Source organism: Rhodococcus sp. RS1C4, from assembly GCF_002258225.1.
Taxonomy (GTDB): domain Bacteria; phylum Actinomycetota; class Actinomycetes; order Mycobacteriales; family Mycobacteriaceae; genus Rhodococcoides; species Rhodococcoides fascians_E.
On the sequence record NZ_NOXZ01000012.1, the window covers coordinates 57,672 to 114,692 of the forward strand.

58 protein-coding genes and 1 tRNA gene (2 of these 59 running past the window's edge) are annotated in these 57,021 nt (G+C 65.5%); 25 read left to right on the forward strand and 34 right to left on the reverse strand.

Annotated features, from left to right (window positions below; genetic code table 11):
* The 6 genes from CH289_RS04900 to CH289_RS04920 form a co-directional block, all read right to left on the reverse strand.
* Positions 1 to 181, reverse strand: partial view of an ATP-binding protein gene (locus CH289_RS04900; RefSeq protein ID WP_094727470.1) — the 5' portion only. 236 nt of this gene lie to the left of the window's left edge; the window shows 181 of its 417 coding nt (coding positions 1–181); it begins with the start codon at positions 179 to 181; its stop codon lies off the left edge, out of view.
* A complete protein-coding gene (locus tag CH289_RS04905) occupies positions 181 to 591 on the reverse strand; it encodes an STAS domain-containing protein (protein ID WP_033189191.1) in 411 nt (136 codons plus the stop codon). Before CH289_RS04905 ends, CH289_RS04900 begins: the two co-directional genes overlap by 1 nt.
* Before the next feature lie 89 nt (positions 592 to 680).
* Positions 681 to 1,130 carry an STAS domain-containing protein gene (locus CH289_RS04910; RefSeq protein WP_052083145.1) on the reverse strand — a complete coding sequence of 150 codons (450 nt, stop codon included), beginning with the start codon at positions 1,128 to 1,130 and terminating at the stop codon, positions 681 to 683.
* A gap of 158 nt (positions 1,131 to 1,288) precedes the next feature.
* The gene (locus tag CH289_RS04915; protein ID WP_256977035.1) at positions 1,289 to 2,089 is read right to left on the reverse strand and encodes an ANTAR domain-containing response regulator; all 801 of its coding nucleotides are present in this window, start codon (positions 2,087 to 2,089) and stop codon (positions 1,289 to 1,291) included.
* Positions 2,090 to 2,297: 208 nt separating this feature from the next.
* Positions 2,298 to 2,435, reverse strand: a complete 138-nt coding sequence (locus CH289_RS28170; protein ID WP_179276735.1) for a hypothetical protein — start codon at positions 2,433 to 2,435, stop codon at positions 2,298 to 2,300.
* Between the two features lie 72 nt (positions 2,436 to 2,507).
* On the reverse strand, positions 2,508 to 2,954 hold the full coding sequence (locus CH289_RS04920) for an Hsp20/alpha crystallin family protein (RefSeq protein WP_170945172.1): 447 nt from the start codon (positions 2,952 to 2,954) through the stop codon (positions 2,508 to 2,510).
* 219 nt (positions 2,955 to 3,173) lie between these two features.
* On the opposite strand from CH289_RS04920, the gene CH289_RS04925 reads away from it, so the two are divergent.
* The 5 genes from CH289_RS04925 (at position 3,174) to CH289_RS04945 (ending at position 7,119) form a co-directional block, all read left to right on the forward strand.
* Entirely contained in the window at positions 3,174 to 3,497 is a 324-nt protein-coding gene (locus tag CH289_RS04925) for a hypothetical protein (protein WP_256977036.1), read from the forward strand.
* 956 nt (positions 3,498 to 4,453) lie between these two features.
* A complete protein-coding gene (locus tag CH289_RS04930; protein ID WP_094713247.1) occupies positions 4,454 to 4,939 on the forward strand; it encodes a FluC/FEX family fluoride channel in 486 nt (161 codons plus the stop codon).
* Entirely contained in the window at positions 4,936 to 5,301 is a 366-nt protein-coding gene (crcB, locus tag CH289_RS04935; protein WP_094629004.1) for a fluoride efflux transporter CrcB, read from the forward strand. The genes CH289_RS04930 and crcB overlap by 4 nt, the downstream gene beginning before the upstream one ends.
* A 10-nt stretch (positions 5,302 to 5,311) precedes the next feature.
* Positions 5,312 to 5,872: a universal stress protein gene (locus CH289_RS04940; protein ID WP_094713246.1), complete on the forward strand. Its 561-nt coding sequence runs from the start codon at positions 5,312 to 5,314 to the stop codon at positions 5,870 to 5,872.
* A gap of 368 nt (positions 5,873 to 6,240) precedes the next feature.
* Entirely contained in the window at positions 6,241 to 7,119 is an 879-nt protein-coding gene (locus CH289_RS04945) for a phosphatase PAP2 family protein (RefSeq protein WP_094713245.1), read from the forward strand.
* Positions 7,120 to 7,312: 193 nt separating this feature from the next.
* Here CH289_RS04945 and CH289_RS04950 read toward each other — a convergent pair whose 3' ends face one another.
* Positions 7,313 to 7,552: a hypothetical protein gene (locus CH289_RS04950; protein ID WP_094713244.1), complete on the reverse strand. Its 240-nt coding sequence runs from the start codon at positions 7,550 to 7,552 to the stop codon at positions 7,313 to 7,315.
* 209 nt (positions 7,553 to 7,761) lie between these two features.
* Here CH289_RS04950 and CH289_RS04955 point away from each other — a divergent pair, with 209 nt between their 5' ends.
* The 5 genes from CH289_RS04955 (at position 7,762) to CH289_RS04975 (ending at position 11,985) form a co-directional block, all read left to right on the forward strand.
* Entirely contained in the window at positions 7,762 to 8,193 is a 432-nt protein-coding gene (locus tag CH289_RS04955; protein WP_094713243.1) for a MerR family transcriptional regulator, read from the forward strand.
* A complete protein-coding gene (locus tag CH289_RS04960; protein WP_256977037.1) occupies positions 8,190 to 9,224 on the forward strand; it encodes an arsenic resistance protein in 1,035 nt (344 codons plus the stop codon). The genes CH289_RS04955 and CH289_RS04960 overlap by 4 nt, the downstream gene beginning before the upstream one ends.
* A gap of 170 nt (positions 9,225 to 9,394) precedes the next feature.
* The gene (locus CH289_RS04965; protein WP_256977038.1) at positions 9,395 to 10,300 is read left to right on the forward strand and encodes a LysR family transcriptional regulator; all 906 of its coding nucleotides are present in this window, start codon (positions 9,395 to 9,397) and stop codon (positions 10,298 to 10,300) included.
* Positions 10,301 to 10,369: 69 nt separating this feature from the next.
* Positions 10,370 to 11,542: a TDT family transporter gene (locus tag CH289_RS04970; protein ID WP_094713241.1), complete on the forward strand. Its 1,173-nt coding sequence runs from the start codon at positions 10,370 to 10,372 to the stop codon at positions 11,540 to 11,542.
* Positions 11,543 to 11,637: 95 nt separating this feature from the next.
* Positions 11,638 to 11,985 (forward strand): hypothetical protein, encoded by a 348-nt coding sequence (locus tag CH289_RS04975; protein ID WP_094713240.1) that lies wholly within the window; start codon positions 11,638 to 11,640, stop codon positions 11,983 to 11,985.
* A gap of 31 nt (positions 11,986 to 12,016) precedes the next feature.
* On the opposite strand, the gene CH289_RS04980 is transcribed toward CH289_RS04975, so the two are convergent.
* Entirely contained in the window at positions 12,017 to 12,652 is a 636-nt protein-coding gene (locus CH289_RS04980; protein ID WP_094713239.1) for a uracil-DNA glycosylase, read from the reverse strand.
* Positions 12,653 to 13,249: 597 nt separating this feature from the next.
* On the opposite strand from CH289_RS04980, the gene CH289_RS04985 reads away from it, so the two are divergent.
* Positions 13,250 to 13,648, forward strand: a complete 399-nt coding sequence (locus CH289_RS04985; protein ID WP_143545044.1) for a proton-conducting transporter transmembrane domain-containing protein — start codon at positions 13,250 to 13,252, stop codon at positions 13,646 to 13,648.
* 583 nt (positions 13,649 to 14,231) lie between these two features.
* On the opposite strand, the gene CH289_RS04990 is transcribed toward CH289_RS04985, so the two are convergent.
* The 4 genes from CH289_RS04990 to CH289_RS05000 all read right to left on the reverse strand — a co-directional run bounded on the left by CH289_RS04990 (position 14,232) and on the right by CH289_RS05000 (position 15,610).
* Positions 14,232 to 14,555, reverse strand: coding sequence for a nucleotidyl transferase AbiEii/AbiGii toxin family protein (locus CH289_RS04990; protein WP_306427512.1), 324 nt, complete (start codon positions 14,553 to 14,555; stop codon positions 14,232 to 14,234).
* Entirely contained in the window at positions 14,555 to 14,932 is a 378-nt protein-coding gene (locus tag CH289_RS28660; RefSeq protein WP_256977042.1) for a type IV toxin-antitoxin system AbiEi family antitoxin domain-containing protein, read from the reverse strand. Before CH289_RS28660 ends, CH289_RS04990 begins: the two co-directional genes overlap by 1 nt.
* 21 nt (positions 14,933 to 14,953) lie before the next feature.
* Complete coding sequence (locus tag CH289_RS28665) at positions 14,954 to 15,217, reverse strand: hypothetical protein (protein WP_256977039.1); 264 nt, start codon at positions 15,215 to 15,217, stop codon at positions 14,954 to 14,956.
* 321 nt (positions 15,218 to 15,538) lie between these two features.
* Positions 15,539 to 15,610, reverse strand: a tRNA-Thr gene (locus tag CH289_RS05000).
* Between the two features lie 88 nt (positions 15,611 to 15,698).
* Here CH289_RS05000 and CH289_RS05005 point away from each other — a divergent pair.
* The gene (locus tag CH289_RS05005) at positions 15,699 to 17,180 is read left to right on the forward strand and encodes a threonine/serine exporter family protein (RefSeq protein ID WP_019663792.1); all 1,482 of its coding nucleotides are present in this window, start codon (positions 15,699 to 15,701) and stop codon (positions 17,178 to 17,180) included.
* Here the strand turns inward: CH289_RS05005 and CH289_RS05010 are convergent.
* Together CH289_RS05010 and CH289_RS05015 are read right to left on the reverse strand one after the other, a co-directional pair.
* Complete coding sequence (locus tag CH289_RS05010) at positions 17,177 to 17,431, reverse strand: MbtH family protein (protein ID WP_019663793.1); 255 nt, start codon at positions 17,429 to 17,431, stop codon at positions 17,177 to 17,179. The two genes, CH289_RS05005 and CH289_RS05010, sit on opposite strands and share 4 nt — an antisense overlap.
* A gap of 89 nt (positions 17,432 to 17,520) precedes the next feature.
* Positions 17,521 to 18,330, reverse strand: a complete 810-nt coding sequence (locus tag CH289_RS05015) for an alpha/beta fold hydrolase (protein WP_020110789.1) — start codon at positions 18,328 to 18,330, stop codon at positions 17,521 to 17,523.
* A gap of 136 nt (positions 18,331 to 18,466) precedes the next feature.
* Between CH289_RS05015 and CH289_RS05020 the strand changes: the two genes are divergently transcribed.
* Both CH289_RS05020 and CH289_RS05025 read left to right on the forward strand, forming a co-directional pair.
* A complete protein-coding gene (locus CH289_RS05020) occupies positions 18,467 to 18,994 on the forward strand; it encodes a hypothetical protein (RefSeq protein WP_020110788.1) in 528 nt (175 codons plus the stop codon).
* A gap of 33 nt (positions 18,995 to 19,027) precedes the next feature.
* A complete protein-coding gene (locus tag CH289_RS05025; RefSeq protein ID WP_020110787.1) occupies positions 19,028 to 19,681 on the forward strand; it encodes a hypothetical protein in 654 nt (217 codons plus the stop codon).
* Between the two features lie 72 nt (positions 19,682 to 19,753).
* Here the strand turns inward: CH289_RS05025 and CH289_RS05030 are convergent, their stop codons facing one another.
* From CH289_RS05030 to CH289_RS05055, 6 genes are all read right to left on the reverse strand, one after another.
* The gene (locus tag CH289_RS05030) at positions 19,754 to 21,151 is read right to left on the reverse strand and encodes an MFS transporter (protein WP_019663798.1); all 1,398 of its coding nucleotides are present in this window, start codon (positions 21,149 to 21,151) and stop codon (positions 19,754 to 19,756) included.
* 162 nt (positions 21,152 to 21,313) lie between these two features.
* On the reverse strand, positions 21,314 to 21,943 hold the full coding sequence (gene eda, locus CH289_RS05035) for a bifunctional 4-hydroxy-2-oxoglutarate aldolase/2-dehydro-3-deoxy-phosphogluconate aldolase (protein ID WP_094727472.1): 630 nt from the start codon (positions 21,941 to 21,943) through the stop codon (positions 21,314 to 21,316).
* Complete coding sequence (locus CH289_RS05040) at positions 21,940 to 23,376, reverse strand: mannitol dehydrogenase family protein (protein WP_094727473.1); 1,437 nt, start codon at positions 23,374 to 23,376, stop codon at positions 21,940 to 21,942. Before CH289_RS05040 ends, eda begins: the two co-directional genes overlap by 4 nt.
* Positions 23,373 to 24,311: a PfkB family carbohydrate kinase gene (locus tag CH289_RS05045; protein ID WP_094727474.1), complete on the reverse strand. Its 939-nt coding sequence runs from the start codon at positions 24,309 to 24,311 to the stop codon at positions 23,373 to 23,375. Before CH289_RS05045 ends, CH289_RS05040 begins: the two co-directional genes overlap by 4 nt.
* A gap of 8 nt (positions 24,312 to 24,319) precedes the next feature.
* On the reverse strand, positions 24,320 to 25,525 hold the full coding sequence (gene manD / locus CH289_RS05050) for a D-mannonate dehydratase ManD (protein ID WP_019663802.1): 1,206 nt from the start codon (positions 25,523 to 25,525) through the stop codon (positions 24,320 to 24,322).
* On the reverse strand, positions 25,522 to 26,574 hold the full coding sequence (locus CH289_RS05055) for a zinc-binding dehydrogenase (protein ID WP_094727475.1): 1,053 nt from the start codon (positions 26,572 to 26,574) through the stop codon (positions 25,522 to 25,524). Before CH289_RS05055 ends, manD begins: the two co-directional genes overlap by 4 nt.
* Positions 26,575 to 26,701: 127 nt before the next feature.
* Here CH289_RS05055 and CH289_RS05060 point away from each other — a divergent pair, with 127 nt between their 5' ends.
* Positions 26,702 to 27,403 (forward strand): GntR family transcriptional regulator, encoded by a 702-nt coding sequence (locus CH289_RS05060; RefSeq protein ID WP_037107088.1) that lies wholly within the window; start codon positions 26,702 to 26,704, stop codon positions 27,401 to 27,403.
* Here the strand turns inward: CH289_RS05060 and CH289_RS05065 are convergent.
* Positions 27,387 to 28,379, reverse strand: a complete 993-nt coding sequence (locus tag CH289_RS05065; RefSeq protein WP_179276736.1) for a GlxA family transcriptional regulator — start codon at positions 28,377 to 28,379, stop codon at positions 27,387 to 27,389. The two genes, CH289_RS05060 and CH289_RS05065, sit on opposite strands and share 17 nt — an antisense overlap.
* Positions 28,380 to 28,449: 70 nt before the next feature.
* On the opposite strand from CH289_RS05065, the gene CH289_RS05070 reads away from it, so the two are divergent.
* Positions 28,450 to 29,214, forward strand: coding sequence for an NAD(P)H-dependent oxidoreductase (locus CH289_RS05070; RefSeq protein ID WP_094727477.1), 765 nt, complete (start codon positions 28,450 to 28,452; stop codon positions 29,212 to 29,214).
* A 26-nt stretch (positions 29,215 to 29,240) separates the two neighbouring features.
* Here CH289_RS05070 and CH289_RS05075 read toward each other — a convergent pair whose 3' ends face one another.
* On the reverse strand, positions 29,241 to 31,010 hold the full coding sequence (locus CH289_RS05075) for an ABC transporter ATP-binding protein (RefSeq protein WP_094727478.1): 1,770 nt from the start codon (positions 31,008 to 31,010) through the stop codon (positions 29,241 to 29,243).
* Entirely contained in the window at positions 31,007 to 32,647 is a 1,641-nt protein-coding gene (locus tag CH289_RS05080) for an ABC transporter ATP-binding protein (RefSeq protein WP_094727479.1), read from the reverse strand. The genes CH289_RS05075 and CH289_RS05080 overlap by 4 nt, the downstream gene beginning before the upstream one ends.
* Positions 32,648 to 32,891: 244 nt before the next feature.
* Between CH289_RS05080 and CH289_RS05085 the strand changes: the two genes are divergently transcribed.
* The 4 genes from CH289_RS05085 (at position 32,892) to rsgA (ending at position 36,819) form a co-directional block, all read left to right on the forward strand.
* Complete coding sequence (locus tag CH289_RS05085; protein ID WP_167336916.1) at positions 32,892 to 33,065, forward strand: hypothetical protein; 174 nt, start codon at positions 32,892 to 32,894, stop codon at positions 33,063 to 33,065.
* Between the two features lie 31 nt (positions 33,066 to 33,096).
* Complete coding sequence (locus CH289_RS05090; RefSeq protein WP_019663810.1) at positions 33,097 to 34,554, forward strand: alpha,alpha-trehalose-phosphate synthase (UDP-forming); 1,458 nt, start codon at positions 33,097 to 33,099, stop codon at positions 34,552 to 34,554.
* 100 nt (positions 34,555 to 34,654) lie between these two features.
* Positions 34,655 to 35,614: an alpha/beta hydrolase gene (locus tag CH289_RS05095; RefSeq protein WP_019663811.1), complete on the forward strand. Its 960-nt coding sequence runs from the start codon at positions 34,655 to 34,657 to the stop codon at positions 35,612 to 35,614.
* A gap of 182 nt (positions 35,615 to 35,796) precedes the next feature.
* Entirely contained in the window at positions 35,797 to 36,819 is a 1,023-nt protein-coding gene (rsgA, locus tag CH289_RS05100) for a ribosome small subunit-dependent GTPase A (RefSeq protein WP_094628431.1), read from the forward strand.
* A 327-nt stretch (positions 36,820 to 37,146) separates the two neighbouring features.
* Here the strand turns inward: rsgA and CH289_RS05105 are convergent, their stop codons facing one another.
* Positions 37,147 to 37,368 (reverse strand): hypothetical protein, encoded by a 222-nt coding sequence (locus CH289_RS05105; protein ID WP_019663814.1) that lies wholly within the window; start codon positions 37,366 to 37,368, stop codon positions 37,147 to 37,149.
* Between the two features lie 253 nt (positions 37,369 to 37,621).
* Here CH289_RS05105 and CH289_RS05110 point away from each other — a divergent pair, with 253 nt between their 5' ends.
* Positions 37,622 to 38,518, forward strand: coding sequence for a glycosyltransferase family 2 protein (locus tag CH289_RS05110; protein WP_094727480.1), 897 nt, complete (start codon positions 37,622 to 37,624; stop codon positions 38,516 to 38,518).
* Between the two features lie 9 nt (positions 38,519 to 38,527).
* Here the strand turns inward: CH289_RS05110 and CH289_RS05115 are convergent, their stop codons facing one another.
* Positions 38,528 to 39,274: an FAD-binding oxidoreductase gene (locus CH289_RS05115; RefSeq protein ID WP_094727481.1), complete on the reverse strand. Its 747-nt coding sequence runs from the start codon at positions 39,272 to 39,274 to the stop codon at positions 38,528 to 38,530.
* Between the two features lie 108 nt (positions 39,275 to 39,382).
* Positions 39,383 to 40,543: a globin domain-containing protein gene (locus CH289_RS05120; protein WP_026347560.1), complete on the reverse strand. Its 1,161-nt coding sequence runs from the start codon at positions 40,541 to 40,543 to the stop codon at positions 39,383 to 39,385.
* A gap of 358 nt (positions 40,544 to 40,901) precedes the next feature.
* Between CH289_RS05120 and CH289_RS05125 the strand changes: the two genes are divergently transcribed.
* On the forward strand, positions 40,902 to 42,041 hold the full coding sequence (locus CH289_RS05125; RefSeq protein ID WP_371828343.1) for a nitric oxide synthase oxygenase: 1,140 nt from the start codon (positions 40,902 to 40,904) through the stop codon (positions 42,039 to 42,041).
* 194 nt (positions 42,042 to 42,235) lie between these two features.
* On the opposite strand, the gene CH289_RS05130 is transcribed toward CH289_RS05125, so the two are convergent.
* From CH289_RS05130 to CH289_RS05150, 5 genes are all read right to left on the reverse strand, one after another.
* A complete protein-coding gene (locus tag CH289_RS05130; RefSeq protein ID WP_094727482.1) occupies positions 42,236 to 42,670 on the reverse strand; it encodes a heat shock protein transcriptional repressor HspR in 435 nt (144 codons plus the stop codon).
* A complete protein-coding gene (gene dnaJ / locus CH289_RS05135) occupies positions 42,670 to 43,848 on the reverse strand; it encodes a molecular chaperone DnaJ (protein WP_020110771.1) in 1,179 nt (392 codons plus the stop codon). Before dnaJ ends, CH289_RS05130 begins: the two co-directional genes overlap by 1 nt.
* A gap of 31 nt (positions 43,849 to 43,879) precedes the next feature.
* Positions 43,880 to 44,533: a nucleotide exchange factor GrpE gene (grpE, locus tag CH289_RS05140; RefSeq protein WP_020110770.1), complete on the reverse strand. Its 654-nt coding sequence runs from the start codon at positions 44,531 to 44,533 to the stop codon at positions 43,880 to 43,882.
* Positions 44,530 to 46,374, reverse strand: coding sequence for a molecular chaperone DnaK (gene dnaK / locus CH289_RS05145; protein WP_019663821.1), 1,845 nt, complete (start codon positions 46,372 to 46,374; stop codon positions 44,530 to 44,532). Before dnaK ends, grpE begins: the two co-directional genes overlap by 4 nt.
* Before the next feature lie 277 nt (positions 46,375 to 46,651).
* A complete protein-coding gene (locus CH289_RS05150) occupies positions 46,652 to 47,152 on the reverse strand; it encodes a Pro-kumamolisin, activation domain family protein (RefSeq protein ID WP_256977040.1) in 501 nt (166 codons plus the stop codon).
* A gap of 229 nt (positions 47,153 to 47,381) precedes the next feature.
* Here CH289_RS05150 and treS point away from each other — a divergent pair, with 229 nt between their 5' ends.
* The 3 genes from treS to CH289_RS05165 are packed head-to-tail and all read left to right on the forward strand — an operon-like array spanning position 47,382 to position 51,180.
* The gene (gene treS, locus CH289_RS05155; protein ID WP_094727484.1) at positions 47,382 to 49,562 is read left to right on the forward strand and encodes a maltose alpha-D-glucosyltransferase; all 2,181 of its coding nucleotides are present in this window, start codon (positions 47,382 to 47,384) and stop codon (positions 49,560 to 49,562) included.
* A 40-nt stretch (positions 49,563 to 49,602) separates the two neighbouring features.
* Positions 49,603 to 50,178, forward strand: a complete 576-nt coding sequence (locus CH289_RS05160; protein ID WP_037184624.1) for a hypothetical protein — start codon at positions 49,603 to 49,605, stop codon at positions 50,176 to 50,178.
* A gap of 51 nt (positions 50,179 to 50,229) precedes the next feature.
* Positions 50,230 to 51,180: an ABC transporter substrate-binding protein gene (locus CH289_RS05165; protein WP_094727485.1), complete on the forward strand. Its 951-nt coding sequence runs from the start codon at positions 50,230 to 50,232 to the stop codon at positions 51,178 to 51,180.
* Here CH289_RS05165 and CH289_RS05170 read toward each other — a convergent pair.
* The 3 genes from CH289_RS05170 to CH289_RS05180 form a co-directional block, all read right to left on the reverse strand.
* The gene (locus CH289_RS05170) at positions 51,170 to 52,624 is read right to left on the reverse strand and encodes a dynamin family protein (RefSeq protein ID WP_033189145.1); all 1,455 of its coding nucleotides are present in this window, start codon (positions 52,622 to 52,624) and stop codon (positions 51,170 to 51,172) included. The genes CH289_RS05165 and CH289_RS05170 overlap by 11 nt on opposite strands.
* On the reverse strand, positions 52,621 to 54,432 hold the full coding sequence (locus CH289_RS05175) for a dynamin family protein (RefSeq protein ID WP_037157813.1): 1,812 nt from the start codon (positions 54,430 to 54,432) through the stop codon (positions 52,621 to 52,623). The genes CH289_RS05170 and CH289_RS05175 overlap by 4 nt, the downstream gene beginning before the upstream one ends.
* A 103-nt stretch (positions 54,433 to 54,535) precedes the next feature.
* Positions 54,536 to 57,021, reverse strand: the 3' portion of a protein-coding gene (locus CH289_RS05180; protein WP_094723782.1) for an IniB N-terminal domain-containing protein. It continues 298 nt past the right edge of the window; only the last 2,486 of its 2,784 coding nucleotides appear in the window; its start codon lies beyond the right edge, outside the window — the gene reads right to left on this strand; the stop codon is at positions 54,536 to 54,538.

The following is a 57,021-nucleotide window of genomic DNA, read 5'->3' on the forward strand; positions in this document are numbered from 1 at the left end:
TGGCGAGGGCTTCGTAGGTGGCGAGCTCGACGGCGTCGACGAGGTCCTCGGTGACGTCGAACGATGCAGCCCAACGTCGTACGCGTCGACGCAGCATCGTCGCAGACGACGGGTCGGCGTGGCCATGGTGTGTCCACCGAGCGGGGTCGACGGCGCGGTGATCGGCGTTGCGTTCTGTCATCAGGTCGCGTCGCTGTCCTGGCCGCTCACGTGCGCGATCGCGGAAGCGAGATCAGGGAAGGCCTGCATGAAGCGATCTATCCCGCTGAGCTCGATCGGACGCAGCACGACCGGCCGCGTCGCAACCAGCGCCATCACCGCCCCTTGCGGCAGATGCTCGGATGTCTTGACCAGGGTCGTGATGGCGCTGGAGGACAGGAAAGCAGCGTCGGTGAGGTCGACGACCAGACCACCCTCGGCCTCGGCAGCAGCGGCGAATGCGGCTGTGGCCAGATCCGGCACGACAGACATGTCCAGTTCGCCGTCCACAGTCAGCACCCGAGTCCGCCCCGTCGAGGTGAGTACAGCGCGAAACGGTGACGGATCCGCGTCGTCGGTCACCACGAGTGCACATTCTTCTGCGATGTCCACAGCATCATGACCGTCTCAGTACCCGTCGTCCATGCGGCCAACCCTCACGCGCCTACGCGCCCTGGCCCCCATCGCGAACCCTCGTGTCGTCAGGCATGTCGATCGGAGTTCTCTCGGAGAAGATGTTCGGCGCCGAGAGCGGTGAAGATTCTGCACGCGACGCGGTTCGCGCCGACCACCTGCATCTGCTGCTCGAATGCTTCGGAGGCATCGACGGCGTCGATGATCGACCTCGCCGCACCCGAGTACAGAAACGTCACAGCCGAGAGATCGACATCGACCTTCGATCCGGTGCGTATCGCTCGGTCGAGGACTGCGGCAATGTCGGTACGGGACTCCATCTCGAACTCCCCCGCCAGTCGCACCACCCTGCGGTCGGCGGATACGGCTTCCACATCGATGTCGTACCGGGCCGCCGCATCGGCAACCACGCTCGGCGGCGCGTTCGTATCGGTCCACGAGAAGGAGGAGTCGGGCATGGCGGTGGTCATCGTGTCCTCTCCCGGGTGCTCGCGCCGTGACGGACTCGTGACCGTCACTCCTGCGTCACCTCGTTGACTGTGCAATTAGTTTTCCAGTGTTGGATATCGAAGACTCGACCGATCTATCTCGAATTGATAACCAGGAAATAACATCGCGATAACGGCTCTTCGGGGATCGATCGCGGTAGCTCGCCGGCCGAGACGGAGCGCGTCGGTCACGTCGGAGTATCGGTCACCGTTGTACTGACCTCGCTGACGGCGGCGACGAATTCGACGGCGATCGAACGAAGACGGCGATTGGTGTTCTGAGACCGAGTGGACAGGATGTCGAAAGCCTGGCCGGGTCCGATGCGATGCAGAGCCATCAGGATCCCTTTCGCCTGCTCTATCGGGGCCCGATGTTCCATAGCGGTACGCAGGCCGTCCACGGTGTCCTGGGCGGCGCCGATCCGCGCGAAGTCGCCGACGGCGGATCCGATCGCGGCGGTCAATGCCGCCAGCAGGGATCGATCGATATCGTCGAAAGCATGCGCGGTGCGGCTGTAGAGGTTGACGGCACCGAACGTCACCTGCGCCGACGAGATGGGTTCGGCAACAATCGAATGCACACCTGCAGCGCGGGCGGTCGGCCCGAATTCCGGCCATCGCTCGTCGATCACATCGCAATCCGCAACCACCGTTTCCGGCGTGCGAGCAGCGGTCAGGCACGGCCCGGAATCGAGGTCGTACTGCTCGAGGTCGATAGCCATCGTCGAGTCGTCGGTCGAGCACGCTGTGAAGCTTCGGCCGTCGACGTCGATGGTGACACTGGCGTGGTCGACGTCCCCGATGTGCTCGCACGCTGCTGCGACGAGCCGGTCGAGGGTTTCGAGGACATGGTCGTCGTCGCGGATGGAGTCACCGATCGAAGCGACCACCGCCCCGAAGCGAGCGGCAGCCGCGCGAGTTGCGTCATCGGCGGCAGCGAGGCTCTCGCCCTCCGCCGTACTGGCATCAGTGACCACAGAATCCTTCACCAACAGATTCGACCACACGATCATCCGGAACCGGAATCGAATGCGCCGCCGATGCTCGACTTACCGCAGGGGGGGCCAGGTTTGGGTACGCGGCAGTCGTGGCATCCGAGCTGCCGGTACCCCGCTACACGGACGTACCGCGGCGCGGGGCGCTGTCAAGAAACCGGCAGCGCCCCGCGCCACCCCCACACAGGCACTTCCGCCTGATCTACGCCGCCCCGACAACCTCGAAGCGAGCGGTCGGTGGATACGCATCATCGTCGAACGGGACTTCGATACGCTGCTCGACGAAATCTGCTGGCGCACACTCGCAGGCTCCATCGGGCCACATCACCGGATCGATCATTTGTTCATCACCCTGTTCTTTCGTGGACGTGAAGCGCCACAACGGATATCGACACCAGACTGACCGCGGCGGTCAGGTCGACTGCGTCTCGATCGACCGTTGACCGTCGGAGGTGCCGGCGCTGATCTGGACCTTCCGCGGTCTGGCGCGCTCGGCCAGCGGGATCGTCACCGACAAGACCCCGTTGTCATAGGACGCGGAAATGCGCTCGGAGTCGACGCCGTCACCCAGCGCGAGCTGGCGACGATACGTGCCGGCGAAACGTTCCGAGGAAATCCACTGCACCCCATCGGTATCGGGTGCAGTGCGATGCGCCGTCAGCGTGAGGGTTCCGCGGTCGACATCCACATCGATCGACCCCGGATCCACCCCGGGAAGATCCGCCGACAGAACGTAGTGATCGTCGAGTTTGTACAGGTCCATCGGCATGAACCGTGGCGCACGATCGGAACCGCTCGACGTCCCCAGCATGGCCGAGGTAATGGAATCGAGGTCACGGAACGGATCGAAGCGAAGCACAGCAACCACCTCCATAAACTCCCAGATGCACCCACCCCTGTAGCGGGCTGCTCTTGACTGTGCGATACAGAAATTAGCACTCTCGCCGCTTGAGTGCCAAGATGGTTGTGCACAATTTTTCGAAAAATTTTCGGGGCAGGTGCCGTCTCACGAGGACGGCCGATGATGCTGCGCGAGAACCGTATCGGGCAGCATGCGACACATGAAGGAGCACACGCAATGACGTTGACGGCCGACAGGAACAATGCCGAGGGAACCGCCGGCGGACCGGAGGATCGGCGGTGGTGGAACCGGCGGGCATTCGACCGCCGCGAGAACACCGACTCAGCGCTGATGATCGGCGCACTGTCCATCGTGTGCTTCTGGACCCCAGGTTTCGGAGTCGCGCTCGGCATCCTCGCTCTCGGCGCCGCGCTCTGGGCCGACCGCAGCCCGATCCTCTCGGGACCTCCCGCATCACGCACCGATGCGGCCCTCGCCTACGGCGCCGGCGCCCTCGGCATCATCCTGGGAATCGGATTCCTGACGATGGTTCTCTGGTAGTCATCGGCACGCAGAATTTCCTACTGACCCCAGTGCACACGACCACCGGCAATCAGCGGAATCCTGCGGATACGCATCGATACCGTGCACTGGGGTCACCTGCAGAGGGGGCCGACGCACCTCGCAACGACGAAGGCCCCGACCACGTGACGTGGTCGGGGCCTTCATGCGCGGAGCCCCCTAACGGGATTGAACCGTTGACCGCTCGCTTACAAGTATGTTGCGAGGCAACCAGATACGTCCGTATGGAACCACCACAGATACTCTGACCTGCGTCAATCGTCCAAGCAGCACCACCCGAATCCACCGTCGTAAGTCCCGACATGTGACACGCTCGTGACACCGAAGAGCAAGGCATCAGCGGTATGTTGAGTGTGCTTGTGCGCCAGACGTTCTATGCGTTCGATTCGAAGTATCCCGATTCACTCTCGACCTACTGCAGTGGGGTTAAATTGTGTGGCGTCAGTTCATGTTCGAGTGTGGTCTAGTCGACTGCGTGTCGATGCGGCGTGGCAATGAACCTCGGTTCCGAGCCTGGTGCCCGCTCTGAGTTCGACGACAATGCTGTGTTCGGCGAAATGTTCAGCGACTTGGTGACGCCGTGTGCCACGTACCCGTGTTGAGAAGATCGCGGTGGTCGGCGGATCGGGCATACCGGGCTTGATACGCGAACACCGGTGTCCGATCCGACCCGTTGCACTGCCGGTGCCGTCGTGGCCGGTGGTCGAGCTCAACAACCGGGTTTCGGCTGTTGAGCTGCAGCGCTGGCACATAGACACCTCGGCCTGCTGACCGAGAATCTCGAACGTACACCGGATCTGCTTGGGTCGATCCCTGGTCAGGCTATAGTGGTGTCCGGCGATGGATCTCCGCCGAGACCGCCCCGTAGGGGGTTGTCTGAACCGCCCCAACCCTGGGGCTGATGGCTCCTTTCCCTGAGTGGAAGGAGTCTGTCCATGAACGGCCATCACGACCCGAATCCGACCCTACCGGTCGATCCCGACACTGCGCCCCCAAGCCCGCTGCATGCGCGACCGTCCGCGATCGCCGCAGTCGGTGCCGGTGGATTGATTGGGGCACCACTGCGATACCAGCTCGGACTGTGGTTTCCGACTGCCGCAGGTGGCTGGCCGGTGACGACCTTCGCCATCAACATCGTTGGCGCATTCCTACTCGGTTTATTGCTGGAGGGATTGGCTCGCCTGGGCCCGGACATTCGGCGGCGGCAACGAGTCCGGCTGTTGGTGGGCACCGGGATGCTCGGTTCGTTCACCACCTACAGCACACTGGCCGTCGATACCGATCTGTTTCTGCGCAGCCATCAGTGGTGGGCCGCCGGCAGCTACGCTGCCGGCACCGTACTGGTGGGTCTGGTCGCCACCACCGCCGGAATCGCGATCGCCGCTCGACTGCGGACACGGCCCGCGGAGGCAACACAATGACGACACTCTGGATCGCCTGCGCGGGCAGTGCAGGAGCCATCGCCCGCTTCGTGCTCGACGGAGCGACCAAACACCGGCGGTCCTCGGAATTCCCCTGGGCGACAGCGATCATCAACGTGACCGGATCACTGCTCCTCGGATTCGTCACCGGACTGATCCTTTTCCACGGACTACCCCAGGAACTTCAGCTGATCGTGGGCATCGGGTTCTGCGGCGGGTACACCACCTTCAGCACCGCCAGTTTCGAGACGGTGCGGCTGATCCAACGTCAGAAGTACATCGCTGGCGTGTTGAACGCGGTCGGCACCCTGCTGGTGACTGTCGTCGCCGGCGGTGCCGGTCTCGTCGCCGCTTCCGTATGAGGAGAAAACAATGACCGAGGACGATCCCAGCCACGCCTCCTGCGACGACCTAGGGGACTGGCGCGCTCCGTTACAGGTGGACGGCCCTGCCGCCTCGGTAGAACCGGAGTGCCACCTGGTCGTGGGGTTCGACCGGCACCCAGCAAGCCACGCTGCCTTGACCTACGCGATGGACCTTGCCGGTCGACTGAACGCGTTCCTGCATGTAGCGCACATCGTCGACACCGATGACCTGCCGATCGACCCGGACAGTGCCGACTGGGAGCAATGTATAGGCGATGTCGTCGAACAAGAACGCCGCGAGGCATGCGCGATACTGGCCGCCATCCCCGGGAACTGGGCGTTCTACTCGAGGCGGGGCGACCCGGCTCGACTGTTGACCACGATCGCCGACGCCAACGACGCCCTGATGATCATCATCGGTACCACCCGCGGCGGGATGATGTCACTGGTGGAGAGGGCCGTCGGCGAATCTGTGTCCGCGACACTGGCCCGCCACGCCCACCGCCCGGTCCTCCTCGTCCCCGCTACCGATAGGCAGCATAGTGACGCAGCCCAAACACGCCGATGACCCATCCGCCGCGCCGGGTTCCCGCCGCGCGCTTCCAGAAAGAAATCCACCGAACCGCCGCGACCATCGATGGGGGGCGTGTCGGTTCGTTGTCGCGTTCGGGACGGTCAGCATGCTCGCGGACTTCGTCTACGAAGGTGCCCGCTCGATCACCGGCCCCCTCGCCTCGCGGGGGGGCTACCGCCGTCGTCGTCGGGGTGTGGTCACCGGATTCGACGCGGCCGCAGCGCTGATGGTGCGCTCGGTCTCCGGCCCGGTGGCATACACCGACCCGCCGCTTCTGGGCGTCGACGTATCCGGTTACGCCCACCCCGTCATCACCGTGCCCTTCTTCTGGATCGCCGGCGCACTGGCGCGTCTGCGTTCTCGTGATCGACGAACGGAGCGGCAAAGTCATCCGTTCCCTAGCCGAAAACCGATCTGCTCTACGACATTCGATTCCCGCGTCGATCACCGTCGTTGCCGCAATCCAGGTCATCGCAGTGGCCGCCCTACTCGCCACCGGTCGTCGCCGCACCTGGCACCCCACCGTCCATCCCACGCAACCCAACCAAGGAAAGTCACCTATGTTTCCTGCTCGTCCGTGGATTCGGCCGTTTGCCGCCGCTCTGCTCGCATTTGCCGCACCGCTCGCCGTCGGCACTCTCGCCGCCACCACTGCCGTGACAGAGGCGGGTCTGCGGTTCCACGACCGTATCGCCCTTCATCGCGCCGGCTGGGCCACTGCGCTCGCCGAATTTGTCACGGACTGCGCACAACCGGTCGTTGGAATCGTGGTGGCGATCGGTATCGCCGCATGGCTCACGTGGAGAAGCCGACGGGTCGACGCGGCATGGGCCCTGGCAGTGATGGCATCTACCCTCGTCGTGTCGACAATCGAGAAATACAGCATCCGCGAACCCCGTCCCCCGCAACGGTTCTGGCTGATGCCCCCCGACACCGTGTGGTCGTTCCCGTCTGGACATACAGCGGTGGCTGCGGCCATGATCGGGCTTGTGGCCCTGCTCACCGCTCGGGCGCACGTAATTGTCCGGCGGTTGGCCCGCACGACATCAGTGCTGTTCGCGCTCGCCGTCGCTGCCTCCCGGCTGTACCTCGGCGTACATTTCCCGCTCGACGTCGCCGCGAGCTTTCTTGCCGCCAGCACTGCGCTCCTCGCACTGTGGACCATGTGGTCGATCCCTCCGGTCCGACACTGGGTCAATATCCGGCTCGGACCGACCCCTCAGGCAGCCTCACCCGACTGATCGCGGGTCCACTCCGACTCCGAGCACTACGCGAGACACCTACATCTGCAAATAGCCCTTGCTGCTTCTCGTGGCCGTTCGGTAGCACAGGAAGCAAATCTTGTGCATAACAGACCACTGCCTGAATTTCTTTACCTACGGACTGACCCGGTGCCACGAATCATTCTGCACTGCAGGGATTTGTAGGTCTCGATCAGTCCGCATCGCCGGAGAATTGGGTGACCACTTCCGCACTGTACCCGGGGGCTCTCACCGTCATCGTTGTCGCTGTGACGTCGTGGGTCACCGTGAAGGCGTAGAAGGGGCAGCATGCCAGCTCCGATGCGGTGGCTTCGGATAGGCGACCGATGAACGCCGTCCCCGGCGGGAAGGTGAATACAAGTCCGCCGTCGACCGTCTGCGGCTGGTAGCGCAGGTGAGGATCGTTGCCCACAACTCGATACCCTCAGGTTGGTCAGCCGTTGAGAGCGTGCACGCCGACGGGGCCTTCATCTCGCTGAGAGGCGTCAGGTCTAGACGGATGAGCGCCCGGACGTCCGGGCGCGGTCTCGCTGGGAACATGGCCCGACGTTAGCCCCAGCACCTGCGTGGAAGGTCAAGGATTTGACCTTCCACCCGACTCGAAGGTTTATCCTCGTGCGCATGTCCGCTCTGCGCATTTCACAGCTGTCATCGGCGACCGGCGTCCCGGCGACCACGCTACGGTTCTACGAAAGCGAGGGCCTGCTCCCGGCGGACCGTTCGGCGAACGGTTACCGCGTTTACGACGACCGTGCTCGGCAACGCTTGGCGTTCATCACCGCCGCCAAGAGCCTGAACCTGTCGCTGCCGGAGATCAAACTTCTCCTTCGTGTCTGGGAGAAAGACTCCTGCGCAGCAGTCAAAGCCGAACTCGGCCCCGCCAGCGAGTCCCACATCGCTCGCGCGAACGAATCGATCGCTCAATTGACCGCTCTGCGTGAGAGTTTGACCGACGCGCTGGCCCGGCTCGGGGACACACCCGACGCGTCGACGCCATGCAATCCGGAGTGCACCTGGCTGATCTCTGCGAACACCGCGGTGGGCACCGCATGAACATATCGAGCACCACCTCGGTGGTGGCGTGGCTGGAGAAGTTCCAGATCCCGCTCTACCTGCTGGCCCTGCTCATCGGTGCCGTTGTCGGTTTGGGTGCGCCGTCGTCGGCGCATGCGTTCGAGATTGCTATCAATCCGGTACTGATCGTGTTGCTCTACGCTACGTTCCTCGCGGTTCCGTTCTCCGCCATCGGCGCATCGCTGCGCGACGGCACATTCTTGCTCAGCGTCGTAGTACTGAATTTCTTGCTCGTTCCGCTCGTCGTATTCGCTCTGACCCGGTTCGTTGCTGCTGATCAGGCGGTACTCGTCGGTGTGCTGTTGGTGTTGTTGGCTCCCTGCATCGACTACGTCATCGTCTTCAGTGGGTTGGCCGGTGCAGCGTCGGAACGGCTCCTCGCGAGTGCGCCGCTGTTGATGTTGTTGCAGATCGCGTTCCTGCCGCTCTACCTGTGGTTGTTCGTCGGGTCCGAGCTGGTGGAGATCATCGACATTGCACCGTTCGTCGAAGCGTTCGTGCTGTTGATCGTTGTTCCTCTGGTGTTGGCGGCCCTGACGCAAGCACTTGCGCGTCGTCGGCGTATCGGCACCCAGATCATGGATGTGATGGCCGCGGCGATGGTGCCGGTCATGATGGCCACTCTTGCCGTCGTCGTGGCGTCGCAGATCGACGCAGTCCGCTCCGAAGGCTCCCAGCTGTTTGCCGCGGTGCCGATCTTCGTCGCGTTCCTGGTCATCATGGCGGTTGCCGGATGGGCGACGGCCAGAGTGACCCGCCTGGACGTCCCGGACGCTCGGGCCTTGATCTTCTCCGGTGCCACCCGAAATTCGTTGGTCGTTCTGCCGCTGGCGCTCGCGCTGCCACCAGCACTGTCTCTTGCTGCCGTGGTCGTGGTGACGCAGACACTGGTGGAGCTGATCGGAATGGTCGCCTACGTCCGACTCATCCCCTGCCTTGTCCCAGCTCACGCTGCGAGAGCACCGGTGAGGTTCGAAACAACTCGTACGAACCAAGGCAATCCTGGGTGACGAGAACTGGATAAAAGCAGGTGGCGTCAGTGAGGGTGAACGAACCACGGGATCCAGTGCCGCGACCCCGTTCCACTTCCCGCGAGCATTGAGCATCGAATGGGGACTTTTCCGGCAAACGCGCCTGTGGGCTCCGCGCCCGCTACGACTGCAGTCTCTACGCTGGCACCGTGCCCCTGCCGACCCATGTGACCGACCTGATCAGCTACGAATTATTGCTGTCCGTCGCCGAGCTGGGAAGCATCGGACGCGCAGGGGAGGCGCATGGCATGTCGCAGCCAGCGGCGAGCGCACGCCTGAAAGCACTCGAAAGCCGCATCGGGGTAGCACTCCTGCATCGCGGGCAGCGAGGTGCCACCCTCACCGCAACCGGCGAACTGGTCGCCGGCTGGGCCGAGCGCGTCATCGCCGAAGCCGCCGAGCTCGCCACGAGCATCGCAATGCTGCGCACCGACCGCCACAGCCACATTCGTATCGCCGCAAGCCTCACCATCGCCGAATACCTCATACCGCGATGGCTCATCACACTGCGCTCCCACGACACTTCCATCACACCGACTCTCACCTCCGGAAACTCTGTCGACGTAGCCGCATCGGTGCTCGACGGCCGCGCCGACATCGGATTCGTCGAAAGCCCCGATCTGCCCAGCGGACTCCACTCGAAGGACGTTGCCCGCGACGAACTCGTCGTCGTCGTCGCCCCCGATCATCAATGGGTTCGACGAACGATCACGGCGAGCGAACTGGCCGCGACACCGCTGGTCACCCGCGAACCCGGGTCCGGCACACGTCTCGCGCTCGAACGTGCGCTCCGGACTGCGGGCCCACTCGCCGCGCCACTGCTCGAGGTGTCCTCCACCACTGCCATCAAAGCTGCCGTCATCGGCGGCCTCGCACCGGCCGTACTCAGCTCCCTCGCGGTATCCGCCGAGATCGCCGCCGGAACACTGGCCCGCGTTCACACAGAGGGGCTCGACCTGCGCCGGTTCCTGCGTGCCGTGTGGCCCGCGGGCCGTGAACTGCGAGGACCGTCGAGCGACCTGCTCGTCGTCGCCCTCAGATCCCCGCAGTCATAACCTGAGGTTGGGACCGGCCAGGTAATCGGTGTCTACCGGTGACGACTGTGTGCGAGGACGCTGGAAGTCATGACCTCGACAGCTCTGCACCGCTCCTCCATCACGTCTCGGCGCGGCGACGATACCGAGCGGCCGCGCAAGTGGCCGGTGCTCTCCGACCTCGACCACCCGAGCCAGATCTTCGAACACATCACCCCCAACTGGTTCGCCTCGGTCATGGGCACCGGTATCGTCGCCAACGCCGCCGCCACCCTGCCCGCCCACATCCCCGGACTGCACGTGTTCGCAACGATCGTGTGGATCGCAGCGTCGGTCGCCTTGATCACACTCTCCGGTGCCTTCGCAGTGCACTGGATCCGACACCGGCAGTATGCGCGTGAGCACGCCGCGCATCCGGTGATGGTTCAGTTCTACGGCGCACCCCCCATGGCGCTGCTGACCGTCGGTGCCGGGACGATGCTGCTGGGCACAGACGTCATCGGAGCGGCGCCCGCAACCGTGATTTTTGCCGTCCTGTGGACCGCTGGCACAGCCCTCGGGCTGATCACCAGCATTCTCGTGCCCTACCTGATGATCACCGCCCACGATCACCAGACCGCCGTCGCACTCCCGGCGTGGTTGATGCCCGTCGTACCGCCGATGGTGTCCGCCTCCACCGGTGCGCTGCTGCTCCCTCATATCGCGGATGGGCAGTGGCGCCTGGCCATGCTGTCCGGTTGCTACGCGATGTTCGGGCTGTCACTGATCATCGGAATGCTGACCATGACGCTCATCTACGGACGGCTCGTCCACGGCGGAATCCCGCCGGTCCAGGCAGCACCGACGGTGTGGATCACCCTCGGCATGATCGGTCAATCGATCACCGCCGCGAACCTGCTCGGCAACGATGCACCCTTGGTGTTCACCGGCGAGACCGCCTCCGTCGCAACCGGCCTGCACGTGTTCGGCATTCTGTACGGACTGACGATGGGCGGCTTCGGCGTCTTGATGTTCATCCTCGCAACCGCCCTCACCATCCATGCCGCCCAGAAGGGACTGACATTCTCACTGACCTGGTGGTCGTTCACCTTCCCCATCGGCACCTGCGTCACCGGTGCCACTGCCCTCGGCGGCGCTCTGGGGTCGGCCGCGGTCGAGGCCATTGCGATCGGACTGTATGCGGCCTTGCTCGCAGCCTGGGGCACAGTCGCCGCCCACACTCTCCGCGGCAGCGTGCAAGGAAAACTTTTCCAACCCAGCTGAACCGACCGCCGGGTAGTACCCACTCGGAACGCTGATACCGAACGAACAGCGTCGATCCAATCGACCACTGACCCCGGAAAGGACTCACGATCACGATGAACACACCGAGTGCAGACACACCGACTTCCGATACCCCGAGACGGGGCCGCCGCGGACGCGTCTGGGCACGAGTCACCGAAAATTATCTGGCCTGGCTGTTGCTGATGGCGGGAACAGCTGCTGCGGGGGCCTTTCTCACTGCCCTCGCCGGCGGGTTCGAGGGCTGGACCGTCGTCGCAGCGATCGTGACAGTGGTGCTGTTCGCGGGATGTTGGTTCTCATATCGAGACGGTGCACGCCGGGGTGCCGCCGAACCACACATTCTCCAGTACCACCCCGACAGCCCGGACGAGGTGATCGACATCGACACCGACACCGGCGAACGCCAGCCCCACCAGGACTGACCGGTCGGAGGCAGCAGCAGCACGATCCGCCCTACCTCAGCACAGTGCGGGGTTCAGGTGCCTTCTCCAGATGCGTTGCGACCGACAGTGCTGCGTTGATCAACCGCTGGCGAGCAGCCGCCGGTGCGTGTGCGTTACGAGCCGAGGGGTGCGGTGCCGCTATCACCGGGAGGAGGCGGGCGGGAGCAGCTGCAGTGATGACGCGCATGTAGCCATCGAGAGCCTTCGCACCAAGAACGAAAACCACCTCCAGTTTCGGCAGTAAGCCCATAAGCTCGCCGACATATGGGCCCGCCTCACCGAGAACGGATGCCGTCGGCGATACCGGATGACCGGCGTCATCGAGCACTGCCCACGGCACAATATTCCACTTGACGCACTGCACCCGGTCGATACCCGCGTCGGCGAACACCGATTTCAGCACGGGGTTCGTTCGATCTGGATTGTCGAACGAACACATGTTGGTCCCGCCCGGACGTATCGTTTTCGGCCCCGGAGACTCCAACAGCACCAGACAGCGAGCCGCGTCGCCGCCGTCGTCGGGATCGAACAGTGGAATGGACCGTGCAGTCTCGATCCTCCATCGCAACACGGACGCATTGAGTGAGCGGACCGGGGCATCGTGCGCTCGGGCGTGCTTTCCGGACCACACGTCATCATCTGTCATACGCCGCACTCACTGCTGACCCACGCCACACGTACTGCTGGCCATGGGGAAACGCACCGTGAGCCGTAGACGCCAGCTCTCGGTGGCTCGCCTCGACGACCACTGCTGAGCGTTTGACGACTCCGCTGCCTGAACACACCTGTCAGATAACCACGACAGGCCGTGTGGTGCCTATTGCACCCGTCTTCTCATCGACTTCATTCCAGATCGGGTCGGATACCCCCTAGGGTACTAGGATACCCCCCTTGGTATATGCCACAGTGGGTACCGAACCGACCGAAAGGACCACCTGTGTGCTCCCCCACCTCGTGCCCGGCATGCGGTAAGACCACCTGGGCCGGTTGCGGTCGCCATATCGACAGCGTCATGGCGAACGTTCCGCAATCGCAGCAGTGCACCTGCTCCACCGAGTCGCCAAATCCAGCAACACGCAGCAGCTTCTTCCGCTCTCTGTTTCGTCGCTGACACCTCACCTCGCAGCACTTCGAGAGTATTTGAGGCTTTTGCGGCCTCCCCGTATACCCCCACCCGTATTTAGGAGAATGCTATGTCCGTGCCCGCTACCGCGACGGCTCCCGGCCGTCACGACCGCCCTCCTTGCCCCGACACAGAGACCTCTCCGACTACCGAGGTGTGATTCGTGCCCGCCCCACTCTGGGCTTGGCTCTGCTCGTGGCGCTTCTCGGACTGGTAGGCACCCCGCCGCTGGACGTGTTCGTCGGCAAGCTCACCACAGCCACCGCAGCCTGGGACGGCGGGCACGCGCGGCTGGCTCTGGCGGTGATGCTCAATAGCGTGCTCAGCCTCTTCTACTATCTGCGCTGGCTGGCCCCATCGTTCTCCCAACCGGATCGAGGGGCCACAGCACTCCCCAAGCCAAACGGTTCAGCCGCCTGGCCGACCGCCGTCGCCGCACTTGCGGCAACTGCGAGCCTGGTTATCGGCATTTCGGCCGGTGTCCTGTGGACCGTCGTTGACGGCATCGCCGTCATTTGAACGCGGCATACCCATACTGCGTCGACCCTGCGCCGTACCACCGTGCCGTCATCGGGTCGTACTCCGAATACCGGTCACGCTCGCAAGTCCCCCGATTCATCCGAACCTAAAACGAACCTCAAGAACTCGATGTCCGAGTTCCTCCTAGCGGAGTCACAGAAATTCGCCGGAATACAGCCGATATCGATCGGAAAGAACCACACAGGACGCCCGGTGACCCGGTGGCCGTAAAGCCGCTGCGGGAAGCTGCTTGTCACTTTGACGACCGCGGCTAACGCTCCGGCACTTCTAACTCGATGAACTCGAGAAGATCCTCCAGTAATTTGTCCGCACGGATTTCGAAGTTGGTATTGCCGCGGAAGTGGCTGCCGGTGAATGAAGAAGTCTGACAGCTCGTTTGCGTTCTACCGCGCCAATATGAGAACTATCCTGAATGCGCACCGACCCTAGCCATAGCTGCGTACCCGCTCGACGGTCGAAATCGAGAAGCAACTATGCATCCCCCTGTCATGAGCCGCAGTCGTCCCATCTCGCCTACACGACGAATTACCGGATGACCCAATTCCACTGATGGCGTTGCCGATCAGCGGTGTGTTCTCCGTGACATACCGATCGCCGGATCCCTTACCAGTCGACCGTGACCGCGCAAGACCGCGCGCGGGAGAGCGCGGTCGAGATCACGAGCGACATCGGATCTCGAACCCACCGCGATCAGATCGATATCCTCGCTGAGACGACCATCGACCAGATGGGTTCGCGCCAAGGCTGTTCCGCCGATGAACACAATCCGATCCGCGAAGTGCGCACTCAGATAACCGAGAAGGTGCGAGATCAGATGATCGCGCTCGACCTGTGCACGCGCGACACCGAATTGCGTTGCCACCGAGTTCAGCTCGTCGGGATTCACTATTTCTCCCCCAACCGATCCTGCAGGCGCAACAGAGTCGTTCTCATCTTCTGAGCCCCAGCGAGCTCGGCCAGCACTTCCGGGTCACACCGTCGATGCAACTGCTCCACCGCCGGCCATACCTCACCCTCGGCATCGCCGAGCCCCGGACGCTTCACCAGATCCAACACCGTCTGCTCCGCAGTAGTCACCAACACCGGACCCAACTCGGTATCGATGCGCTCCGCATCCAGACGTGCCGTGTCGCGCACGACGAACCGAACCACTGCCGGACGATCCGCCAACCGAATCGGATCGTGCCGCGTCGGCACAGCCACCACAGCCGTCGCCAACGTCCGCGGAATCGCCCCATGCAACCGCGCCGCGCTGACACCCATCACGACGGCATCGTCGGCTCTTTAGGCCGCAACCGCGATACCGGCCGCCGCTGCCTCCAGACCCGGCATCCACTCGGTCCCGACTCGGTCGTCGGGCACCGCCACGTAGAAACCCGTCGCCACCCGATGCAGCAGACCCAAGTCCATCAGGCGCGCGAGCTCGGCCCGCGGGTGCGCGTACACATCCGCGGCTGTCGCGGCACGCTCCATCCGCATCGGAAGGCGAGCAAACTCGGGAGGTAGACCGGCCTGACAGCGTCGAACATCGCTCGCAGACAAATACACCTCTACCGAGTATCGGATCCGTAGGTTCCGAGCCGACAAAACTGACACTCACCACGAGATCCTCTGAACAGCCCAAACACAGCCTCGAAGCCGTGCGCATCCACCTGCAGCCACATGGACGCTCACCGATGAGTTAGCAACGAGTTGTGACATTCTGTGACACCGAACGCCCGATCCTGCCGATTGTCTAGCAAATCCCCAGGTCGCAACTACCACATAACCCCAGGTGGACGAACCCGACTCTCTCCCGAAACGAGCGGTCCTCACCAGGGAAAATAGAAAAGACTCTGACCATTTTCACTGGTCAGAGTCTTGAGCCGGAGCCTCCTAACGGGATTGAACCGTTGACCGCTCGCTTACAAGGCGAGTGCTCTACCGCTGAGCTAAGGAGGCGTTGTGCGGGGACAGCATATCCGTTCATCGAACGCACAGTCCAAACAGGTACCTTGTCGGTGGATCACCCCAGCTACAGAAAACGGACATGAGCTTTCTGCAAGACTTGACGACCTCGCTGAGTCGTCTGACCGGCGAGCGTCGCGCCACTATCGATACGCCCACTGCAGCGCCGTCACCGCTGCAGCCGATCGACCTCACCGACGACGCGGTGGTGGCGGAGGTTCTGGATCTGGCTGTTCGGGTGGGTGAGGTTCTGTTGGCGTCGGGCACCGCTGCGATGGATACGACGACCCAGGTCCAGAATGTCGCGGCCACCTATGGTCTTGCGCGCTGTGATGTCGATGTCACGTACAACTCCATCACCATCAGCGCCCATCGTGGTCCGACGCGTCCACCGTCGACGACGATGCGCATCGTTCATTACCGTTCGATGGACTTCACGCGGCTCGCGGCTGTCGACCGGTTGATCCGCAGCATTCGGCTGAAGCTCATTCCGCCGTCGCAGGCACTGGACACGTTGGACGCGATCACCACTGCCCCGCACCCGTACAACCGGTGGACGGCGACGTTCGCGTGGGCGGGCATGGCCGCGTCCATCGGTGTGTTGCTCGGCGGCGGTGTACTGGTGGCCGTCGTGAGCTTTCTGACGACGATGGTGATCGACCGAATCGGCCGTGTCCTCAACCGGGTCGGTCTTCCGTTCTTCTTCCAGCAGGTCGTCGGCGGCTTCGTCGCGGCGACACCGGCGATCACGCTGTTCAACTTCCAGGATCAGCTGGGCGTCACGGTGTCGCCGTCGCTCGTCATCGCGGCCGGTGTGACGGTGTTGCTGTCGGGCCTGTCGTTGGTGGGCTCGGTTCAGGACGCCATCACGGGGGCGCCCATCACAGCGTCGGCCAGGTTCTTCGAGGTCCTGATGATGACGGGCGGCATCATCGCCGGCGTCGCCACGTCGTTGAAGCTGGCGGCGATCATCGGCAGCGATCTGCCGCTCATCAGCAACACCGCCCCGCCGGACATCCTCGAGGTCCCGACGAAGGTGTTGGCCGGTGCTGCGGCAGCGCTGTTCTACGCCCTGGCGTGCTACGCGGAGAAGCGTGCACTGACGGCTGCGTTCCTCGGCGGTTTCGCCGGGGCGTTGGTGTCGCTGCTGGTGCAGACCGTCGACACGGGTCCGATCATCGCCTCGGCGTTCGCTGCCACGGTCGTCGGCTTCGCCGGTGGTCTGATGGCACGTCGCGCGCTGATTCCACCACTGATCGTCGCGGTCGCGGGCATCACGCCGCTGCTGCCCGGTCTGGCGCTGTACCGAGGCCTGTACGCGATACTCAACGACCAGCTGCTGCTCGGCATCAGTTCGCTGTTCGCCGCGTTCGGCATCGGCTGCGGAATCGCCGCAGGGGTCACACTCGGTGAGTGGGGCGCTCGTACTCTCCGCCGTCCGCGCATCCTCGCGCGCACCGAAGAGCTGCTTCGCCCGACTCTTCGCCGCAAAGAAGAACCGCGCCGTCCGACTGTTCGTCGGCGACGCGGTCCTGTCGAGCTGAAGAAAAAGAAGAAGGCCTAGGCCTCGGGAGTGCCCTCGGCGGACTGACGTGCTGCAGCGTCGGCCTCCATGGCCTCACGCAGGCTGCGGGGGCGCATGTCCGTCCAGTTCTTCTCCACGTACTCCAAGCACGCTGCGCGGCTGTCCTCGCCGAAGACGACGCGCCATCCCTGCGGGACATCGGAGAAGGTCGGCCACAGCGAGTGCTGGTCTTCGTCGTTCACCAGCACGAAGAAGCGTCCGTCTTCGTCATCGAATGGATTGGTACTCATCTCGCCTCACTCGTCGCATACGTAAATAGGCAGTCTTCATGTGTGAAGTGCCCCCTGACCCTAGCAACGCACACTAGCGCAGCGGGCAGTCAGCTCTTCAAGAACTCGAGAATGACGTCGTTGACGGCGTCGGGACGCTCCAGGTAGCCGTAGTGACCGACGTCGGGGATCTCGATGTACTGCGCGTCGGGAATGGCTTTCGCGAGCTCGGCTCCGAGGAACGCGGGAATCATCCGGTCGTGCTCGAACCCGACCGACAGGCAAGGCAGATCGATCTTGCCGTACGCCGAGGTGCGGTCGAAGGAATCGTCCATGCCGATCTGGGCGCGTACCCCGGGAGTGACGGGTGCGACGGAGAATTCCAGCAGATCCAGCCAGTCCCGAGCCGTCCTCGAATCCGCCAGCGTGGTCGGAGAGAGGTTCAGCGCAGCAGTGATGGCTGCCGCGTACTTGGGTGGCAGCTGCGTCTTGGCGTCGGCCAACGCGACCTCACCCTCGCCCAGAGTGCGCTGGAACTCGTCGAGGCGAGCATGACCGGCGAGGAACACAGCCTTGCGGAGGAGCTCCGGGCGTCGGAGAGCAAGCTCCTGGGCGACCCGAGCACCCATGGACGTACCGACGACGAACGCCTTCTCGTCGCCCTCGCGCACCAGCTCGATCAGCGCGGCGGTGTCCGCGACCAGGTCGTCGATGGTGATGCCCTGCACGGACTCGAACGAGGGCGCGATGCCGCGGTTGTCGAAGAAGCACACACGGTATCCCGCCTTGACCAGCGCTGGAACCTGATGCAGATCCCACACACGACCGGGACTGCCGGTGCCCATGATCAGCACGACCAGCGGCCCGGAACCCTTGACCTGGTAGTTCAGCGTTATCCCGTTCACCGTCGCGGTGGGCATGAAACTCCTCGTCTGTTGCCTTGTGCTCGCGCAGAGTTTACGGCCGACCGTGGACATGCGTCGAACGACGGGTTTCCAGCATCGGCGTTCGGGTAGTTCTCTCCCGCCCTATCGACACGACTGCACAGGAGGCACCATGACCGACGACAGTGCATCGCACGAGGCACGAAAAGGCCTGCTCGACGCCGTCAAAGGCAAGGCCAAGGAGGTCGTAGGCGCCGTGACGGGCAATGACTCGCTGACCACCGAGGGGCAGCTCCAGGCCGCACAGGCCCGTGAGAAGAAGGAAGCCAAGGCCACCGAACTGGCGGCGGAATCACAGGCAGCCGAGGCCGGCGAGGGTCTGGCCGAGGTCAAGAACAGTGCGGACGCCCAGCGAGATTCCGTCGAGGCCAGTGCTCAGGCGTCCGAGGACGAGGCTCGTCGCGCTCAGCAGGCTCAGAGAATCGCTGCCGAGAAGGACAAGGACCGCGCCGTGGCCGCCGAAAGCGCCGACGCGGAGGTCGACGCTCGGGCCGAGCAGATCGAAGCCGCAGCCGACGCCCGGTCGGAGGTTGCGGACGCCGACCAGGACGAGTTGGAAGCCGTTGCCCGGTACCGGCAGGAGGCCGCCGCCGCGGACGCAGCCCGGGACGCCGCCGATCGCATTCGTCGCAATGCGTAGACCAGCCGACATCAAGCATCAGGAGAACCGACAATGAGTGTGCTCGACATACCGCGTTCGATACTGCGTTTCCAGTACCGGATCGTTCGCATCCCGCTCGACCTGTTCGAGAGCAACGTCGTGCAGACGTGGAGTACCGAAGCCCCTGCGCGGCTCGCGTACGAGCGGGCCGTCGGAACCCTCGATCACAAGGTCGGCAAGATCCTCGGCGACGCCGACGTCCGGTCGCGCGGTCAGGACAAGGTCGATCACGCGGACCACATCGGTCTCGCGAAGAAGCTCGACGCGCAAGCCGACGCCGCGGAGACCGAGGCCAAGACCAAGCTCGAGACAGCTCGTCGCACTGCCGAGCAGGAACGTGACGCCGCAGCGAAATCTGCACGCGAGGCGGCCGAGAACGCACGGGCAGAAGCCGAGCAGCGCAAGGCCGAGGCCGAAGAAGAGGCCGACCGAAAGGCTGCGGCCCGCAAGAAGCAGGCCGACGACGCAGCGGCGGCGCGGGTGAAGGCCGCCGAGGACGCGGAGCGCAAGCAGAAGGAACAGATCGACAAGGTCGAGAAGGCCGCGTCAGCGCCTGCGGAGTCCGAGCTCGCCGACGCGGCGGAGCGTCAGGAAGAGGCCGAGGACAAGAAGGAAGAGGCAGCGCGGATCGAGAAGCTGTTCCTCGCGGAGAAGGAATCGGACTGAGTCCTCTCGGCGCCGGACCCCGAGCGCGTGGCAGTCATCTGCCGCGCGCTCGGGGTTTCTTGTTGCTCGGCGCTAGATGGCGTCGTCGAGCCGGACCAGGTCGCGTCCACGAGTTTCCGGCGCCAGGTACGCGGACACCAACGTGATTGCCGAGTAGACCACCAGCATGGCGGCGATCGGCCACCAGCTTCCGGTCACTGCCGTCAGCGTTGCTGCCATCAGCGGTCCGATGGCCGTGGCCAGGATGCCGCCGATCTCCTTGGCGAGTGCAAGCTGGGTGAATCGTGTTCTGGCACCGAACAGTTCGGCCATCGTGACGCTCTCGAGCGAGAACAGGCCGAGCACACCGATGTTGAGTGCGAGAACGACCGAGATGATCAGGGTTGCGTTGTTGCCGCTGGTCACCAGGTAGATCAACGGGAACGCCAACACCATGGTCGCGGCGCTGAGAATCATGTACATCGGGCGGCGACCGAACTTGTCACCCAGGATGCCGATGACCGGAATGGTGATGAATCCGAGCAGCGAACCGTAGACGATCGCCGTGGTGGCGATGGACTTCTCCAGCAGCAGAGTCGACGCGATGTAGCCCACCAGGAACGTCTGGATCAGACCCGAGTTGCCGGCCTGCCCGAAGCGAAGCCCGAGTGCGACGAAGAACGCACGGCCCTTGCGCTGACGCAGTCCGGACTCGAGAACGCTTTCCTTGGTTTCGGCGTCGACCTGCTCGATCTCCGCACGCGAGAGGGCGACACCGTCGACCACGTCGGCGCGATCCTCGAACACCGGGCTTTCCTTGAGGTTGGAGCGCAACCACACCGCGAAGAGCATCAGGAAGAAGCTCGCGAGGAACGGGATACGCCAGCCCCAGCTGACCAGTTGGTCGTCGGTCAGTACGACGAGCAGGATCGCCCAGATTCCCGACGCCGCAAGCGTTCCCGAGTTGGTACCCAGCGAGACCAACGAACCGATGAGACCGCGACGCTTGTCCGGCGCATACTCCACGAGCATGACCGTGGCGCCCGCGATCTCCGCTCCGGCGCCGAATCCCTGGATCAGGCGTAGTGCGACGAGCAGGATCGGCGCGAGGATGCCGATGGTCTGATACGTCGGCAGCGCACCGATCAGCGTCGTGGACGCTCCCATCATCGCGATCGTGATGAAGAGGACCTTCTTGCGACCGATCCGGTCGCCCATCCGGCCGAAGTAGATGGCACCGACGAGGCGGGCGACGTAGCCGACGCCGTAGGTGGCCATGGCTGCGATCAGGCCGATCGCCGGGCTGACGTCGGGGAAGAAGACCCGGTTGAAGACGATGGCGGCGGCCAGCGAGTACAGCTGGAAGTCCATGAACTCCATTGCTGTTCCCAGCCAACCGGACACCGCGGCCTTGGTCAGGTCGCGGGTCGACCGCTTCGGCTTCTCGTCGGCCACGGCTGGGCTCGGCGCTTCGTTCGTGTCGTGAGACATCTTGTGCTCCGTTTGTTCAAGGCTGTCCGGTCGTCCATCGCGGTGTCAACGGAATCCGTTGCACCTACGCCCCTACTGAGACCTACGACCTGCAAGAGATGGTGAGTGGCCCGTGCCACACTGATATACAAGCACTGTTATACCAATGAGTCAACAGTGCTGTCAGACTGAGCTGCGCAGACCTGCCGCCGCACGCGCCAATTCGCTCACTGCAGTCCACTCCTTGGCCTGCACGAGGTTTCGAGGCGTCAACCAACTTCCGCCGACACACGCGACGTTCGGCAACCGGAGGTACTCGGTGGCGTTGCTCGACGAGATTCCGCCCGTCGGGCAGAACGTCAGATGCGGAATCGGTCCGGAGAGGGCACCGAGAGCGGCTGCACCCCCGGAGGTCGACGCCGGGAAGAACTTCAGTTCGGTGTGACCCGCGTTCGAGACGTTCATCGCCTCGGTTGCCGTGGACACCCCCGGCAGCCACGGAATCGACCACCCGTGCGCAGCGTCGAGCAGGTCCGTCGGAGCGCCTGGTGACACCAGGAACCGCGCCCCGGCGTCGATCGATTTCTCCGCGTCCCGGCGAGTGAGCACCGTCCCGGCGCCGATGACGATCTCGGGCACCTCGGTCGCGATCGCTTCGATCGCAGCGAGCGCCGCCTCGGAGCGCAACGTCAACTCGATCACGTCGACGCCACCCTCGTGCAGGGCACGCGCCAACGGAACTGCGTCGGACGCATCGTCGACGACGACGACGGGAATGACCGGGCTGATGCCCATGACCTCACGTGTGTTCATGACAGTTCTCTTTCGATGTTCGCTACGAATTCGGTGGTGACTGCGGCAGAGCCGACGAGCAGATCGGCGGCTGCTGCAACCCGGCGACCGAACGGAGAATCCGGGCCGAGGTCGGCACCGAAGATCTGCTCGACGCTCAGCAGCGCCGCTACCGCGTCTTCCTGTGAGGCGGCCCGGGACAGGACGTCCGCCATCGGGTCGTCGAGCGCGCGTCCGGCGCGTAACTCGTCGATCACGTACGCGACCCAGGACGCCACCGCCACAGCGAGCCAGGTCGTCGACGATCCACGTTCCTGGGCGTCGCGCACGGTGCCCAGTAGCCTCGGACCGAGTTTCTGGGAGCCGTCCATCGCGACCTGACGGGTGGTGTGCGGCAACGTCGGGTTGGCGAAGCGCGTGAGCACCTCGTTCGCGTACGCGTCCGAGTTCATGTCCGGATGCAACGTCGGAGCGACGTCGGACACGATCATTCTGTGCGCCAACGACTTCAGGACCGGGTCCGCCACGGCGTCGGCGATGGTCGAGTGGCCCGACCGCACCCCGAGGTACGCGAGGAGCGAGTGCGACGCGTTGAGCACGCGGAGCTTCATCGTCTCCCACGGCTCGACGTCGGTCACGAACTGCACTCCGACGAGATCCCACGCCGGCCGCTCGGCGGCGAAGCTGTCCTCGATCACCCACTGCCGGAACGGCTCGCACACGACGACGGCATCGTCGCGTAAACCCGTCTCGTCCTCGAGCCGACGCCTGTCTTCGTCCGTCGTGGCCGGAACGATGCGGTCCACCATCGAGTTCGGGAATGACGCGGCGGAGTCGATCCAGCCCTGCAGTGCGGTCGAATCATCCCTCTGCGCAACGTAATCCCGGACGATCCCCGCGAGGAGAACCCCGTTGTGCGGTAGGTTGTCGCAGCTCAGGACCGTCACGGGAGCATCGAGCTTCGCTCGCAACGCAAGCCCGGCGACCAGCTGGCCCACCACCGTTCCGGGAGATCGACCGGTCAGGTCGGCCACGATCTCCGGGTCGTCCAATCGGAGCCGTCCGGTCGCCGGGTCGAGCCGGTATCCCTTCTCCGTCACCGTCAGGGACACGATCCGCACGCGCGGGTCGGCAATGGCGTCGACGACGGCATCCGCGTCGTCGACGGCGCTGATCACCTCGGTGATCGACCCGACGACGGACGCGCGGTCGATACCCGGCCCCTTCTCGACCAGCGTGAACAGCCCGTCCTGAGGGCGCAGCTGCTCGGCGACGGCAGCGCTTCGCTGCGTCACCCCGGTGATGCCCCACGACGAATCGCCGGTGAGCAGAGCTGCCTCATGGGTGAACGCCGCCTGGTGGGCACGGTGAAACGCTCCGAGCCCGAGGTGGACGATTCCACGGGACACGGGCCTCGGTACCTCGGGAGCCGTCGCCGACGAGAGCCTGCTCATACGGCGAGCCGATCGCGGTGCGCACGGACCTCGTCGAGGGACGCGATCAGGCCGGTGCCGCCTCGGCCTCCGACACTGAGCGACGCCGCACTCGCAGCGAGCGCCGTGGCGTCGAGCAGGCTGTCCCCCAACGCTATCCGCGCCGTGAGGGTGCCGGCGAACACGTCGCCCGCCCCGGTCTGATCGACGACGGCCGGTGCCGGAATGGACGGCTGAAAGCGGACGTCGCCGCCGGTCACCACGGTGATGCCCTCGGACCCCTGCGTCACGGCGACAGCTTTCGCGCCCCACTCCATCAACCTCGTGGCTGCGGCCTGCGGGTCGGTGATGCCCAGAAGGTCGTCGATCTCACCGGGCGCAGACGGCACGACGACGGAGCAGTGCGGCGCGATCTCGCGGAGGAAGTTCACGGACTCGGCGGCCGTGGTGAGCCGGGGCCGGAAGTTGGGGTCGTAGACGAACGTCGACGCATTCTTCGCGGCGAACGCCAGTGCGCGACGTGCGGAATCGGACAGTGCCGCCGTGATTCCGCTGCCCAGCACCGCCCCTGCCGCGGCGAGGACGTCGGCCGGGACGTCGGAGACGTCCAGTCCCGACCCCACGGAACCGGTGCGTGCATAGGAGAACTGACGCTGCCCCAACGGATCGATGTGCAGGAAGTACGCGCCCTGTTGGCCGTCGACACGCCTGACATAGGTGTCGTCGATGCCGAGGGACCGGATCCGTGCACACACCGCGTCGCCCAGTTCGTCGTTGGATACTCGGGCGACCAGGGCGACGGACGCGCCTGCGGCCGCCGCTGCTGCGCCTGCGTTCACCACGTCGCCGGAGACACCGAGAACACTGGACGTACCGTGCGCGAACGGCTGCGTCGTCGATATCTCGACGAGTGGCTCGCCGAGGAGGACGACGTCGAAAGCTGTGTTGCTGTTCATTGTTCGTCTCACCAATCGTGCATGCTGCCGTCGAGGCGGCGGTTGACGGGAAGATAGCGGGGGTTGTACGGGTACTTCGCGGCGGCGGCCTCGTCGACGTCGACGCCGATGCCCGGCTTGTTGCCCGGATGCATGAAGCCGTTCTCGAACGTGTAGTCGGTCTGGAAGACGTCGGACGTCGGGTCGACGTGGCCCATGTACTCCTGGACGCCGAAGTTCGGGATGGACAGGTCCACGTGCAGGGCCGCGGCGAGCGACACCGGTGAAAGATCGCCTGCGCCATGCGAACCGGACTTGACTCCGTACAGATCGGCGAGCGAGAAGATGCGACGCAGGTGCGTGATTCCGCCTGCGTGCGACACCGAGGTGCGGATGTAGTCGATCCACCGGTTGGTGATGAGGTCCTGGCAGTCCCAGATGGAATTGAAGATCTCGCCGACGGCGATCGGAGTGGTGGTGTGCTGGCGGATCGTGGCGAAGGCGCTCTGATCCTCGGCAGGCGTCGGATCCTCGATCCAGAACATCCGCATGTCCTCGAGGTCGCGGCCGAGACGACCCGCTTCGATGGGCGTCAGGCGGTGATGGACGTCGTGCAGCAGGTGGAACCCGAAACCGTGACGCTCACGGACGGCACCGAGCATCTCCGGGGCGAACTTCAGGTACGGCGCGGTGTCCCACGAATCCTCCTGCGGCGCAGCGTCGGACGCCGGCTCGTAGAAGCCGTTCTTCGGGATGCCGTAGGTCTTGTCCAGACCGGGGATGGCCGACTGCGCACGGACGGCCTTGTATCCCTCGTCGAGATGCCGTGCGACGTCGTCGAGCATCTCGTCGACGCTGGTGCCGCTGGCGTGCCCGTAGACCATGACGCCGTCGCGCGCGGCGCCGCCGAGGAGCTGATAGACCGGCATGTCGGCGGCTTTGCCCTTGATGTCCCACAGCGCGACGTCGACCGCTGCGATGGCCGTCATCGTCACCGGGCCGCGTCGCCAGTACGCGCCCTTGTACAGGTACTGCCAGGTGTCCTCGATGCGCTGGGCATCGCGACCGATCAGCAAGGGGCACAGATGATCACGCAGGTACGACGCCACGGCGAGTTCCCGGCCGTTGAGGGTGGCGTCACCCCATCCGACGATACCCTCGTCGGTGGTGATCTTCAGCGTGACGTAGTTGCGCCCGGGCGCAGTGACGATGACGGTTGCGTCGATGATCTTCATCGGTTTTCCTCGGAGTTCTGTGAAGCGGTGTCGATGACGATCTTGAGTTGAGTGGGGTCGGACAGGGCAGCGTCGAGCGCTGCGGCCGACTCTTCGAGCGGGAATCTGGACGTGACCAGAACGTTCAGGTTCACGCGGCCCTGAGCGGCAAGGGAAATCGCTTGGGCGAACGCGTCGGGTCCGTAGCGGAAGCAACCCCGGATGTCGAGCTCCCACCGTTGCACCAGGCCGATCGGGAATTCGGCGTCGCCGCGTCCTGGAACGCCGACCAGGGCGAGAACGCCGGCTGGGCCGAGGGATCTGGCGGCGTCGGCGATCGCGGCGGGGTGGCCGGAACAGTCGAAGGCGACGTCGGCGAAACCTGTGTCCAACGACGTTTCTCCGGAGAGCAGCGCGACGTCGGCGCCGAGCCGGAGCGCGACGTCCAAGCGCGCCTGCGAGACGTCGGTGATCGTGACGTGCTGGGCGCCGAGCGCGATCACGGTCTGCAGCACCAGGAGCCCGATAGGCCCTGCGCCGGTGATCACGACGGTCTTGCCCAGCACCGATCCGGCCCGGGCTGCCGCCCACGCGGCCACGGCCAACGGTTCGATCAGTGCCGCGACGTCGTCGGTGACGGTGTCCGGGAGTGTGTGCGCGAAGGCGTCCGGCATCACGACCGACCCGCGGAGCAATCCGTTGTTCGGCGGGGAGCCGAAGCAGACGACGCTGGGATCGACGTTGTAACGGCCACGCAGTGCGTGCTGGGCGTGCGGTCCCGGCACGGCAGGCTCGATCGCGACGCGCTGACCGAGGCGATGGGACGGGACCCCGTCTCCGACCTCGACGATGCGGCCGAAGCCTTCGTGCCCGAGCACCGTGGGTCGGGTGAGGACGTTGGTGCCGTTCTTGCCATCGGCGTAGTAGTGGAGGTCGGATCCGCACAGACTGACACCGGCGATCTCGACGCGCACCTGACCTGGGCCGACCTCGGCGCGGTCGACGTATTCGATTCTCAGATCGCGGCGTGCGTGCAGGATCGCAGCACGATCTCGGCCCTGGGTGTTCATCGGTGCCTCGCAGTTCCTCAGTCTTGAATACCAGCACTGCCATACTAGTGCGTAAGTGACGTGCGTCAACTTTCCTGTCCGTGCCGCGCATAGCTCACGTATCCGACCGGCCATTACTGTTGACGCGGTGAGCACCCGAAAAGTCACCGCGCGCGAAGCCGCCTACAAGGAGCTGCGGCACCGAATCGTGTCGTTGAAGCTGCCTCCGGGCAGCCCCCTGTCGGAGAACGAGCTGGCCGAACACCTGTCGGTGAGCCGTACTCCCGTGCGCGAATCACTGATTCTCCTCGCCGAGGAAGGCCTGGTGCAGGTCTTTCCTCAACTCGGCACGTTCGTGTCGCGGGTGGACACCGAGAAGGTCGCCGACGCGCAGTTCGTCCGAGAGGCCATCGAGATCGCGTCGTTGAAGGACGCGGTCGCCGGACGATCCGACGCGGACATCGCCGCCCTGCGTGACAACCTGGCTCAGCAGAGCGAACCAGGCCTGAGCATGGACGACTTCTTCGAACTCGACGAGAAATTCCACCAGGCGCTTCTGGCCGCCGGTGGGCACTCGGCAGCATGGAGGTCCGTCGAGTCCGCGAAAGCGCACCTCGACCGTGCCCGGCGCCTCGGCCTACGGGACACCCGCCCCATTCCTGAGCTCATCGCCCAGCACACCGCCATCGCCGACGCTGTCGAGCAGGCAGATTTCGCTGCCGCGGAGCGAGCGATGCGTGATCACCTGCGCGCAGTGTTCGACGACGTCGAGCGCATCAAGGAAGCAAGTCCACACCTGTTCTCGGACAGTAACGAACGGCCCACCCGACGAGTCATCGCGAGCTGGTGACGCCGGCCCACGTCGCGCGGTAGGCCCTGGGCGAGACTCCGATGTCGGCCATCAGCTGCTGCCGCAGGGACGTGGCGGTACCGAAACCGGCCTCGGCCGCGACACGGTCGATGGTGTGATCGGTGTTCTCGAGCAGTTCCTTGGCGCGCTGCACACGTTGCTGTGCAATCCATTTGGCCGGAGATACACCCACTTCCGCGGTGAATCGACGCGTGAACGTACGGACGCTCATGGACACCGACGACGCCAACGCCTCGTTGGACAACGGCTCGTGCAGCCTCTCCAGCGCCCACTCCTGCGCCGCAGCAATCGAACTGGCCGTGGAGCGGCGAACGGGCGGCGCGACGTACTGAGCCTGACCGCCGCTCCTATGCGGCGGAACCACCGTTCCCCGCGCAACCCGGTTCGCGACAGCCGAGCCGAAATCGCACCGAATCATGTACAGGCACAGATCGATACCCGACGCCTCCCCCGCCGCCGTCAGTACGTCGCCGTCGTGGGTGTACAGGACATTCGGTTCGAGCCGGACCTGGGGATACAACGCCCGGAACTGCTCCGCCGACGCCCAGTGCGTCGTTGCGCGTCGGCCGTCGAGCAGACCCGCAGCGGCCAGAACGAACGCACCCGTACAGATGGACGCGATCCGAGTCCCGGGCCGAATCCGCTGGAACAGTGCGGTGTCCGAGACGGGATCGTCGCCGTAGTCCAGATCCGACGCAGGAACGATCACCGTGTCGGCATCGGCAACGGCCTCCAACCCGCGCTCCACCACGATGCTCACGTCCGAATCCGTGCGCACCGGACCGGGCGTCGCGGTACACGTCACCACCGAGTACAGCGGCTCACCGTCGTCGGACCTCGCCTGGCCGAACAATCGATGGACCGAGCCGAATTCCATCCCCAACAGTCCGTCACGGACGACGACGACCACCCGATGCGGTTCTCGGGTGGTGTCACGATCTCGACGTGTACGCATGGCCGAATTCTTTCACATGTTGTCCGGTAGGCCACTGGTTCGGCCGATCCGCTGGTGACAGGCTCAGGACATGAACATTCTTTGGGTTTCCGCGCATCCCGACCCTCGCTCGCTCAACGGATCGTTGCGTGACTCGGCGCTGAAATGGCTCGCCGGGGCGGGTCACACCGCCATGGAGTCCGACCTGTACCGCATGGGATGGAATCCGGTGGTGACCGCGGAGGACTACGCACACGATCCGGCACACCGACTGCACGTGGCCACTGCGTCGTCGACCGCTCTCGCAGACGGGACGATAGCCGCCGACATCGCCGCCGAACAGGACAAGGTACGCCGAGCCGATGCCGTCGTACTGCAGTTTCCGCTGTGGTGGTTCTCGATGCCCGCCATCATGAAAGGCTGGGTGGACCGCGTGTTCGTCGAGGGCTTCGGATACGGAATTCGCAAGGTGGAAGGTGGAACTCGCCGCTACGGCGACGGTCTGTTGGCGGGCACCCGAGCACTGATCGTCACCAGTATGGGCGGCAGTGAACACACGGTGTCGCCGCGCGGTATCAACGGCTCACTGGACGAACTGCTGTTCCCCATTCAGCACGGATTCTTCTGGTACACAGGCATGTCCGTGCTACCACCGGTGCTGATTCCCAGCGCCGACCGAATGACCGACGACGGTTACGCCGCGGCCGAGACGCACCTGCAGGCCCGGCTGGCCACACTGTTCTCCGACCGGCCGATCCCGTACCGCACCCAGAACGGCGGTGAGTACGACGCGAACTTCGTCCTGGACGACGCCCATGCCCCCGGCGAATCGGGCTTGCAAGTACACACCCGCTGAGCTGCACCGATTCCCGAAAGGACCTCCTACCGGCCGCTCACCGGCGTGGTGCCCTCCCACGCCGCCCAGAGCTCTGCGTAACGGCCGCCGGCGGCGACGAGTTCGTCGTGGCCGCCCTCCTCGAGGATCCGCCCGTGTTCCAGCACGACCACACGATCGGCGGCGGCGGCCTGCGTCAGGCGGTGCGCGACGACGAGCGTGCTGCGGCCACGGGTCGCTGCCTGCGCAGCGGCCTCGAGATCGCGCGCACCGGAGCTGCCTGCCTCGGCGGTTGCCTCGTCCAGGACTGCGACGGCAGGATCGGCCAACACGAGCCTCGCCAACGCAAGCTGCTGCGACTGCGCCGCCGTCAGCTCGTGGCCGCCCTCTCCGACCTGGGTGTCGACGCCGTCGGCGAGCGCGTCGACCCACGCGCCTGCGCCGACGGTCGTCAGCGCCGCGTGGATCTCGTCGCGGGTGGCATCGGGAGCAGCCAACTGCAGATCCTCGGCAAGAGTGCCGGAGAAGACGTGCACCTCCTGGCTGACGATCGCGATGTGGCGACGCAGACCGTCGGCGCCGAGGTCGTCCAGGCTCGCACCGCCGATGCGCACCTGCCCGTCCGTCGCGTCGATGGACCCGGCCGCGATGGCTGCGATGGTCGACTTGCCTGCACCCGTGGAACCCACCAGCGCAACGGTTTCCCCGGCACGGACCGTGAGGTCGATGCCGTGCAGCACCTCGTTCCCACCGTCGTACGAGTGACGCAGCCCGGTGACCTCGAGGGTGGCGTCGTCGGGCACCACGCCGGTGCCGCGTGACCGCTGATCCGGGATGTCCATGACGCCGACGAGTCGGGCGAGAGACGCTCCCGCCGACTGCACGTCGTCGAACGAGAACATCAGCATGCCGATGGGATTGAACAGCCGATGGAACAGCAACGCCGCGGCGGTGACCTGACCGACGGTGACGTGGCCGTCCTGGACGAACAGGAAGCCCGCCGCGAGGATGACCGAGAGGCCGACGCATTCGGCGCGATTGCTGCGCGAACCGAATCGCGTGAAGAGGCGAAACACCGTGATGCCGATGTCCCGTGCCTTGCCCGACGCCTTGTCGATCTCGCCCAGGTGCGATTCCTCGAGTCCGTAGGCCCGAACGGTGCGGGCACCCTGCATGCTGGAGATCAAGGCCTGCGACCGTTCGCCCATGGCGACGCGTTCGGCGGCGTACAGCGGCGCGGACCTGGGTAGGTACCAGCGCAGCGCGAGCACGTACATCGGAATGGCGACCATTCCTGCGAGTCCGAGTCGCCAGTCGAGGCTGAGCATGGCCACGACACTGAGGGTCACCAGCAGCAGAGCGGACACGATGTTGGGGATCACTTCGCCGATGGACTTCGCCATGACGGCCACGTCGTCGCCGACACGAGAGAGCAGGTCTCCCTTGCCGACTCGCTCCAGAGTTCCGACGGGAAGGTGCAGTGCGCGACCGAGCACGCGTTCCCGCAGCGACGCCAGGATGCCCTCGCCGAGCTTGCTGATCAGGTACGAACTCCACGCGGTGAACACGCCACCGACCACGGCGGCGACGGTGATGATCGCGACGACGGAGACGATGGTCGACGTCGGTGCACCGTCGGTGACCCGGTCGACCAGCACGCCGAACACGTAGACCGGCACGAGCGACATCGCCGCTGCGACAGCGGAGATCAGCAACGTGACAGCCCCGAGTCCGCGTCGCCCGTTCAGTTCGCCGCGCAGGAACGCCCACGATCGTCGGCCCGTCGCGATGGGCAGCAGTTCGGGTGTCGTGATCATCGCAGCACCGTGTCCTTGTAGCGGTCGTCGTGGGCGGCGAGTTCGTGGTGCGTTCCCTCGGCGACGACCCGTCCGTCGTCGACGACGATCACCCGGTGAGTGACCGCGAGCAGCGCGGGACTCGTCGTGATCAGCACCGTGGTCTGGGCCTGATCACCGTCGTGGCGCAGTTCCTTGATGCCGGCGGCGATGGCATGTTCGGTGACTGCGTCGACGGCGGTCGTCGGGTCGTGCAACACCAGCACCGGAGCGGATACCGACAGTGCGCGGGCCAGCGCGACGCGCTGCCGCTGACCACCGGACAACGAGGCACCCCGGTCGGTCACGGCGTGATCGAGTCCGGTCTCGTGCAGCGCCACCACGTCCTCGACAGCCGAGGCCGCCAGGACCGGCGCCAGCTCGTCGTCGGCGCGTGCGGCTCCGGCGGTGATGTTGGACCGCACCGTCCCGGCGAACAGGTCCGTGTTGTGCGGCTCCACCAGCACCGTGCGGCGAACCTCCGTCAGACCGAGCGTGTCGACGACGGCACCGCCGATGGTGACGTCGCCGACGTAGTCGTCGGACGCGACCTGACCGGACAGCACGGCAGCCAGCGCCTCCCCGTCCTGCGCGCGCAGAGCGACGACTCCCAGCAGCTCACCCGGAGCGACCGACATCTCCAGACCGTCCAACGACCGATATCCGACGCCGTGGACACCCAGATTCGTCGACGACGGTGCGTCCGAGCCACCCTCGGGAAGTACGTGGTCGGCGCCGAGAACGAGGGCGAGCCGGTCCGCGGAACCACGCACCATCGCCGCGACGCCCGGCAGCCGCGACATCGTCGTCAACGGCTCGATCAGAAATTGCGACAACCCGACGACGGTGATCAACTCGCCCACCGAGATTCGGCCCTGCAGCGCGAAGAACCCGGCGGTACCGGCGATGCCGACCGACAGAAGCGCGGTGACCGTCGTCGAGAATCCGAGGTAGACGCTGTTGGCCTTCGCCATCTTCATCGTCGCGCCCAGTGCCGTACGGCTCGACGCGTGGAACCGCGCCGCTGCAGCGTTCTCGGCGCCGATGCCGCGCAGCGGCCGAACGCCACTGACCAGATCGGTGGCCATCCCGGAGACACGAGCGACCTCGGCCTGCTGCGTCGTCGCGGTCCGCGTGAGCAGCGGCGCTGCGCGCTGAAGCAGATACATGATGACGGGAGTGCCCACCAGCACGGCGATTCCCAACGGAATGTCCACGACGAGCAATGCCACCGCGCACACGACCGTCGCGGCGATGGCAGCCACCGTTCGCGCGATGACGTCGAGAATCCAGGACGTCTTCTCCGCGTCGGATGTGGACACCGTCAGCAGTTCACCGGACACCAGATCGGTGCGAACACCGCGCGGATCGAGTACCCGACCGGCAACCTCGACGCGCATCATGTGCGCCTCCCGCTCGATCGCGACGACGATGATCCGCGCCCCGAAGCGGTACGCGAACGACAGCACCACGAACAACCCGGCCAGGCCGAACAGCGAGACGATCATCGCCCGGCCGTCACCGGTATCGATCGCGCGGCCGACGATCAAACCGATCGCGACGGGCACCATGGTCTCGCAGAACTGATGCACGCAGAAGAACAGTGACGAAATGATCATCCGGGCCCGTTGACGTACGACGGTTCGCCGAAGAATCGCACTGCCTGTCACAGGAGTGGAGCCCGCGGAACGACCCAGGGGGCCAGGAGTGGAGCCCGCGGGAGAAAAACGCATTGCCTGATGCTATTTCATTCCGGGGGTCCGTCGGGACGCTCGCTCGCGGCGCAAAGTGGCGAGAGAGCACCGCATTCTCATAGAGTCGGGGCGCACCATATTCGAGCAGCCACAGAAGATGGAGAACACCATGGCCGCCAAGACCACCACCGACACCGACATCGCCGACGAGGACCTGGAGCCGTTGGCCGACGAGACCGCCAGCCAGGCGCAACGCGTCGTCGCCGCCTATGCGACGGACGCCGACGAGTGCCGCATGCTTTTGTCGATGTTGGGTATCGATCCCACAGCGAAGGTCGACTGACCTACCCCGGTTTCGAGAAGATTGGACAGTAGTGGCTGACGCCTCGCAGGGCTCGGATTTTGTGGTCGTAGCCAACAGGCTGCCCGTCGACCTGGAGAAACTCCCCGACGGCAGCACGCGATGGAAGCGCAGCCCCGGCGGACTCGTCACGGCTCTCGAACCGATCCTGCGCGCCAACAAGGGCGCATGGGTCGGATGGCCTGGGGTCCCCGACGTCGACGTCGAGCCGTTCGTCGAGGACGAGCTCGAACTGTGCCCGGTCGCCTTGACCGAGCAGGAAGTCGCCGACTACTACGAAGGCTTCTCCAACGCCACCCTGTGGCCGCTCTACCACGATGTCATCGTCAAGCCGGTGTACGACCGCTCCTGGTGGAACGCGTACGTCGAGATCAATCGCCGCTTCGCCGAGACCACGTCCGCGGCGGCTGCGCAGGGCGCGACCGTCTGGATTCAGGACTACCAACTCCAGCTCGTCCCGAAGATGCTGCGGATGCTGCGGCCGGACCTCACGATCGGCTTCTTTCTGCACATCCCGTTCCCTCCGGTCGAGTTGTTCATGCAGATGCCGTGGCGCACGGAGATCGTCGAAGGCCTCCTCGGGGCCGACCTCATCGGATTCCACCTCGCGGGCGGCGCCCAGAACTTCCTCTACCTCGCCCGACGCCTCGCCGGCCAGGTCACCTCACGTGGCACCGTCGGCGTCCGGTCACGGCTCGGTTCGGTGCAGGTCGGGTTCCGTACCGTCCGCGTCGGCGCGTTCCCGATCTCGATCGACTCCGGCGACCTCGACGAGAAGTCCCGCTCGAAGGCTGTCCGTGATCGCGCGAAGCAGATCCGCAAGGAGCTGGGCAACCCGAAGCGCATCATGCTCGGCGTCGACCGCCTCGACTACACCAAAGGCATCGACGTCCGGCTGAACGCATTCCGTGAACTGCTCGAAGAGCACCGCATAGACCCGGTGGACAACGTCATCATTCAGCTCGCCACCCCGAGCCGTGAACGCGTCGAGAGCTACAAGGCGATGCGCGGTGAAATCGAACAACAGGTCGGCCGTATCAACGGCGAGTACGGCCAGGTCGGCCACCCGGTACTGCACTACCTGCACCGTCCGATCCCCCGCGACGATCTCATCGCGTACTTCGTGGCCGCGGACGTCATGCTCGTCACTCCGCTGCGCGACGGCATGAACCTCGTCGCCAAGGAGTACGTCGCCAGCCGCAGCGATCTGGGTGGCGCCCTGGTTCTCAGCGAATTCACCGGTGCCGCAGCCGAACTGCGTCAGGCGTACCTGTGCAACCCGCACGACCTCGACAGCGTCAAGGACGCCATCGTCTCCGCGCTGGAACAGCCGGCGGAAGAAGGTCGACGCCACATGCGGGCGATGCGGCGCCAGGTCCTCGCGCACGACGTCGACCGCTGGGCGCGGGCCTTCCTCAACGCACTGTCGAACCCGCAGCAGGAGGGCACGCTCCCCACCCGGTCGCAGTAGAACACGTTTCTGTTTCCCGTGACCGGCGGGAGCACGCCTGACCTCGGTTCATGGCCGAATCAACGAGAACACGTTCCAACCGGTGCTAGCGTGCGTATCCATGACCCATACGCTCACCTGGCACGACGACATCAGCCGCCAAGCCCGCGTTCTGTCCTGCGCGATGCGCCTGACGTTGAAGCCGACGTTCTCGCTGTGGCCGTTGACCGACGGTGGCATCAAGGCCATCGGTCAGCTCGACCGTGCCGTCGACAGGTTGCCCAAACCCAAGCGTGTGACCATCGAACAGGTTCGATTGGGCGGCGTCCCGTGCGAGAAGACGACGCACCCCAAGACCGCGACCGGATCACTCGACGGCGCGTCCGTGCTCTACTTCCACGGCGGTGGATTCGTGTTCTGCGGCCTCGCCACGCACCGAAGTGCGTGCGCGACGATTGCAGCTCGCGCAGGGGTCCCCGTCTACTCCGTCGAGTACCGACAGATCCCTTACGGCGGCATCGGAACATCGATCGCCGACGCCATGGCGTCCTACCGCGCCGCGCTGGAAACCGTCGCCGACCCCAGCAAGATCATCGTCGCCGGCGACTCGGCGGGTGGATACCTGGCGATGAAAGTCGCCGAACTGGCCGTACTCGACGGTCTCACCCCGCCCGCGGCGGTCCTCGGGTTCTCTCCACTGCTGAACCTCGACCTGAAGAGCCATCCGAAGGAGTTCATGAAGAAGGACGCCTACCTTCCGATGAAGCAGGTCATCGCGTTGGAGGATCGGTGGCTGAACGGGCCCGACGCCATCGCCGGCTCACCGTCGCCGATCGACGTCGACCCGGCGATCTTCCCGCCGGTGTTCCTGTCCACCGCGCAGTACGAGTTGATGCGTCCCGACGTCGAAGCGATGACGGCCTCGCTCGCGGCAGCAGGCAGAACCGTCGAGACGCACGTCTGGAAGGGCCAGGTTCATGCGTTCCCGGTGATGGCGGGCGCCCTGCCCGAGGCACGCGTCCTCCTCGATCTCGCCGTCGCGTTCGCCGCTCGCGTGCTGGCCGACCCGTCTCCGCAGTGAGCACCGTTAAATCGATGGCGTAGCCCAGTTCTGCTCTGATACTTTCCATCCACCCGAGCATTCGAGGCGAGACGAGAGGAGGAGAAACCATGGTCATTCGGCGTACGGCCGTGCCCACGGCCTCCTCCTCCCCCATCATCGGCTGACCCGGGCACCGGGTCGGCCCTTCGAAAGGCTCACCCGTGTCCTCACCGACCACACTGTCCCACTTGGGTTTCGACACCTACTGGCACCATCGATTCCACGAGAACAGCTCACCCGGAGAACCCGGGCGCGTCACCGCGGTCTACCGCGGGTCCAGCGACATCGCCACCGAACACGGAACGCTGCGCGCCCACACCGGACACCTCGACGTGTGCACCGGCGACTGGGTACGCATCCACACCCAGCCGACGGGCGGGGCCGTACTCACGACAGTCCTACCCCGCCGCACAGCCATCGTCCGAGCATCGGCAGGCACGACGTCCCACACTCAGACCCTCGCCGCCAACGTCGACACCGTCGTCGTGACCGTCGCCGCCGACACCGAACTCGACCTCGGCCGCGTCGAACGATACGTCGCCCTCGCATGGGACAGCGGCGCAACACCACTGGTCGTACTCACCAAGTGCGACGCCGGCGATTCCAACCGAGTCACCGACCTGAAGGCGTCGTCACCCGGCGTGACCGTACTCGCGATCAGCTCCCGCACCGGTGATGGAATAGCCTGCCTTACCGACCATCTCGGCGGAACCAATGCCCTGATCGGACCGTCCGGATCGGGAAAGTCGACGTTGGCGAACACGCTCGTCGGCCAGGAAGTCCTGAGCACAGGCGATGTACGCGAAGCCGACGGCAAAGGGCGTCACGTGACGGTTCGACGCGAACTCGTGCCGCTTCCCACCGTCGGAATGACGGTGATCGACACTCCCGGACTTCGCTCCGTCGGCCTCGTCGCGTCGGAAGAGGGCCTACAGCAGACCTTCTCGGACATCGAGGACGCGTCGGCGCGATGCAGATTTCGCGATTGCACTCATAGCAGCGAACCCGGATGCGCAGTACAGGAGAGTATCGACCCCCGGCGGATCGCCAACTACCACCGCCTGGAACGCGAGAATCACTGGGCCACAACGCGACACGACGCCCGCGCCAATGGGCAGAGGCTCGCCGAGGCCAAACAGCTCGCCAAGCTCCAGCGGCGCATGTACAAGTCACGTGGCCGATGACGCATTCATCACGCCCCTCGTTCAATCCACCATATTGATGAGCAAAGGTAATGTTTCGCGCATCCGCCGAGGCCATTACTCGCAGTTAACTCGCGGGCAATACGCCGCCCATAGATTCTTGTCAGCTCAAAAGAGCAGCGCCGCAAGGCGAATCACAGAAAAGAGGAATCACATGGGACTCGTAGCCGGCCTGATCGCAGTCGTCGGAGATACTCTTCACCTGCTGCTCGGCGGACTGTAGAACGACCCACTTCCCGCCAGTGACCTGAGCGGGTAAGCCACGAGGACGCGGCCGTCGGGGACGCGTCTCTCTTGTTTCGCCGACCTTCAGTCGAAGAGGGTAGGCGAGTCCGGCTCGTCCACGACGGGCTTCGCAGCCTCCGAGGGTGACGCTTTCCGAACCACGGACAGCGTGGTCGTGCGGACCGACAGTCGATGACCGGCATGATGCTCGAGAAGTGCCAGACCCTGACGGATTTCCAGCACCTTCCACGGTCCGGCGTGCCCGGTCGCCTGAACCAGGTCGCCCACTGCGATCTCGGAAGCCACTGCTCGTCTCCTCTGGTAGTCACGTGCTGTCGGACCGACGTCCGGCCCAGCCTAGCTGCCGGCCCGATGAGCGAATCATCGAGCATGACTTCACCCCGTCCAATCCCGTCGATCCGACCGGTCGACCGCCCTCGACGGACAAAACGAACTCGACCTCGACAAAACACCCATGTATCAGCGAATTCACCCGAATACTCTGATACACAATACTTTTCGATTCGACTCCACACCTCGTCACCGATAATCTCCCAGTGTGTCGACTCCCACGCTCCCCGCCGAAACCTTGTCGGTCGTGATCCCGGCCCACAACGAAGAGGCCTACATCGGCCCCTGCCTCGACGCATTGGTCGCGCAGGGTGACGACATCCACGAGATCATCGTCGTGGACAACAACTCCACCGACCGCACCGCCGCTGTCGTCGAGGCCTACGCCGACGCCCACCCCAAGATCACGCTCCTGCCGGAGCGCGCACCCGGCGTCGCGCACGCACGCAATGCCGGATTTCGCGCGGCCCGCGGCGACGTCCTGGGCCGCGTCGACGCCGACACCCGCGTCACACCGGGATGGGCCCGGGCCGTTCTGAACTACCTGTCTGAGGACGGAGCACACGTCGGCGGTGTCACCGGGCTCAATCAGCCGTACGATTCGCCGGTACGCGGCCTCAAAGCGTGGTGGTTCGGTCGGCACCTGAGGAAGGGCGCGATCGGAGGCGGTCGCCTGGTCACCAACCTGCACGGCGCCAACATGGCAATCCGCAAGTCCGCGTGGCACCGCGTCGAACCGATGGTCAGCACCGACGCCGAACTTCACGAAGATCTCGATCTGGCCCTGTGCCTGACCGCCGTGGACGTCAAGCTGGCTCAGCTGTCCGACATGAATGTCGACGTGTCGCCCCGCCGCGCCCTCACTCCGCCGTCGAAATTCGGTGAGTACATCGAATGCGGTATCAGGACGTTCGAGCGGCACGGGGTCATGACTCCCGAGCGACGTAAGGCACTCCGGTTGCACTGGTGGTGGCACATTCTCGTGTTCGCCGTGTATCGGCCGTACGACCCGGCCAAGGGTCGGTACTCCGTGCGTCGCTTGTTCTCGCCCGCGCCGCCGCGGGTGTTGCCGGTCGGCACGAACACCGCGACGCACGTCGGCTGACGTACGGCGTCACCGCACGATGGCGCTCTCCGGGGTCCCGTTGTCGATCAACGCCGCGATCGTGGCCGCTTCCATCCCGGGTGAACCGCAGACCAGTACCTGGGAGTCGAGGAGCGGCTGCTGCACACTCATGACGTCGGCCAGACTGCCCTCCCAGCAGTGCTCGGGGCCGAACATCTCTGCGACACCGGCGATCTCGGCTCCGATCGCGTCGTGCCAGCGGTCGGGAGCCCACGGATCCGTCAACTGGTCCACGACGGGAACGACGGTCAGCCACGGCAATTCGGACGCCAGTATCCACAGCAGGTCGGCCGCGTAGAGGTCACGTGGTGACCGTCCACCGACGTACAGCGTCACGTTCGGCGGTGTCTCCCGCCGGGTCAGATCCAGAATCAGCGCACGCAGCGGTGCGAGCCCGGTGCCCCCTGCAATCATCACGACGTCGCGTCCGGAGTAATCGACCTTCAGACTGCCCGCGGGATTGCCGAACCTCCACACGTCACCCGGCCTCGTCTCGTTGACGATCGATCCACTGACCCACCCAGCCGGCACGGCCCGGACATGGAATTCCAACTTTCCATCGAGCGACGGCGGCAACGCCGACGAGTACCGACGACTCAGCCGCGCATTCTGCGGAACAGTGACGTCGAGCGACTGACCTGCCTCGAAAGGTATTGCGTCACCTTCGAGTCGAACCACGGCCAGGTCATTGCGCAAGCGGTGGTACTGCACCACCTCGGCATTCCACGTCTGCATGTGTCCAGAATATGCGGCGGGCCCGGGAGTGGAGCCTGCGGAACGACCCAGTCGAGGGCGGGAGTGGAGCCTGCGGAACGACCCAGTCGATGCTGCAACAAAGACCAGTCACCAAGGGTCGTGGCGGACGAGGGAGAGATCGACTCCTGCGCCCTGCAAGCGGAATTTGGTGGTGTTGATCATCGAGGGTGAGCCGACGATCTGAATGTCACGGCCGTCCCATGATCCGAACTCCGCGACGACCTTCCCGACCTGCCCGACGATCGGCGACGAGCCGCCGAGTTGGTTCCGGTACTGCGGTCCGTCGTACCACCACGGATCGGTCTCTTCCTCGACGATCCCGACGACGGACAGCCACGGATTGATCGCTGCGATCTGCTGGAGAGTCTGCAGATCGTAGAGGTCGCACGGGTAGTGGCCGCTGTAGAAGACGTGGACGGACGGGTTGTCGGCCTTGGTGGCCATCTCCATGAGCTGCGCGCGCAACGGCGCGATTCCCGTGCCCGATGCGATGAGGAGACGATCACGACCGGGCGCGGTGTGCCTCGTCATGCTGCCGAGCGGCGCTCCGATGGTCCATCGGTCCCCGACGGAGGTGCTCCCCACGAGCGCCGGGCTGACCCACCCGCCCGTGACGCGCCGGATGTGGAATTCGATCTCGCCCGCTGCGTTCGCGGGAATCGCCGGCGACAGGTACCGCCACATGCGCGGACGGCTCGGAATCGACACACTGACGTACTGTCCGGCACTGTAATCCAGAGGCTCGTCGAGCATGAGCCGCACGATCGACACGTCGTCGAGAACACGCAGATGCTCGACGACGGTGCCCTGCCACACCGGCGGTCCGTCGTCGGCCTCCGCCGCTTCCATCATCGTGCCCGCCATCACCGCGATGACCTCGCGCCAGGCGGCGTCGACCTCGTCGGTCCAGATCTCGTTGCCCGCGAACTGCTCCAGGGCCGTGATCAGAGCATCTCCGACGGCCGCGTAGTGCGCGTCGACGATCCCGTACTTGCGGTGATCGCGGCCGAGCTGAGCCAGGAACGGCAGCAGGCGGTCGAGGTCTTCGAGCTGATCGATGGCATAGGCGATCGCCGTCACCAACTTGTCCCGCTGGGACTCCATCGACGCGGGGAAGAAATCCCGCACCTCGGGATTGCGAGCGAACAGAATGGCATAGAACGAACGCGTCAGCTTCTCCGGACCACCGTCGACGGCCGCGACCGCTTTGAACGTGGTTCTCACAAGCGAAATCGCCCGAGCATCCATCTCTCGAAGGCCCCCTCACCGCGTAGAAGTCGGCGTCCGACGTCTACCCGGACGTGCGCCAAGGCAGCCGGCACTAGTTTCTCGACCGCCGTGATTTCCAGGCAGTCTAACCCAGTGACTCGGACATGACCCACCGAGCGGATTCACTCGACCTGATTTGACTGCGTTAACCGGGAAATAGCTTGCCACGTTCGGCAATAACCAACCCAGAGGTCGAAATCGCTTGAGTCGCATCGATTTCCAGGCCTTTTCACCGACAGTTCGAGGACCTAGGATTCGGTTGCGTCGAATCGAGAACATTCAGCGGGACCGATCGAAACGGGGTAGGCAAAACGTGACTGTCGCTGTCGGGGCGGACGTGAAGGAACCAGCGAACGGCCGAAAAGTCGGGCCACGTATCGACGATCCCGGCCTGAGCGCGCGCCTCACCGAGTGCCGCGAGTTCTTCGACCAACCGGAACTGCAACACCTACCCGCGTCTCGGGCGACGCAGGCGCTCGCCGAGCTCCGCGCCACGGGCACCTACGTCCAATCCGCCGAGGAGATCCTCGTCGGCGCCAAACTGGCGTGGCGAAACCACGCACGGTGCGTCGGACGGAAACACTGGCGCACCCTGAAGCTGATCGACGCACGGCACGCCACCACGGCACAGGGCATCGCCGACGCCTGCTTCGAGCACCTCCGCGTGGCCACCAACGGCGGCGCACTGCAATCCATCGTCACCGTCGGCCCGCCGCCCCTGCCCGACGGCCGCGAATACCGGATCATCAGCCCCCAACTCATCCGCTACGCCGGCTACCGCGCCGACGACGGCACGATCACCGGCGACCCCGCGCACCTCGAACTCACCGCCCTGGCCCAGCGGCTCGGATGGCGCGGCGAGGGCACCGCATTCGACGTACTGCCACTGATGATCTCCACGCCCGACGAGCCGATCCGCTGGTTCGACGTCCCCCGCGACCTCGTACTCGAAGTCGACCTCGTCCACCCCAACTACCGCTGGTTCGCAGGGCTCGGGCTCAAATGGCACGCCGTACCCGCCGTCTCCAACATGGACCTCGAGATCGGCGGCGTCCGCTACCCCTGCGCACCGTTCAACGGCTGGTACGTCAACACCGAAGTCGGCGCACGCAACTTCAGCGACACCGACCGCTACGACATGCTCCCCACCATCGCCAAGAAACTGCGCCTCGACATGAGCTCGGAACGGACACTGTGGCGAGACCGCGCACTGGTGGAACTCAACCGAGCCGTCATCCACAGTTTCCGCGAAACCGGCGCTTACATGGTGGATCACCACACCGTCGCCAAGCAGTTCGTCGACCACGTCGACCGCGAAGCCCGAGCCGGCCGCGCCTGCCCGACGGACTGGTCGTGGATCAACCCGCCCATGTCGTCCGGCATCACCCCGACCTTCCACCGGCTCTACGATCCACCCGACATGGACATCCGACCCAACTTCGTCTCCCGCGGGGCGTCGGGTTGCCCGTTCGGGTGAATGCCAGACCGAGTGACCGAACGACTCATTCGGTCACCAACCGAGGGTGAACGCGTGGGTTCCAGCCCAAGCACCTGGTGCAGCACGCGCACCCACTGAAACCCGCGCACCCGGGGCCGAGTGCCGATGCAGCCGGGGGCCCGGGCACGAAAAAGCTCGCCGACGCACAGGCGTCGGCGAGCGTGGGTCGGTTGTCAGCGCTGGTTGCGCGGTTTCCAGACGACGAGAGCGTTCCGCTGAACCGGTACGAGGTCGCGGCGGTAGCTCGCGTGGACGTTCGCGAGTTCCTGGGCGAGCTCGGACACTCGCGCCTGCAGAGCTTCGACCTGGTTGGTCAGCTCGATGATGCGCTTGATGCCGGCGAGGTTGACGCCTTCGTCCTGCGACAACCTCTGCACCTCGCGGAGCAACGCGACGTCGCGGGGCGAGTACCGACGCCCACCGCCGGTGGTCCGGTGCGGGGTGACCAGACCCAGGCGGTCGTAGGTGCGCAGCGTCTGGGCGTGCATTCCCGCAAGCTGTGCAGCTACGGAGATGACGAAGACCTGAGCGTCGGGGTCACCGGGAGTGGAGCCTACGGATCGACCAGAATTACCTTGGCCCGAACCCTCGCCAGTAGGAACAGTCATTACGCACCTGCCCACCCGGCCCGCGGGTCGAATCCGCTGGCCTTCTCGGCTTCCAGATAAGCGTTCAATGCTTCGGTGGCCGGGTCGTCGAGCTTCTGCGGGACCGCGACCTTGACCGTGACCATGAGGTCACCGGGAGTACCTGTCTTCTTCGGAACACCTCGTCCGCGGACGCGCAGCACCCGACCGTCGACAGTTCCCGGCGGCACCTTCACGCCGACGCGGCCGTCGAGCGTGGGAACCGACAGCGTGGTTCCGAGTACCAACTCGCCGTAGCTGACCGGGACGGTGACCGTCAGATTGTCGCCGTCGCGTCCGAACACCTTGTCCGCTCGCACGCGCACCGTGACGAACAGGTCACCCGACGGAGCTCCGCGGAGTCCTGCTTCACCTTGGCCGGCGAGACGGATCTTCTGACCGTCGGACACGCCCGGTGGCACGCGCACGGTGATCGTGCGGGTGCGGTTCTGCACGCCCGTTCCGCGGCAGTCGGCGCACGGGTCGTCGATGATCGAACCGGTCCCGCGGCAGTCGTCGCACGGCTCGCTGAACCCGAACGCTCCCTGGTTGCGGTTGATCACGCCCGCGCCGTTGCACTTGGGGCACACCCGCGGACTGGTCCCGGGCTTGGCACCGCTGCCGTGGCACGTGGTGCAGGACGACGGACTGGTCAGACGCAGCGGAACCGTCACACCCTGCGTGGCTTCACGGAAACCGAGAGTGGTCTCGGTCTCGACGTCGCTTCCGCGTCGCGGACGACTGCTCGAGGTGCGCTGCTGAGTGCCGCCGCGGTTGAACAGGCCACCGAACAGGTCGCCGATACCGCCGTCGCCACCACCTTGACCGAAGATGTCGCCGACGTCGAACGTTTGCCCGCCGCCGCCGAATCCGCCTGCACCAGGACTGAATCCGCCGCCGCCCTGGCGACCGAAGCCGCCCGACGCGAACAGCCGCCTGGCCTCGTCGTACTCCTTGCGTTTCGCCGGGTCCGTCAGGACCGCATTGGCCTCGCTGACGGCCTTGAACTTCTCCTCGGCTTTGGCGTTGCCGGGGTTGGCGTCGGGGTGATTGTCCCGCGCCAACTTGCGGTACGCCTTCTTGATCTCTTCTGCAGATGCGCTGGAGGAAACGCCCAGCTCCTTGTAGAAGTCCTTCTCGATCCACTCCCGCTGGCTCACCGGGCGTTTCCTCCTTCCGCGCTATCTCTTTTTACTGCTCGTCGGATGCAGGCGCATCCGAGTGCTGTCCAGCATCGTCGACGACGCCGACCATTGCCGTCCGCAGAACCCGCTCGCCGAGCTTGTAGCCCGGACGCATCAGGGTCCCGACGACGGGATTGCTTCCGTCGCCCTCGTGCGAGACGGCCTCGTGGACCGCCGGGTCGAACGCGTCACCCTCGGCGCCGAACGTGGTCAGACCGATGTTGGCGAACACTCCCGCCAACTTGTCCGCTACCGACTTCAGCGGCCCGGTCTCGAGATCGCCGTGCTGACGCGCACGCTCGAGGTCGTCGAGGACGGGAAGAAGCTGGGACACGACGGACGCCTTGGCGTTCTCCGCTCCCGTCTGCTTCTCCCGATCGGTTCGACGCCGATAGTTGGCGTACTCCGCCGACACTCGCTGCAGATCCGCAGTGAGTTCGGAGACCTGCGTGTCACGCGGGTCGACGACCACCTCTGCTTCGATGCCCTCGTCGTCCACCGAGTCGGGTTGGGGCGCAGTGCCGGTGCCCGCGAGGGGCTCCGGTACTGCGTCACCTTCCCGAGGCTCACCGGTCTGCGGATCGATCTTTCGCTTGTCCACGAAAGTGACCGGTTCCTGCTCGGTGTGCTGCAGATCGTGATCGCTGTCGCGGGGGCTCACTTCTTCTCCGCGTCGTCGGCCGGCTCGTCGACAACTTCTGCGTCGACGACACCGTCGTCAGCAGCCTGAGCTCCCCCTTCTGCGCCGCCCTGTTCCTTGGCCTGAGCCTCGTAGATGGCGGTGCCGAGAGCCTGCGACTCGGTCGACAGCTTCTCCACGGCGGTCTTCACTGCCGAGATGTCGCTGCCTGCGAGAGCCGACTTGGCCTCTTCGATGGCTGTCTCGACGCGTCCCTTGAGCTCGGCGTCGACCTTGTCCTCGTTGTCCTTGACGAACTTCTCCGTCTGGTGGACGAGCGACTCGGCCTGGTTGCGGACCTCGGCCTCTTCGCGACGAGCCTTGTCCTCGTCGGCGTGAGCTTCCGCGTCGGCGACCATGCGGTCGATCTCTTCCTTGGACAGACCGGAGCCGTCCTGGATCTTGATCGTGTTTTCCTTGCCGGTGCCCTTGTCCTTGGCCGTGACGTGCACGATGCCGTTGGCGTCGATGTCGAAGGTGACCTCGATCTGCGGGACGCCGCGAGGAGCCGGGGGCAGCTCGGTCAACTCGAACGAGCCGAGGAGCTTGTTGTGCGAGGCGATCTCGCGCTCACCCTGGAAGACCTGGATCTGCACCGAAGGCTGATTGTCGTCAGCGGTGGTGAAGGTCTCGGACCGCTTCGTCGGGATGGTGGTGTTGCGCTCGATGAGCTTGGTCATCACGCCACCCTTGGTCTCGATGCCGAGGGACAGCGGCGTGACGTCGAGGAGCAGAACGTCCTTGACCTCACCCTTGAGCACACCGGCCTGCAGTGCAGCACCGACGGCCACGACCTCGTCCGGGTTGACGCCCTTGTTGGGCTCGCGTCCACCGGAGAGCTCCTTGACCAGCTCGGAGACGGCAGGCATACGCGTCGAACCACCGACGAGCACGACGTGGTCGATGTCCTTGACGGCGATGCCGGAGTCCTTGACCACTGCCTGGAACGGCGCACGGGTGCGGTCGAGCAGGTCGGAGGTGATCTTCTGGAACTCGGAGCGGCTGAGCTGCTCGTCGAGGAACAGCGGGTTCTTGTCGCCGTCGACCGTGATGTACGGGAGGTTGATCGAGGTGCTCTGTCCGGAGGACAGTTCGATCTTCGCCTTCTCCGCAGCCTCACGCAGACGCTGCAGGGCCATCTTGTCCTTGGTCAGGTCGATGCCGTTCTGAGCCTTGAACTTGTCCACGAGCCAGGTCACGATGCGCTCGTCCCAGTCGTCGCCACCGAGGTGGTTGTCACCGGACGTTGCACGGACCTCGACGACGCCGTCGCCGATTTCCAGCAGGGAGACGTCGAAGGTGCCGCCACCGAGGTCGAAGACCAGAATGGTCTGCTCGCTGTCGCCCTTGTCCAGGCCGTATGCCAGCGCAGCCGCGGTGGGCTCGTTGACGATGCGCAGAACGTTGAGGCCTGCGATCTGGCCGGCTTCCTTGGTGGCCTGGCGCTGCGCGTCCTCGAAGTACGCCGGAACGGTGATGACCGCGTCGGTGATTTCCTCGCCCAGGTAAGCCTCGGCGTCGCGCTTCAGCTTCTGCAGCGTGCGCGCGGAGATCTCCTGCGAGGTGTACTTCTTGTCGTCGATCGAGACGGTCCAGTCCGTGCCGATGTGGCGCTTGACGGAACGAATCGTGCGGTCGACGTTGGTAACCGCCTGGTTCTTCGCGGGCTGGCCGACGAGCACTTCACCGTTCTTGGCGAAAGCGACGATCGACGGGGTGGTGCGTGATCCCTCGGAGTTGGCGACCACAACCGGCTCGCCGCCCTCGAGGACGGACACGACCGAGTTGGTGGTCCCGAGGTCGATACCGACCGCACGAGCCATAGTGTTTCCTCCTGTTTGTTGCTTGATTGGTTCCTAGCTGAGCGAACTGCACTCAAGTCTGCAAGACGTTTTCGACTTCTGTCAAACCGGACTTGAGCCCCATCCACTCAAGGCTACGAAAGCTCTAACGGAGGCGGTTGCAGATTTGTTCCCGGCCGGCGCTCCGCGCCCTTATGTGAGTGGGACAGCACTACGCCGCGACGGCAGATGCTCGTCGCGGCGTAGTTCGTCGTGCGTAGTCGGTGCGCCCTGCGGTGTGCGGGCTGGGAGAAGTCTCTTACTCGCCGTCCTCGACGGGTTCGGCCGGGGAGCAATCCAGGGTCAGGAACTCGACCTTGACGTTGTCCACGTAGTTGGCGTCGAGCTGAGGCGAGAAGGCCACGGCCCCGGCGGGACGGGAGACCCACGCCGCGTCCCCACTGGGAACGGTGATGGTGGCGTCTTCGCCCTTGACGATCTTGTCCTCGGTGACGGCACCGGCGGGGGCCGGGATCGCTCCGTAGTTCACCGAGACGTTCGCGGCGTCGCTCTCGCCGACGTTCTTCACTGCCACCTCGAGTGCGACGACCTTGCCGTCCTCGGGCTTGTCGGCGGTCTTGTCGACGCACGTGGTTCCGAGCGTGACGACCAGGTCGGTCGATTCCGCGACCGAGGATCCGAATTCCGGGGCCGTCGGCTCGGGCTCGGCCGACGCGATGGGCGCCAGGGCGACCGCACCGACGGCGGCGGCGAACACGGCCGTCGAGGCCAAGACTGTGGTGCGGGCAAAGCGACGCATGTGTGACTCCTGTGACTGAAGTGGCTGTTGTTGCGTTCAACTATTACCTATTACAAGCAGACTTTCCAGACCGGGCAGTCTCGATACGGACACGGTCCGATACACCGGTTGTCTCGGCTTACACGCATGTAATTCGGTTTCGACCCCCAATTTTCAGGGCATGCGGGGAACTCTGCAGAAGCAGCGCCGGGTACGTAGGGTTTGGAAGAAAGCGAGGCTACGGAGGCACATGGATCCCGAAGTGCAGCACGAACCGAGCGAGATCACCTACGACGAGAAGTTCTATCCCGCCAGACCCAAGCCGCTGCGCCCCTCCGTACGTCGAGCGAACCGAAACGGTTCCACGCCCCAGGACGGCGAGCCCTCGGCCGACAATGCCGAATACGTCGAGTGGCTCACCGAGCAGTCGATGCTGCGCGACGCCAAGCTCATCGCCGAGCAGCTCTCCGGCAAGGGCAGCATGTGGCAGAACCCGTATGCGGACCCCAATCCGCGTGGTGCCGTCGAGCGCGCACCCGTCTGGTTCACCGCGTACCCGATCTCCGTGATCAACGCTCCGCGCACCAGCTTTCTCAACACCCTCGGCGACGAGGCCCTGTGGCAGGCGTTCTCGGACATCGGGATCACCGCGGTCCACACCGGACCGGTCAAGGTCGCGGGTGGTATTCACGGATGGCGACCGACACCGTCGGTCGACGGCCACTTCGACCGCATCGGCATGCAGATCGACCCGGCGTTCGGCTCCGAGGACGAGTTCCGACGCCTGTGCGTCGTCGCGGCCGCGTACGACGGGATCGTCATCGACGACATCGTGCCCGGCCACACCGGCAAGGGCGCGGATTTCCGGCTCGCTGAAATGGCGGTCGCGGACTATCCGGGCATCTACCACATGGTCGAGATCGAGCCGCAGGACTGGCACCTGCTCCCCCGCGTGCGCGCAGGGGCGGATTCGCAGAACATCGATGCCGAGGCCGAGGCCAATCTCGCGCGCGCCGGCTACATCATCGGCCAGTTGCAGCGGGTGATCTTCTACGAACTGGGCGTCAAGGAAACCAACTGGAGCGCAACGGCTCCCGTCATCGGTGTCGACGGCGTCGAGCGACGCTGGGTGTATCTGCACTACTTCAAGGCGGGACAACCGTCGATCAACTGGCTGGACCCCTCGTTCGCGGGGATGCGCCTGGTGATCGGCGATGCGTGCCATTCGATCGCCGATCTCGGTGCGGGTGCACTTCGGTTGGACGCCAACGGATTCCTGGGCGTCGAACGCCGCGCCGAGGGTCCAGGCTGGTCCGAGGGGCATCCCCTGTCCGAGGCCGCGAATCACCTGATCGCCAGCGTGGTGCGCAAGATGGGAGGGTTCACCTTCCAGGAGCTGAATCTGACGATCGACGACATCAAAGCCATGGGCACCAACGGCGCCGATCTGTCGTACGACTTCATCAACCGGCCCGCCTACCACCACGCTCTGGTCATGGGAAACACCGAGTTCCTGCGCCTGACAATGACGTTGGCGCGCGATCACGGCGTCGACCCGGCATCGCTGGTGCACGCACTGCAGAATCACGACGAGCTGACCTTCGAGCTCATCCACTTCGCCACACTGCATGCCGAGGACGAGTTCGAGTACTGCGGTGAAGTGGTGAAGGGGTCCGACCTCGGTGATCAGATTCGCGCGGAACTGACCGATCGCCTGACCGGCCGCTGGGCGCCGTACAACCGCACGTTCACCACCAACGGAATCGCCTGCACCACAGCCAGTGTCATCACTGCCTCGCTCGGCATCCGTGATCTCGATCGCATGGACGAGTCCGACATCGAGACGGTGAAGACGGCGCATTTGATGCTCGCGATGTACAACGCGCTGCAGCCGGGCGTGTTCGCGCTGTCCGGCTGGGATCTGCTGGGCATCCTGCCCATCGACGCCGACGACGTGGCCGACCTCATCCGTGAGGGCGACACGCGGTGGATCAACCGTGGCGCGCACGACCTGATGGACAGCTACCCGGATGCGGTGCGCTCCGAGTCCGGTATTCCCCGAGGCCGCAGCCTCTACGGTTCGCTGCCCGAGCAGCTGAAGGACCCGTCGTCCTTCGCCCGCAGGCTCGCGCGAATCATCGAGTTGCGCAACAGGTACGGAATCGCCACCGCCCAGCAGCTGGACGTGCCGACGGTGTCGCACAAGGGCCTGCTGGTGTTGGTCCACGAACTGGGTCAGGGCACCATCCAGGCAACCGTCATCAACTTCACGTCCGACGAGGTGGCCGCGACAATTCAGTCGAAGCATCTCACCGCGGGTGCCGGGGTGTACGACATGTTCGACGATTCGGACATCGGCGTCGTCGACGAGTTGAACAGTTTCCCGTTGACACTGGGCCCGTACCAAGGAATCCCGGTGATCCTGCGCTAGTGCAGAAGCTCCGGTACGTCGACGGATAGGATCTTCACCCGTGACCGAACCGGAGAACAACCGCCGAGAACTTCGCCCGCAGCCGGAGCGCCCCGAGTTCGCCGTCGAGCCGCTCCGGCCGCGCCAGGACTCGAGGGGATCGAGCGTTGCCTTCCGGATGGCCCTCGGTGCTTGGGCCGCCGTGACCGTCGTCGCGCTGGCACTGGCAGCCGTCGTTGCTCTGAACTACGACGCGGTGCGCTCTGCGCTCGAAACCGCGGTGTCGGACGACGGTTCCGGCGCCACCGCGTCGGAGATCTCGGACACGGTGACCGTGACGTTGCTCGGGAGCGCTGGGGTGGGCGCCGTGCTGCTGATCGTCGCGGCACTCGGATTGAGTCTCGCGGCATCCGGAAGGTCGCGATCCCATGGGGCACTGAGCGGGCTCCGCTCCCTGTCAGGCGTCGTACTGCTCGTGGCAGGGTTGGCTGCGACGGGCGCGTTCGTGCTGTTCTGGTCCTTCATGTCCGACGCCGGGTCGGTGGCGGCGGGCGCGCTTCAGTGGGCTCCTCTTGTCGGGGCGGGGTGTGCTGGCATCGCCGCGGTGGCGGCGGGGAGCGGCCTCTCCGGGAAGTGATCTTCGCCGCCCGATTGTTGTATACATGCTTAGGCTTGCTTTACTTGCCAGGTGAAAACACCACTCCCCCGCGCTTCCGCCGCACTCGCGCTGATCGTGCTGGTCGCCTCGTGTAGCTCCACCGACGAGTCGACGCCGTCCGCGTCCGGCACCCATGACGTCGTCACCGAATTCGGCACCGTCGCCGTTCCGAACACGATCGACTCCGTCGTCGTCATCGACGGCAGGCGCGACCTGGACATCGCCATCGCGTTCGATCTGCCGGTGATCGGCATGCCCGTCGAGACCGAAGCTCCGCCGGAAATCCCCGGCCCGCTCACCGAACCGATGAAGAGCCTGCGCGACGCCGGGGTGCCCGAGCTGTTCCCACGCAACGTCATCGACGTCGAATCGATCGCTCGCGTCGACCCCGACCTGATCATCGGCCGCAACGAAGTGATCGAGGAGATCTACGACCAGCTCAGCGCCGTCGCGCCGGTGCTGCCCGTCGGCTCGAACGGCACCGGCATCACCTGGCAGCAGGACGTCGACGCCATCGGCGACGCCTTGAACATGCAGGACCGCGCGGCCGAGATCGTCGACGAGTACGACGCCCGCGTCGAGCAGATCAAGACCGACCACGCCGACGCCATCGCCAACACCGAGGTCCTGCCGATCACCACATCCGACGGCAGCGGAATCTCGATCGGTCGTGAGCGCGTGTCGGCCGCCGCCCTGATCGACGTCGGCGCCAACTTCAGCAGCGCGTGGGACCGGGCGACGCCCGAGCTGGATCTCGGACCGGAGAACCTGTCGGAGATCTCCGACGCGCAGGCGCTCGTCGCTGCGATCACCTCGGAGGAGGAGTTGCGTGCACTGAACGCCAATCCGCTGTGGACCGGCCTGCCTGCGGTGCAGTCGAACCGAGTCGTGCGGACCGACAAGTTCACCAACGACGGCGGGCCGATCACCGCGCTGTGGAGTCTCGATCTGGCCGAGCAGCTGTACACGCCTACGTCGTAGCCGCGATACCCTCCGCACTACGAGCGGCGACCCCGCACGCCCGCGCGGTGAACTGGTCGAGAAGCGGATGGTCGGCCAGTCTGCGCCACTTCTGGGCGGCGGCGCGCGCACGGTCGTAGCGTTCCGCCTGCCCGGAATCCGGATCGAGGCCGAGCCGCACCCAGGAGTCGATGCCGAATCCGCCGATGAGCCTCTGCAATTCGGCGAGTTCGGCCTCCGGGAGCGTGGGCGTCGTTCCGCGCATCTTGCCCAGCAACCGCAGCTCCTGGAAACCGTGGACGTCGGCGAGCATCCGCCCGGCTTCGGCACGGAACTGTGCAGACTCGGCAATGGGCCGAGCCTCCAGCGTCCGCTGCAACGTCACCAACGCCGAATGCAGTTTCAGCTGATCCGCGCGCTGGCCGAACTGGACGTCGATGACGGATCTGAGCTCGTCGAGCCCACTGCGTTCGACGAGTTCCGCTGCCAGCGTGGGCGAATCCCGCACACCGAGCTTGACGAGCGTGACGGCCATGCGGATTCCGAAGAGGCCGAACCGGTCGACGATCGACGCACGCAGGTCCGCGTCGACCGGCAACAGCCCGGGCCGTGAGAACCTGTCGGCGGACAACATCGCCAACTGCAGGTCCTCGTCGGGCACCTGGGCGAGGACCTCGAAGGCGGCGAACTCCGCCTGTCGCAACGTTTCCGCGGCCAACGCGAGCAAGCCGGCGACGGGCACGACGGCCTGGCACAGTCCGGTCGCCTCCAGTTCCGAGGCGAACCTGGCCGCCACTTCCTTGGCCGACATCATCGCGTCCATCCGGCCCGCGCCGACCTCGTCGGCGCGGGACACGACGCCGACGACGCCGAGAGGCCCCGATTCGCCGCCGACGTGCGCGCCGATCTGACCGAGAAACGACACATCCGTCGCGTTGAGCGTCCGCAGCAGATACACGACGGCATCCGCCCCCGACGACGCGTTCTCCGGCGTCAGCATCGACAGCGTCCGCGCCGAGACGTCCCGAGACAACGACGAGGTACCGGGGGTGTCGATGATGGTGGTGTGCGTCAACGCCCGCGCGGGCCATTCGACGTCGAGTCGGTCGACCTGAGTCGCCGTCAGGTCACCCAGATCGAACGTCAGACGCCCACTGCGACGCTGTACCGGAACGTGAGCGGATCGGTCGCCGTCGTACCAGGCCGTGACGCTCGGGGTCGCACCGCTGCGGTACCACGTCACGACCTTGGTGCACTCGGTCGCATCGGTCGGCGCGATGTCCTGGCCGACAAGCGAATTGAGCAGAGTGGATTTACCCGCCTTCAGCGACCCCGCCAGCGCCACCCGCAGCGGCTGATCCAACCGCTCCAAGCACGCGGTCAACGTCGCCGCACCGTAGGTGTCGATGGAGTACGCGCTTCGAGCCGCGGTGATCAGAGCACGAGCATCGGACAGCGTCGTCACAGTGACTTCTCGCTCGGAACCAACGCAGCCGCCCGCTCGCTCAACTCGGCGACCACCTTCATCTCACGATCCAACTGTGCTGTGCGCGTGCCGCGTTCTGCCTGTTCGACGTTGGCGGCTTCCTGCGCTGCCCGCAACGAATCGTTCAGTGACCGCAGGGTCTGCTCCGCGATCGACGTGAAGTGATCGCGCAGTACCCGCTGGATCTGCCGAAGGCGATCCTTCGATTCCTTGCCCACCTGGAAGCTCACGTCGTCGGTGAATCGCCTGATCGCCATCTTGGCCTCGGAGCGCCTGGTCCGAACGCGGTTCTCCTTGTCCTCCTTGTACGCCTTGGTTCCGAGGAGGACACCCGCGCCGATCGAGATGGGGTTGAGCAGACTCAGGCCGACGAAGGTGGTGATCAGGCCGAACATCAGCACACCGCCGTAGGAACCGCGCATCCCGACGAGCACCTTCTGCGTGATGCCGATCTTGCCCGTCTCCAGATCTGCCAGCGACGCAACGGGATCGAGCACGTCGTCGAGATCGCCGAGATCGAGATCGGGGAGCGCCACCGCCCCTGCGGCAGCGAAGTGCTCGGCAACGAGCTCGGCCAACCACAGCGCGCGCTCGTGCGCCCACACGAAATTGTCGCCGACCGACGCCGCGATCTGCTCCTCCAGCCAATCCCCCAGCTCGGCCCAGTCGGAGCCGGGATCGCCCTCGTCCACGGTCTCCTCCGCTTCGCGGGTCACCCTGCGCAGCCGATCCCGAAGATCATGATCGATGTCCGACGCCAGGTCGGCGATGCCGTCGGCGAGGGTCTGTTGCCATTGGGAGGTCTTCTTGTGCAGGTCCTCGGCGGCGGCTTTGGCTCGTTGCAGACCGGCCACTGCTGCAGCGGCTCGTTCCGGGTCACGAAGAGCGGCGAGTTCGCTTCCCATGGCGAGTGTCAGGTGTTCTGCGACGGAACGGATGTCGAGCGATACCGCCGTTCGGGTGGTGGCGTCGGCGCGCGCGACCACGTTGTCCCGCAGGAACGCGTAGAGGTCGGGGAAACCGGATTCGACGTTCAGTTCCTCGTCGCTGAGTCGTAGTGCGTGCGAGCGGAGCAGCGAGGACAGCGAGATCATCGGCACGTCCAGGCCTTCGCGCTGCAGGTGTGCGCGGTTGGCGTCCACGATCGAACGCCAGTGGGGGTACAGGTCGGTCTTGGTGATCAGCACTGCGACCGACGGGCACAGGCCGAGAACCTGACGGAGGAAGGCAATTTCGGGTTCGGTGAACTCGCGGCTGGCATCGGACACGACGAGCACTGCGTCCGCGGACGGTACGAGGCCGAGAGTTCCTGCTGCATGTGGGTTTCCGTGACCGCCGACGCCGGGGGTGTCCACCAGCACCAATCCGTCGGCGAGCAGCGGACTCGGAACGTTCACTTCGAGCCTGAGCACTTCGCGTCCCTCGGCTCGCGGGCTGGCCGGGGTGATGTTCTGCAGCTCGTCCAGCGGAACCTCGACGCGCACGGCGTCGTTACCGGGATCGGCAAGCACCAGTTCGGCATAGGAACGCTCGGAGTTCTGCACGACGGTCGGAATGGCCGTCGTCTCGTCGTCGCCGACGGAACAGACGTTCAGGTTCAGCAGCGAGTTGACGAATTGGCTTTTTCCCTGTTTCAACGGCCCGACGACGACGATGCGTCTCCTGGGGTCGAGTACCCGTTCCTTCGCGAGTTCCATCCTCGACACCAGATCGGAGCGACCGACCGTCTGCGCCACTGCCGCAGTTCGATCGAGCAACTCGGCCAGCTGTTTCGCGTGCCCGTCCATGGCCTTCTTTCGGTGCTCGTGCGTTCGTCCGACCTGACTCTAACGAGAGAAAAGGCCCCGGGCGGAAGAACCGCCCGGGGCCGTGCTTCTCCCTCGTGGAACGTTACGGGTTGATCAGGTCCGTGTGGTGATCGACCGACGCGATGTCGGCCACCGAGTCCGCGGTGCTGTCGGCGGCGCCGTGCAGGCTGCCCTCCGAGTGGAGCGAGGAGTCCAGCGAGGACTGCGCCGAACCGAACACGTTCGAGTCCACCGAAGACCAGCTGCTGGAGTCGAACTGCGAGTCGTACTGCGAGTCGAACGAGCCGGATGCGCTGCCCGCGGCGTCGGTGACGCTGTCGAAGCCGCCGGACAGTCCGCCTGCCGCGCCGCCGAGAACGTCTGCTCCCGTGGCCACTCCGCCCTGCAGTCCGCCGGCCACGTCACCTGCGACGTCGGCTCCAGCCGACGCACCGCCGGCGAGGCCGCCGGCAACGTCACCTGCGATGTCGGTTCCGGCTGCTGCGCCGCTCGCCAGTCCGCCTGCAATCCCTGCACCTGCCGACGCACCCGCGTCGAGTCCGGCCCCGAGGCCTGCACCGAGACCCGCACCCAGTCCGGCGCCTGCCTGTGCAGCAGCGTCCACGCCCGCGCCGACGGTTCCGTCGACGCCGCCTGCGACCGAGCCGCCGAGTCCGGCTGCACCTTGGGCCGCGCCGTCGACCGTTCCTGCCAGTCCGCCACCGAGACCGGCACCTGCCTGAGCAGCACCGTCCACCGCGCCGCCGACTGCACCGGTCAGGCCGCCGCCCAATCCGCCTGCCAACCCACCGCCGAGGGAGCCGAGGCCGGACAGTCCGCCACCGAGTCCGCCGGCCAGGCCTGCACCCGCGTTTCCGACGGCGGCGAGTCCGCCGCCGAGTCCTGCGGTCACACCGCCGACTGCGCCTGCGCCGAGGTCACCGGCTGCGCCGCCGGTCAGACCGCCCGTGGCACCGCCTGCAGCGCCGAGGGCTGCGTCGACTGCTCCGGTCAACGCTCCGCCCAGTTCTGCGCCGCCGCCGAGCGCTGCGCCGAGATCGAGTGCTCCGCTGGTGTCGAGGACCGTGTCCAGTGCGGCGCCGAGGTCGGCTCCTGCCTGTCCACCCACGCCGAAGGCTGCTCCGAGAACACCTTCGAGGTTCGTTGCTGCGTCGAGGTCGACCCCGGCGGACGCGTCGATCGCGGATCCGAGGGCGGCCGTCAGGCTGCCGATTGCGCTGGTGTCGAGATCGAGCGCGGTTCCGACGGCTCCGCCGACGAGTGCGCCCAGGTCGCCGGTTGCGACGCCGGCCAGGTCGAGGTCCGCGAGTGCACCGGCGTCGAGCACGGCGCCGAGAGAGGATCCGATGGTCGACGCCAGGCCGCCGTCGGCCTCGAAGAGTCCTTCCAGACCGGTAGCGAGGTCCAGGCCGCCTGCTGCTCCGGCGACTGCGTCCAACGCTCCGTCGAGGGCGCCGCTGAGAGCTCCGCCTGCACCGAGAGCCGCACCCAGATCCAGTCCAGCGCCGAGTCCTGCAATGCCTTCGAGTCCCGCAATGCCTTCGAGTGCGGCGCCGAGGCCTGCGCCTGCTTCTCCGCCGATTCCGAATGCCGCGCCGAGGATGCCTTCGAGGTTGGCGGCACCGCCCAGGCCCGCTCCCAGCGCGCCGTCGATGGCGGTTCCGAGGGACGTGGTCAGATCTCCGACGACGCCTGCGTCGAGGTCCAGTGCGGTTCCGAGGGTACCTGCCACGATGCCGCCGAGGTCCAGTCCGGCGAGGCCACCGAGATCGAGGTCTGCCAGCGCACCGGCGTCGAGCACGGCGCCGAGGGAGGATCCGAGAGCCGCGGCGAGACCACTCTGCAGGGCGAACACGCCGTCCAGCCCTGCGCCCAGTCCGCCGCCCAATCCGCCGCCGAGGCCCGCGCCTGCGCCGATCGCTGCGTCGAGTGCCGATCCGAGTCCGGCTGCGACACCTCCGCCGAGGCCGAGGCCTGCGGTCAGTGCGGTTCCGAGGCCACCTGCCAGGCCGCCAACGAGGTCGATCTGGCCCGCGTCGACGACGGCGCCGACGACGTTTCCGAGTGCTGCGCCGAGGTTGGCGCCGATCTCTCCGCCGATGCCGAATGCGGCACCGAGTGCTCCGCTGAGGGCCCCTTCGACGCCGGCGATGGCGCCCAGGTCGATTCCTCCGACGGCGCCGAGCGCTGCGTCGAGGGCCGTGTTCAGGCCTGCCGTGACGCCTGCACCGAGCTCCGCGCCGATCCCGGCGCCCAAGCCGAGGCCGCCGCCGATGAGACCGGTCAGAGCGCCGCCGAGGTCGAGGCCGCCACCGAGACCGAGGCCGCCGTCCAGATCGAGGCCACCGCCGATCGCTGCGCCTGCGCCGAGGAAGGCTTCGAGTGCCGCGCCGAACGCTGCTCCCAGCTCGACACCGATCTGCCCGCCTGCCGCCAGTGCTGCGGTGAGGGCGGCGCCGATCTGGGCTGCGATGTCGCCGGCGAAGTCGATGTCGCCGCCGAGTCCACCGCCCAGTCCACCACCGATGACACCGCCGCCGGCGAGTCCGCCGCCCACGACGGCTCCGG

Excerpts from the sequence above, each read along its gene's own strand:
- CH289_RS05015 (WP_020110789.1), bottom strand. The coding sequence starts at position 18,330 with ATGCCCACCGCGACGGTGAACGGGATAACGCTGAACTACCAGGTCAAG.
- CH289_RS04925 (WP_256977036.1), top strand. The coding sequence starts at position 3,174 with ATGACGTTGACGGCCGACAGGAACAATGCCGAGGGAACCGCCGGCGGA.
- CH289_RS05115 (WP_094727481.1), bottom strand. The coding sequence starts at position 39,274 with ATGCAGACGTGGAATGCCGAGGTGGTGCAGTACCACCGCTTGCGCAAT.
- CH289_RS05010 (WP_019663793.1), bottom strand. The coding sequence starts at position 17,431 with ATGAGTACCAATCCATTCGATGACGAAGACGGACGCTTCTTCGTGCTG.
- CH289_RS05065 (WP_179276736.1), bottom strand. The coding sequence starts at position 28,379 with ATGCGTACACGTCGAGATCGTGACACCACCCGAGAACCGCATCGGGTG.
- CH289_RS05020 (WP_020110788.1), top strand. The coding sequence starts at position 18,467 with ATGACCGACGACAGTGCATCGCACGAGGCACGAAAAGGCCTGCTCGAC.
- CH289_RS04930 (WP_094713247.1), top strand. The coding sequence starts at position 4,454 with ATGAACGGCCATCACGACCCGAATCCGACCCTACCGGTCGATCCCGAC.
- CH289_RS05045 (WP_094727474.1), bottom strand. The coding sequence starts at position 24,311 with ATGAACAGCAACACAGCTTTCGACGTCGTCCTCCTCGGCGAGCCACTC.
- CH289_RS05070 (WP_094727477.1), top strand. The coding sequence starts at position 28,450 with ATGAACATTCTTTGGGTTTCCGCGCATCCCGACCCTCGCTCGCTCAAC.
- CH289_RS04960 (WP_256977037.1), top strand. The coding sequence starts at position 8,190 with ATGAACATATCGAGCACCACCTCGGTGGTGGCGTGGCTGGAGAAGTTC.
- CH289_RS05130 (WP_094727482.1), bottom strand. The coding sequence starts at position 42,670 with ATGACTGTTCCTACTGGCGAGGGTTCGGGCCAAGGTAATTCTGGTCGA.
- CH289_RS05095 (WP_019663811.1), top strand. The coding sequence starts at position 34,655 with ATGACCCATACGCTCACCTGGCACGACGACATCAGCCGCCAAGCCCGC.
- CH289_RS05175 (WP_037157813.1), bottom strand. The coding sequence starts at position 54,432 with ATGGACGGGCACGCGAAACAGCTGGCCGAGTTGCTCGATCGAACTGCG.
- CH289_RS05005 (WP_019663792.1), top strand. The coding sequence starts at position 15,699 with ATGAGCTTTCTGCAAGACTTGACGACCTCGCTGAGTCGTCTGACCGGC.
- CH289_RS05080 (WP_094727479.1), bottom strand. The coding sequence starts at position 32,647 with ATGATCATTTCGTCACTGTTCTTCTGCGTGCATCAGTTCTGCGAGACC.
- treS (WP_094727484.1), top strand. The coding sequence starts at position 47,382 with ATGGATCCCGAAGTGCAGCACGAACCGAGCGAGATCACCTACGACGAG.
- manD (WP_019663802.1), bottom strand. The coding sequence starts at position 25,525 with ATGAAGATCATCGACGCAACCGTCATCGTCACTGCGCCCGGGCGCAAC.
- CH289_RS05025 (WP_020110787.1), top strand. The coding sequence starts at position 19,028 with ATGAGTGTGCTCGACATACCGCGTTCGATACTGCGTTTCCAGTACCGG.
- crcB (WP_094629004.1), top strand. The coding sequence starts at position 4,936 with ATGACGACACTCTGGATCGCCTGCGCGGGCAGTGCAGGAGCCATCGCC.
- eda (WP_094727472.1), bottom strand. The coding sequence starts at position 21,943 with ATGAACACACGTGAGGTCATGGGCATCAGCCCGGTCATTCCCGTCGTC.
- CH289_RS28660 (WP_256977042.1), bottom strand. The coding sequence starts at position 14,932 with ATGGGTGTCAGCGCGGCGCGGTTGCATGGGGCGATTCCGCGGACGTTG.
- CH289_RS04975 (WP_094713240.1), top strand. The coding sequence starts at position 11,638 with ATGAACACACCGAGTGCAGACACACCGACTTCCGATACCCCGAGACGG.
- CH289_RS05040 (WP_094727473.1), bottom strand. The coding sequence starts at position 23,376 with ATGAGCAGGCTCTCGTCGGCGACGGCTCCCGAGGTACCGAGGCCCGTG.
- CH289_RS04970 (WP_094713241.1), top strand. The coding sequence starts at position 10,370 with ATGACCTCGACAGCTCTGCACCGCTCCTCCATCACGTCTCGGCGCGGC.
- CH289_RS05120 (WP_026347560.1), bottom strand. The coding sequence starts at position 40,543 with ATGGATGCTCGGGCGATTTCGCTTGTGAGAACCACGTTCAAAGCGGTC.
- CH289_RS05085 (WP_167336916.1), top strand. The coding sequence starts at position 32,892 with ATGGCCGCCAAGACCACCACCGACACCGACATCGCCGACGAGGACCTG.
- CH289_RS28170 (WP_179276735.1), bottom strand. The coding sequence starts at position 2,435 with ATGATCGATCCGGTGATGTGGCCCGATGGAGCCTGCGAGTGTGCGCCA.
- CH289_RS05075 (WP_094727478.1), bottom strand. The coding sequence starts at position 31,010 with ATGATCACGACACCCGAACTGCTGCCCATCGCGACGGGCCGACGATCG.
- CH289_RS05055 (WP_094727475.1), bottom strand. The coding sequence starts at position 26,574 with ATGAACACCCAGGGCCGAGATCGTGCTGCGATCCTGCACGCACGCCGC.
- CH289_RS04980 (WP_094713239.1), bottom strand. The coding sequence starts at position 12,652 with ATGACAGATGATGACGTGTGGTCCGGAAAGCACGCCCGAGCGCACGAT.
- CH289_RS05150 (WP_256977040.1), bottom strand. The coding sequence starts at position 47,152 with ATGCGTCGCTTTGCCCGCACCACAGTCTTGGCCTCGACGGCCGTGTTC.
- CH289_RS04955 (WP_094713243.1), top strand. The coding sequence starts at position 7,762 with ATGTCCGCTCTGCGCATTTCACAGCTGTCATCGGCGACCGGCGTCCCG.
- CH289_RS04940 (WP_094713246.1), top strand. The coding sequence starts at position 5,312 with ATGACCGAGGACGATCCCAGCCACGCCTCCTGCGACGACCTAGGGGAC.
- CH289_RS05030 (WP_019663798.1), bottom strand. The coding sequence starts at position 21,151 with ATGTCTCACGACACGAACGAAGCGCCGAGCCCAGCCGTGGCCGACGAG.
- dnaK (WP_019663821.1), bottom strand. The coding sequence starts at position 46,374 with ATGGCTCGTGCGGTCGGTATCGACCTCGGGACCACCAACTCGGTCGTG.